Origin of the sequence: Rhizobium azibense (assembly GCF_004342325.1) — a bacterium.
Taxonomy (GTDB): domain Bacteria; phylum Pseudomonadota; class Alphaproteobacteria; order Rhizobiales; family Rhizobiaceae; genus Rhizobium; species Rhizobium etli_B.
Genome location: NZ_SMBJ01000002.1, coordinates 399,889 through 457,559, shown reverse-complemented (window position 1 = coordinate 457,559; position 57,671 = coordinate 399,889). Strand labels below are relative to the sequence as shown.

At 59.0% G+C, this 57,671-nt stretch carries 41 protein-coding genes and 1 pseudogene (1 of these 42 running past the window's edge); 23 read left to right on the top strand and 19 right to left on the bottom strand.

All coding sequences use genetic code 11. From position 1 onward, the window contains the following. The 4 genes in view from EV130_RS06245 to EV130_RS06230 are tightly spaced (at most 19 nt apart) and all read left to right on the top strand, a layout consistent with a single transcriptional unit that may run on beyond the window. A protein-coding gene (locus tag EV130_RS06245) for an ABC transporter permease (protein ID WP_074065018.1) crosses the window boundary here: on the top strand, positions 1-185 show its end. 754 nt of this gene lie to the left of the window's left edge; 185 of the gene's 939 nt are visible here — the last part of the coding sequence; its start codon lies beyond the left edge, outside the window; its stop codon occupies positions 183-185. Next, entirely contained in the window at positions 182-1,033 is an 852-nt protein-coding gene (locus EV130_RS06240; protein ID WP_074065017.1) for an ABC transporter permease, read from the top strand. The genes EV130_RS06245 and EV130_RS06240 overlap by 4 nt, the downstream gene beginning before the upstream one ends. Further along, positions 1,030-2,733 carry a dipeptide ABC transporter ATP-binding protein gene (locus EV130_RS06235; RefSeq protein WP_132659632.1) on the top strand — a complete coding sequence of 568 codons (1,704 nt, stop codon included), beginning with the start codon at positions 1,030-1,032 and terminating at the stop codon, positions 2,731-2,733. Before EV130_RS06240 ends, EV130_RS06235 begins: the two co-directional genes overlap by 4 nt. A 19-nt stretch (positions 2,734-2,752) precedes the next feature. Then, the gene (locus EV130_RS06230; RefSeq protein WP_132659630.1) at positions 2,753-4,270 is read left to right on the top strand and encodes an ABC transporter substrate-binding protein; all 1,518 of its coding nucleotides are present in this window, start codon (positions 2,753-2,755) and stop codon (positions 4,268-4,270) included. A 58-nt stretch (positions 4,271-4,328) separates the two neighbouring features. On the opposite strand, the gene EV130_RS06225 is transcribed toward EV130_RS06230, so the two are convergent. Both EV130_RS06225 and EV130_RS06220 read right to left on the bottom strand, forming a co-directional pair. Further along, complete coding sequence (locus EV130_RS06225; RefSeq protein ID WP_132659628.1) at positions 4,329-4,937, bottom strand: hypothetical protein; 609 nt, start codon at positions 4,935-4,937, stop codon at positions 4,329-4,331. 293 nt (positions 4,938-5,230) lie between these two features. After that, complete coding sequence (locus EV130_RS06220; protein ID WP_074065013.1) at positions 5,231-5,701, bottom strand: transposase; 471 nt, start codon at positions 5,699-5,701, stop codon at positions 5,231-5,233. 463 nt (positions 5,702-6,164) lie between these two features. On the opposite strand from EV130_RS06220, the pseudogene EV130_RS06215 reads away from it, so the two are divergent. After that, a pseudogene (locus EV130_RS06215) lies at positions 6,165-6,620 on the top strand (LysR substrate-binding domain-containing protein); the annotation flags it as partial. Positions 6,621-7,098: 478 nt separating this feature from the next. Here EV130_RS06215 and EV130_RS06210 read toward each other — a convergent pair. After that, complete coding sequence (locus tag EV130_RS06210) at positions 7,099-7,839, bottom strand: NIPSNAP family protein (protein ID WP_132659626.1); 741 nt, start codon at positions 7,837-7,839, stop codon at positions 7,099-7,101. A gap of 84 nt (positions 7,840-7,923) precedes the next feature. Here EV130_RS06210 and EV130_RS06205 point away from each other — a divergent pair, with 84 nt between their 5' ends. After that, positions 7,924-8,550: a TetR/AcrR family transcriptional regulator gene (locus tag EV130_RS06205; protein ID WP_132551727.1), complete on the top strand. Its 627-nt coding sequence runs from the start codon at positions 7,924-7,926 to the stop codon at positions 8,548-8,550. A 224-nt stretch (positions 8,551-8,774) separates the two neighbouring features. Then, a complete protein-coding gene (locus EV130_RS06200) occupies positions 8,775-10,016 on the top strand; it encodes a flavin monoamine oxidase family protein (protein WP_237358616.1) in 1,242 nt (413 codons plus the stop codon). 59 nt (positions 10,017-10,075) lie between these two features. Here the strand turns inward: EV130_RS06200 and EV130_RS33830 are convergent, their stop codons facing one another. The 5 genes from EV130_RS33830 to EV130_RS06175 form a co-directional block, all read right to left on the bottom strand. After that, positions 10,076-11,608 carry a cation:proton antiporter domain-containing protein gene (locus tag EV130_RS33830; RefSeq protein ID WP_281031790.1) on the bottom strand — a complete coding sequence of 511 codons (1,533 nt, stop codon included), beginning with the start codon at positions 11,606-11,608 and terminating at the stop codon, positions 10,076-10,078. A 362-nt stretch (positions 11,609-11,970) separates the two neighbouring features. Next, positions 11,971-12,786, bottom strand: a complete 816-nt coding sequence (locus EV130_RS06190; RefSeq protein WP_074065008.1) for an ABC transporter permease — start codon at positions 12,784-12,786, stop codon at positions 11,971-11,973. Then, positions 12,786-14,042, bottom strand: coding sequence for an ABC transporter permease (locus tag EV130_RS06185; protein WP_132659624.1), 1,257 nt, complete (start codon positions 14,040-14,042; stop codon positions 12,786-12,788). The genes EV130_RS06190 and EV130_RS06185 overlap by 1 nt, the downstream gene beginning before the upstream one ends. 70 nt (positions 14,043-14,112) lie before the next feature. Then, on the bottom strand, positions 14,113-15,129 hold the full coding sequence (locus tag EV130_RS06180; protein WP_425375565.1) for an ABC transporter substrate-binding protein: 1,017 nt from the start codon (positions 15,127-15,129) through the stop codon (positions 14,113-14,115). A gap of 78 nt (positions 15,130-15,207) precedes the next feature. Then, positions 15,208-16,290: an ABC transporter ATP-binding protein gene (locus tag EV130_RS06175; RefSeq protein ID WP_132659620.1), complete on the bottom strand. Its 1,083-nt coding sequence runs from the start codon at positions 16,288-16,290 to the stop codon at positions 15,208-15,210. A 235-nt stretch (positions 16,291-16,525) separates the two neighbouring features. On the opposite strand from EV130_RS06175, the gene EV130_RS06170 reads away from it, so the two are divergent. From EV130_RS06170 to glgB, 5 genes are all read left to right on the top strand, one after another. Then, the gene (locus EV130_RS06170) at positions 16,526-17,932 is read left to right on the top strand and encodes an aminotransferase-like domain-containing protein (RefSeq protein ID WP_245520025.1); all 1,407 of its coding nucleotides are present in this window, start codon (positions 16,526-16,528) and stop codon (positions 17,930-17,932) included. After that, positions 17,925-19,247: an NAD(P)/FAD-dependent oxidoreductase gene (locus tag EV130_RS06165; protein WP_207900861.1), complete on the top strand. Its 1,323-nt coding sequence runs from the start codon at positions 17,925-17,927 to the stop codon at positions 19,245-19,247. Before EV130_RS06170 ends, EV130_RS06165 begins: the two co-directional genes overlap by 8 nt. A 341-nt stretch (positions 19,248-19,588) precedes the next feature. Beyond that, positions 19,589-22,837, top strand: a complete 3,249-nt coding sequence (locus EV130_RS06160; RefSeq protein WP_132659618.1) for a maltotransferase domain-containing protein — start codon at positions 19,589-19,591, stop codon at positions 22,835-22,837. Positions 22,838-22,851: 14 nt separating this feature from the next. Beyond that, positions 22,852-26,169, top strand: a complete 3,318-nt coding sequence (gene treS, locus EV130_RS06155) for a maltose alpha-D-glucosyltransferase (RefSeq protein ID WP_132659616.1) — start codon at positions 22,852-22,854, stop codon at positions 26,167-26,169. Further along, positions 26,166-28,373 carry a 1,4-alpha-glucan branching protein GlgB gene (gene glgB / locus EV130_RS06150; protein ID WP_132659614.1) on the top strand — a complete coding sequence of 736 codons (2,208 nt, stop codon included), beginning with the start codon at positions 26,166-26,168 and terminating at the stop codon, positions 28,371-28,373. The genes treS and glgB overlap by 4 nt, the downstream gene beginning before the upstream one ends. A 138-nt stretch (positions 28,374-28,511) precedes the next feature. On the opposite strand, the gene EV130_RS06145 is transcribed toward glgB, so the two are convergent. Beyond that, complete coding sequence (locus EV130_RS06145; RefSeq protein ID WP_132551712.1) at positions 28,512-30,539, bottom strand: putative bifunctional diguanylate cyclase/phosphodiesterase; 2,028 nt, start codon at positions 30,537-30,539, stop codon at positions 28,512-28,514. A 429-nt stretch (positions 30,540-30,968) separates the two neighbouring features. On the opposite strand from EV130_RS06145, the gene EV130_RS06140 reads away from it, so the two are divergent. After that, positions 30,969-31,172 (top strand): response regulator transcription factor, encoded by a 204-nt coding sequence (locus tag EV130_RS06140; protein WP_022716742.1) that lies wholly within the window; start codon positions 30,969-30,971, stop codon positions 31,170-31,172. Positions 31,173-31,357: 185 nt separating this feature from the next. Further along, the gene (locus tag EV130_RS06135; protein ID WP_074065000.1) at positions 31,358-32,446 is read left to right on the top strand and encodes an ROK family transcriptional regulator; all 1,089 of its coding nucleotides are present in this window, start codon (positions 31,358-31,360) and stop codon (positions 32,444-32,446) included. A 36-nt stretch (positions 32,447-32,482) separates the two neighbouring features. On the opposite strand, the gene EV130_RS06130 is transcribed toward EV130_RS06135, so the two are convergent. The 6 genes from EV130_RS06130 to EV130_RS06105 form a co-directional block, all read right to left on the bottom strand. Beyond that, positions 32,483-33,652, bottom strand: a complete 1,170-nt coding sequence (locus EV130_RS06130) for an ROK family transcriptional regulator (protein ID WP_081377312.1) — start codon at positions 33,650-33,652, stop codon at positions 32,483-32,485. A 146-nt stretch (positions 33,653-33,798) separates the two neighbouring features. Further along, the gene (locus EV130_RS06125) at positions 33,799-36,822 is read right to left on the bottom strand and encodes an alpha-mannosidase (protein ID WP_132659612.1); all 3,024 of its coding nucleotides are present in this window, start codon (positions 36,820-36,822) and stop codon (positions 33,799-33,801) included. 28 nt (positions 36,823-36,850) lie between these two features. After that, on the bottom strand, positions 36,851-37,693 hold the full coding sequence (locus tag EV130_RS06120) for a carbohydrate ABC transporter permease (protein ID WP_074064997.1): 843 nt from the start codon (positions 37,691-37,693) through the stop codon (positions 36,851-36,853). Further along, positions 37,690-38,622, bottom strand: coding sequence for a carbohydrate ABC transporter permease (locus EV130_RS06115; protein ID WP_081377259.1), 933 nt, complete (start codon positions 38,620-38,622; stop codon positions 37,690-37,692). Before EV130_RS06115 ends, EV130_RS06120 begins: the two co-directional genes overlap by 4 nt. 91 nt (positions 38,623-38,713) lie before the next feature. Next, a complete protein-coding gene (locus tag EV130_RS06110) occupies positions 38,714-39,997 on the bottom strand; it encodes an extracellular solute-binding protein (protein ID WP_245520031.1) in 1,284 nt (427 codons plus the stop codon). A 265-nt stretch (positions 39,998-40,262) separates the two neighbouring features. Continuing rightward, positions 40,263-41,159 (bottom strand): AraC family transcriptional regulator, encoded by an 897-nt coding sequence (locus tag EV130_RS06105; RefSeq protein WP_074064996.1) that lies wholly within the window; start codon positions 41,157-41,159, stop codon positions 40,263-40,265. A gap of 212 nt (positions 41,160-41,371) precedes the next feature. On the opposite strand from EV130_RS06105, the gene melA (EV130_RS06100) reads away from it, so the two are divergent. From melA (EV130_RS06100) to EV130_RS06060, 9 genes are all read left to right on the top strand, one after another. After that, the gene (gene melA / locus EV130_RS06100) at positions 41,372-42,838 is read left to right on the top strand and encodes an alpha-glucosidase/alpha-galactosidase (protein ID WP_132659608.1); all 1,467 of its coding nucleotides are present in this window, start codon (positions 41,372-41,374) and stop codon (positions 42,836-42,838) included. 119 nt (positions 42,839-42,957) lie between these two features. Then, positions 42,958-45,045 carry an ABC transporter substrate-binding protein gene (locus EV130_RS06095; RefSeq protein ID WP_132659606.1) on the top strand — a complete coding sequence of 696 codons (2,088 nt, stop codon included), beginning with the start codon at positions 42,958-42,960 and terminating at the stop codon, positions 45,043-45,045. A gap of 117 nt (positions 45,046-45,162) precedes the next feature. Beyond that, on the top strand, positions 45,163-46,170 hold the full coding sequence (locus EV130_RS06090) for an ABC transporter permease (protein WP_074064994.1): 1,008 nt from the start codon (positions 45,163-45,165) through the stop codon (positions 46,168-46,170). 1 nt (position 46,171) lies between these two features. Further along, complete coding sequence (locus EV130_RS06085; protein ID WP_074064993.1) at positions 46,172-47,305, top strand: ABC transporter permease; 1,134 nt, start codon at positions 46,172-46,174, stop codon at positions 47,303-47,305. A 10-nt stretch (positions 47,306-47,315) separates the two neighbouring features. Then, a complete protein-coding gene (locus EV130_RS06080) occupies positions 47,316-48,983 on the top strand; it encodes an ABC transporter ATP-binding protein (RefSeq protein ID WP_132551701.1) in 1,668 nt (555 codons plus the stop codon). Between the two features lie 22 nt (positions 48,984-49,005). Beyond that, positions 49,006-50,376: an alpha-glucosidase/alpha-galactosidase gene (melA, locus tag EV130_RS06075; RefSeq protein ID WP_132659604.1), complete on the top strand. Its 1,371-nt coding sequence runs from the start codon at positions 49,006-49,008 to the stop codon at positions 50,374-50,376. Positions 50,377-50,733: 357 nt separating this feature from the next. Then, positions 50,734-51,015 (top strand): hypothetical protein, encoded by a 282-nt coding sequence (locus EV130_RS06070; RefSeq protein ID WP_132659602.1) that lies wholly within the window; start codon positions 50,734-50,736, stop codon positions 51,013-51,015. A gap of 217 nt (positions 51,016-51,232) precedes the next feature. Next, positions 51,233-52,126 (top strand): LysR family transcriptional regulator, encoded by an 894-nt coding sequence (locus EV130_RS06065; protein ID WP_132659600.1) that lies wholly within the window; start codon positions 51,233-51,235, stop codon positions 52,124-52,126. Between the two features lie 61 nt (positions 52,127-52,187). Then, on the top strand, positions 52,188-53,306 hold the full coding sequence (locus tag EV130_RS06060) for an HPP family protein (protein WP_132659598.1): 1,119 nt from the start codon (positions 52,188-52,190) through the stop codon (positions 53,304-53,306). A gap of 485 nt (positions 53,307-53,791) precedes the next feature. Here EV130_RS06060 and EV130_RS06055 read toward each other — a convergent pair whose 3' ends face one another. The 4 genes from EV130_RS06055 to EV130_RS06040 form a co-directional block, all read right to left on the bottom strand. Then, positions 53,792-54,589, bottom strand: a complete 798-nt coding sequence (locus EV130_RS06055; RefSeq protein ID WP_074064987.1) for an ABC transporter permease — start codon at positions 54,587-54,589, stop codon at positions 53,792-53,794. After that, entirely contained in the window at positions 54,586-55,440 is an 855-nt protein-coding gene (locus EV130_RS06050; RefSeq protein ID WP_132659596.1) for an ABC transporter permease, read from the bottom strand. Before EV130_RS06050 ends, EV130_RS06055 begins: the two co-directional genes overlap by 4 nt. Beyond that, on the bottom strand, positions 55,437-56,474 hold the full coding sequence (locus EV130_RS06045) for an ABC transporter ATP-binding protein (protein WP_132659594.1): 1,038 nt from the start codon (positions 56,472-56,474) through the stop codon (positions 55,437-55,439). The genes EV130_RS06050 and EV130_RS06045 overlap by 4 nt, the downstream gene beginning before the upstream one ends. Before the next feature lie 107 nt (positions 56,475-56,581). After that, positions 56,582-57,670: an ABC transporter substrate-binding protein gene (locus EV130_RS06040; RefSeq protein WP_165918497.1), complete on the bottom strand. Its 1,089-nt coding sequence runs from the start codon at positions 57,668-57,670 to the stop codon at positions 56,582-56,584. Position 57,671: the final 1 nt, after the last annotated feature.

Below are 57,671 nucleotides of genomic sequence, written 5' to 3'. Positions count from 1 at the left end.
GCACCGTCGTCGTCGAGAGCGTCTTTGCGCTTCCCGGAATGGGGCAGCTTCTCGTGCGCGCCATCTTCTCGCGCGACTATATGGTGGTCCAGGGCGTTGCCATGGTCTTCGCCTGCGCCACCGTGCTCGTCAATTTCGCCGCCGATATCGTCACCGTCGCGATCGATCCGAGGGTGAGGCTATGACCGTCGATACCCTCACTTCAGGTGCCGTCGGCTGGCGGACGATCTTCAGCAAGCAATTGATGCTTGTGACCGGCGCGGGTCTCCTGCTGTTCTTCGTCCTGCTGGCGACAAGCGCGCCTGTTTTGGCACCCTATGACCCAATCCTTCAAAACGGCGACGCCCGTCTGCAGGCGCCTTCGCTGCTGCATCCCTTCGGTACGGATAACTTCGGCCGCGACGTGCTTTCCCGCGTCATCTGGGGCACGCGGATCGACCTGCAGATCGCGCTGATCGGCGTCGCTTTTCCCTTTCTCATCGGCACTGCGGTTGGCACCATCGCCGGCTTTTTCGGTGGCATCGTCGATGCGCTGTTCATGCGGCTCGTGGATATCATCCTCGCCTTTCCCTTCCTGGTGTTGATGCTATCCATCATCGCCATCCTCGGACCGGGGCTCGGCAGCTTTTACATCGCCATGGCACTGGTTGGCTGGGTCTCCTATGCCAGACTGATCAGGGCGCAGATGCTGGTGCTCAAGAACAGCGACTATGCGGTGGCCGCCGTAAGCCTTGGCTTTTCGAGGATGCGCATCATGTTCCGACACCTGCTGCCGAACGCGATTGCCGGGTCGATCGTCTTTGCGATGTCGGATGCGGTGTTGGTGCTGCTCAGCGGCGCGGCCGTCAGCTATCTCGGCCTTGGTGTGCAGCCGCCAGTGGCCGAATGGGGTGTTATGGTGGCGGAGGGCCAAAGTTTTATCACCACGGCCTGGTGGATTACCCTGTTTCCTGGGCTTTCCATCGTCTGCCTCGCTTTCGGCTTCAGCATGCTCGGCGATGCGCTTGGCGAGCGCCTCGGAGTGCACGAATGAGCGCATCCGTTCTTTCCGTCCGCGACCTGACCGTGAAAGCGCATCTCGACAGTGGGGTCCGCACTCTCCTCGATGCCGTGTCGCTTGATCTCGCAAAAGGCGACATTCTGGGTCTCGTCGGCGAAAGTGGCTCCGGCAAGAGCCTGTTCTGCCGCTCGCTCGTTCGCCTCCTGCCTTCCTCGCGACTGACGATCGAGAGAGGCACTGTGCTTCTGGAGGGCCGTGATCTCACCGCCGTCAGCGATGCTGAGATGTTGAGCGTGCGCGGCCGCGAAATCGGCATGATCTTCCAGAACTCTACCAGCCATCTCGATCCAGTCATGCGCATCGGCGACCAGATTGCAGAAGGTATCCGCTATCATCAGAACCTCAATGCGCGCGATGGGCGCGCGGCCGCCGTCGAGATTCTGGCGCAGGTCGGCTTTCCGGATCCCGTTCGGCACTTTGACAGCTATCCGCACGAATTTTCGGGCGGCATGCGCCAGCGCGCGATGATCGGCGTGGCGCTTTCCTGCAATCCGAAGATCCTGATCGCCGACGAGCCCACGACGGCGCTCGACGTAACTATCCAGGCACAAATTCTCAACCTTTTGATGGACCTGCGGGACAAGCGCGGGCTATCCATCATCCTCATCACCCATGATCTCGGCATCGTGGCACAGACATGCGATCGTATCGCCGTTATGCGCGGCAGCAGGCTTTTGGAGGAAGGCCCGAAGCGGGCTATCCTTTCTCGTCCGAAAGACCCCTATACGATCAACCTCATCCATAGTCATCCGTCCATGCCAGAGATTGGCGTCTGCGCCGAAAGCGAGACCCCGCGCTCGGCAGTAGCGTTGAAACCGCTTCTCGAGATCGACGATCTGCATGTGCGCTTTCCTTCCGGCGGCAGGCTCTTTAAAGGCGCTGTCGCCAAGACAGTCAGCGCGGTTTCCGGCGTCAGCCTGCAGATCATGCCGGGCGAGACGGTCGGCATCGTCGGCGAATCCGGCAGCGGCAAAAGCACGCTTGCCCGCGCCGTTCTCGGTCTGACCCCGATCTCTTCCGGCCATGTCAGTTTCGACGGGATTGACCTTGCCCAGCACAGGAGGGCGGGACTGGCTAAGCTGCGGCGGGAAACCGCAATGGTCTTCCAGGATCCGTTCAACGCGCTGAACCCACGGATGACGATCGGCCAGACGCTGGCTGAGGTGCTGACGGTGCAGGCGACCGTCGCAAAACGCGACATTCCGGCGCGCATTGGCGAATTGCTCGATCTCGTCGGGCTCGACCGTGATTTCGCACACCGAAAGCCGCGCAGCATGAGTGGCGGCCAATGCCAACGGGCCGGCATTGCGCGGGCGCTGGCTGTAAATCCAAAGATGATCGTCGCTGATGAATGCGTGGCGGCGCTCGACGTGACCATCCAGGCGCAGATCATCGGCCTGTTTAGAGATCTGGCGGCCAAGATGGACCTGACGTTGATCTTCATTGCCCATGACCTGGCGATTGTGCGCCATCTCTGCACACGCACCGTCGTCATGTATCGCGGCGAAGTGGTCGAGGAGGGGCCGTCCGAAGAGGTTTTCTCGCGGCCTCGGCATGCCTATACCGCCGCACTGATCGCGGCGATCCCAGATATCGATCCGGACAAGCCGCGGCTCAAAGGCGTCGAGCCAGCGCTGGGCGAACCGGTGCAGTCCATCAAATGCCTGCCATAACAACGAAGGGAACGACATCATGACCATCAGGTGGAAATCTATCGGGCTTGCCGCCTTCGCCACTGCCCTCACCCTCGGCGCCAGCTATGCGCAAGCGGCTGGCGTCCTGACGATCGGCCGTCGCGAGGATTCAACGACATTCGACCCGATCAAGACGGCGCAGAACATCGACAACTGGGTCTTCTCGAACGTCTACGACGTGCTGGTGCGGGTCGACAAGACCGGCACCAAGCTGGAGCCCGGCCTTGCCGAAAGCTGGAGCACCTCGGACGACGGCCTGACCTATACCTTCAAGATCCGCGACGCGAAATTCTCCGACGGAACGCCGTTGACGGCCGAAGATGCCGTCTTCAGCCTCCTGCGCATTCGCGACGACGAAGGCTCGCTCTGGAGCGATTCCTACAAAGTGATCGACACTTTGACCGCGACCGATCCGCGCACGCTGACAATCAAGCTCAAGAACCCCTCTGCGCCCTTCCTTTCAACCCTCGCGCTTCCGAATGCCTCGGTCATTTCAAAGGCGGGCATGGAATCGGTGGGCGCTGAAGCCTATGGCGAAAAACCGATCGCTTCGGGCGCTTTCACCGTGGAGGAGTGGCGACGCGGTGACCGCATCATCCTCAAGAAAAACCCGAATTTCTGGCAGGCGGATCGGGTGAAGCTCGACGGAGTCGAATGGATCTCGGTCCCTGACGACAATACGCGCATGTTGAACGTTGAGGCGGGGGAACTGGATGCGGCGATTTTCGTGCCTTTTTCGCGCGTCGAGGAACTGAAGAAGGACCCGAACCTCAACGTGCTTACCGATCCTTCGACCCGCGAGGACCATCTGCTGATCAACCACGCCCATGGCGGTCTCGGCAAGCAGGAAGTGCGCCAGGCACTCGACATGGCGATCAACAAGAAGGCCATCATTGATGCCGTCACGTTCAAACAGGGTACGATCGCCAATTCCTACATACCGAAGGGCGCGCTCTATCACTATGCTGACAACCTTGAGCGGCCCTATGATCCGGAAAAGGCCAAGAAAATGCTGGCGGATGCCGGCTTCCCCAACCTGACGCTCACTTATCTGCTGCGTGCCGGCGATGAGGTGGACGAGCAGACGGCGGTGTTGATCCAGCAGCAGCTCGCCAAGGCCGGAATTACCGCAAATCTTCAGAAGGTCGATCCCAGCCAGGAATGGGATATGACTGTCAACGGCGAATACGATATTTCAGTCAACTACTGGACCAACGATATTCTCGACCCGGACCAAAAGACGACCTTCGTTCTCGGACACGACTCCAATAACAACTACATGACCAACTATAAGAGTGATGCGGTGAAGGACCTTGTCGCCAGGGCGCGTCAGGAGCTGGATCCGGCCAAGCGCGAGCAGATGTATTTCGATCTGCAGAAGATGGCCAAGGAAGACGTGAACTGGATCGATCTCTACTACAGCCCCTACATCAATGTCGCGCGCAAGAACGTGGAGAATTTTTACCAGAACCCGCTTGGCCGGTTCTTCCTGGAAGACACCGTGAAGAACCAGTAGTTGGTCTGTTCATGCCCGCGGCTTTAGGGGTCGCGGGCGCTGCGCGATCCTGACTTTCTTACATGACACCAAACCGCTCGAGCATCTTCTTGAGCTCCAAGTTCTGTGCATGAAGCCGTTCAGCCAGTAACCTCTTGAGCCGCCTGTTTTCTGCATCAAGTGTAGTTACTTCCTCGAGGGAAACGGCATTCCGAGCAGTCACCGCATCCGCGCTTTGGGGCTGGTTCTTTCCCATCTCAACATGCGAGGTCGCGCCGGCGAGACCACGCTTGACACGCTTTCGAGGAGTGCCTTTTGATGTTCTCTTGGGCTGAACCACCGGCTTTCGTATCGGTTCGATAACTTCGGCAGTCGCAACAGTGGTCTCATCTTGTTCTGGAAGGTCGACCTTTTCGCCGTCACGTAATGATGTCGATGCTCCCGCAAAGCTGGTCTCGCCTGCGCTTGCGCCAGCAGAGTCTGAGTTCATCGCATCAGACGCTATGTCTGCGCCCTCGTCAGGCCTGCCAGGTGCCGCATTTGAATTGAACAGATACGGCGCCTTATCTTCCACTTCACGAACCAGCGCCTTGAGGTCGGTGTCACCCCAAATAGAGTTCGTCCGCTCCTTCGTCTGTCGTCGACCCGACTTAAATTCAACAACGAATTTCCGTTGTGGCGTTTTCATATGGTTTCAACCTTAAGCAAATGGCGGAAATAGCAAGCGTCGATCTGCGTCACTCAGTTCCTGCTGGCGAACCCATATCTCGCCTTGCCGCGCGCTTCAACTGGCCAGTGTGCGAGAGAATGACGAATTCCCTTCACGCCAACAATCCAGTAGGTAATCGGTCTTTGCGCAGGAGCCATTCGCTGCGCGATCGCACTCCTCAACGCAGAGACTGGAGGCAAACAAGCCTTTGGAGCTAAGGAGATGAAGCGGCCAATCGAGAAGTTGACCGCCTCCACGACGTCGATCCTGGATCAATCCAGACCAAGCCTCTTGCGCAGCTCGGTATTTTCGGAGCGCAACTTATCGGCCAAAAGCTTGCGAAGCTTCTGGTTCTCTTTCTCGAGCTGAACAAGATCTGCTAGCTCATCGCTGGCCGGAACAGGCTTCTCGTTCCTTTGAACGGCGGGCGTCGCGGTCCGTTTCCAGTTATAGTAGGTTTGCTCCGATATGCCGGCGCTCTTGATCGCATCCTTGAGGGTGCTCTTGCCCTCGGTTGTCGCCTTTTCGATCAGCTTGAGCTTACCGGTCTTTTCCTGTTCGCTATACGTCCTGGGCTTGGTGACTTGTGACTTTGCGGCACTTGCCTTGGCCGCGGCTCGCGCCGGTTCGGCGGCCGTCTTCGGACGCTGGTTTGGCTTCTGCTTCTTAGCGGCAGGTGCTTTTGCCTCTGTATCGGTCGCCTCAACTGCAGCAACCGGTCCTGTGGTGTTCTCGTTAGCCATCATTACTTCCTCTCTACTCGATCACCTGTTTTCGGCTGAGTGAACTTCAGAGTCAACACTACCGCGAGCCTCCTGATTTGCAGTCGTTGAAGGAGCCGGAGATATTATGCCGATGTGCCATGCGCGACTGGCGCTTGAACGGAAATATCAACGCCGACGATGCCATCCTCAGGCTCGCCGGCGCATGACTGCTGGAGGTGAGCGACGAGTGGGTGGTGCGTTGCCGCCACATGACCCTGGAGACCATCTAAGCAATGAGCGATGATCCTCTCGTCCGCTTGCCTGGGCAGGATTGGCGATCTGATGCGCCTGATCCATTGCCACTTACCAACGCTGCGTGAACCTTCAAAAGGTCCGGTGCCCGACAACTTCAACCGATCATTTTCAAGGTGACAACAGGTCAGCGATCAAGGCAACAATGCCGGGATGGAAGATTCTCATTGCCGGAGTCCTGATCGGCTAAGTCATTGAGCAGGACATGATCGCTGTGCCTGTTTCTGCACCGCAAAGACAATTCGCTGCTGCATCGTCCAGCTATTTGGAGCGCCATGGCCGCCCCCGGCGTCCTGTCGAGCTTCACGATCATGTCTGTATCGGCTGGCGACCTCGTCCTGATAGTGCACCCTATCGCTGGGGAGTTTGTCGAGACTGGACGTGATTTCAACGTCGCGGTTGATCCCGCGGTCACCACAAACGACATGGGGGTGATGGTCCGTATGGCTTGCGCCGGAGCGGGGGTGACCTTCGGCATGGTGCAAACGTTTCAATCATACTTCGACCGCGGCGAGAGTTGGTGCCGCTGCTTGAGGATTTCTGTCCACCGTTTCAGGGCTTTTATCTCTATTATCCCAAGCGCCAAAGGCAGCCGCTGAAGCTCCGTGCGCTCGTGGACTATGTGCGTCGATCCAAACCCTGCTGAAATGGGCGGAATATTCAGACCAAGGCGGTGGCCATCTCAGACTTTCTGAATGAAGCATCACTGGTCGTTATGTGGCGTCCATTGCGACAACGGAAGACGCGGGAAATTTGTCGATTGCCTTTTGCCACGGTGGTTAAGACGTGCACCGATTTGAGGAGCCTTGTCCTATGGAGCGGCATCCAGCTGAAATAGGTTTTGATGTTGGGCAATTTTCGGGTTCTGATCGATTGGCGCCAGCTGCGGAGGCATGTTCGGATCGCTATGCTGGATGGCTACCCCTAAACATCACTTGAGCTGACGCGAATAGGGCAGGCGGACGATCGGACTTTCAGCCTTTCATCGCATCGAGCCGAGACAGCTCAATGCGAGCCTGCGACGATGTCTTGCCGCCCACACACATGGTCGGCGGCCCTTCGGTGCCTGGACCGAAGGGAATGAGGAGCCCCCGGATGCCGTTGCTGGGGGCTTTGGCAAAAAACTAGCGCATCAACGATCGTGACGTCGGTGAGAGCCTCAGCACCTCGGTCTCGCGCCAGGTGCGTTGCATGATTTGCGGTTGGATTGTCTCGGTCCACTTCCGCGACGCTGCAAGTGCGCCGAGGTGAGTGGCGTAGGCTTGCGGCGTCGCGAAACGGTAAAGAGCGACAAAGACCGATTCTCCTTCTCGGATCGGCAGTCTTGGGAACGTATTGGCGCTGTGTTCGCTCAGGAAGGTTGCAGGGATAGTCGCGCCGCTTTCGAGAAGTGGTAAGCGGAGCTCATTTTCGAAGAAGGCTGAAAAGGCCTCCTCTTTGCCCGGCGCAGCGTAATAGATCGAGCAAAGAAACAGTGCAGTCGACTCCAAAGTGCTGCCGGAGCGCGGCCGCTCTGTGGCGGGCAGCTGAAAAGTCGGATCGAAGCTGGCGGGGCGCAGCAGCAGAACATTGTCGGAATTGACCATTGTGCCGTTGGCTGCGTCACGATGGCGAGCCCAGGTGGGGCCATTGTAAAAGCGGCCGAGCGCCTCTCGTCGCGCCTCCATATCCGCAAAGCTGCGCAGCCAGACGAAGCTGTCGGTATCATCGAGATCGCGGAACTGAGCCACGACGCGTATGTCAGCCTCCTCCTGTGTCTCCAGGAACTCGCGGTCGAAAACGGTAATCAAAGTCTCTCGAGCGCCCGGGTGGAGACGGTACTGGCGGAGCTCGAAGACATTGTCGACTGACGAGGCGTGGCGCATCGATTCCTCATAAACAGGATGCATGTCCTGTTTTAATTACAGGTCGGTTGTCCTGTTTGTCAAGCCGTGTTACAAAAACCTTCCATGCCTGGACCTCTGAAGAAACGAAGATCGAATGATCCGGAAGGTGTAAGAAAGCGAATCGTCGACACCGCTTTCAACGCCTTCACCACCCGCGGCTACGGCGTTACGACCGTACAGGATCTCAAGGCGGCGGCGCGCGTAACAGGCGGAGCGTTCTCACATCACTTCCCGACCAAGAAGGAGCTGGGTCTTGCGGTTCTGAACGGCAATGTCGCCGACGCGGTCGAGGAAACTTGGATCAAGCCGATATCACAGGCTAAGACGGCATCCGACGGCGTAGAAGCCATATTCACCAAGATCATCCGAGAACTGGATCAACAGGGCTTCGTGTCTGGATGTCCGCTCGGCAACTTGATGAGCGAACCGGCCGCACAAGATGGCGCCATGCGGCAGGCCGCCATCGCAATTCTCGCGCAATGGAGGGGCAAACTTGCGCAAAAAATTCGCGCGGACCAACTCGCCGGACACTACGCTCACCTTGATGCCGAGGCCGCAGCAATCTTCGTAATTGCATCATACTGGGGGGCAATGGGGATCGCGAAGGCAAGCCAGAGCAGTTCTGCTGTCAAAGACTGCGGCCAGGAACTGCTGAGATACCTTGATTTTTGTCCGAGCCAGACATCATGAAACGACAGCGGCGCAAAACGCGCAGCGCGCATCTTGACGGCTCCAAGATACTCAAGCGACGCTTTCAGCGAAGATCGCCTGACTTTGGGCCGCATCTCCTTCGACACGGGGCTGATGGAAGCGAAGAATGACTGCAGCTCTTCTCCGGCACTGTCTGGACCTGTGTCGGCACTGGGGCATATGGATCACCAGAGCCGGTCTGAGCTAAATCGGGAGGCACCATCGTGAACGGCAACGAAGTGGATGTGGCGATCATTGGCGCGGGCGCAGCCGGTATAGCGGCGGGCCGGCACATCATGGCGACGCGACCGGACCTTTGCTTCGTCGTCCTTGAGGCATCCGCACGTATAGGAGGGCGGGCGAGGACGGAGCATTTCGGCGCGGGACTGGGCGCCCTTGACGTCGGATGCGGCTGGCTGCATGGGGCAAGAACGAATGCCTGGACTGCGATCGCCCAAGACCTTGGACTTACGATCGACGAAACTCGCGCTCCATGGGACGAGGGAGGACGCCGCCTCGACACAAACGCTGAGGCCCGTTCCGCAATCGGTGCTCTCGAAGCATTCTTTGAGAGGATCAATTCCCATGAGGGCGAGGATAAGGCGCTTTCGAGCATGCTGCAGGCTGGCGGCAAGTGGAACGAGTATGTCCATGCGGTCGGTGCGTTCATCACGGGAGCCGGACTTGATAGATCGTCGGTTGTCGACCTCCAGCGGTATGAACCCGGTCCCGGACCCGACTGGCGAGTACGTGAAGGCTACGGAACGGTTGTCTCCGCCTATGCCGGACCTCTTGCGATCGAGCTGCAAACCGCCGTGGAACGCATCGACCATCGCGCCGCCGATCATGTCGTCATTTCGACATCGAAGGGCCAATTCCGTGTCAAGGCAGTCATCGTCACCGTCTCTACGAATGTGCTTGCGAGCGAGCGTATCGCGTTTATTCCCCCGCTTCCCGAAAAAATCGATGCAGCTTCCCGCCTTCCCCTCGGCCTTGCGAACAAACTGTTCATGAAGGTGGAAAGCCCACACGCCCTGCCGCTGGACAGTCATCTCTTGGGCTCCTATCGCGAACGTCGCACAGGTGCCTACCAAATCAGGCCCCTCGGAAATCCCGTTGTGGAGGGATATTATGCAGGGGATCTGGCATATGACTTGGAACTTGGGGGGCCAAATGAAGCGTTCCAGTTCGCACTTGGGGAACTGAAACGCGCTTTGGGCTCCGACATCGGACGGCAGCTCTCATTGATCTCCTTTTCGGCATGGAGCTCCGATCCTCACATCGGGGGCTCCTATTCATACGCCAGCCCTGGCGCTTCTAACCTTCGAAGAACGCTTGCCGCTCCGCTTGACAATCGCATCTTCTTTGCAGGTGAAGCCTGTTCGGCCAAACGCTATTCGACCGCACACGGCGCATTTGATACTGGAGTGACAGCGGCGCAGGAGCTTATGAAGACCATCGCCTGAAAGGGAAAGGGCAAGCGCTTCAAACGTTTTCGCCGGACACGCGGTATGCCTTGCGGAATTCAGATTTCCTCAATCTTCCGCTCTTCGAGCGGCAGAACAGCCAGCTCTTTCCAGTCGATCTCCTCAAGCAGCAGATTGTATTCATCGACGTTGAGTTCATTGTCGGAACGAAGACGCTCAAGCTCCATGCGTTGGGCGGCAATCGAGCCCAGCGCGAGTTTGCGGTAAGTTTCGAGCGAGGAGGGTCCTGCAACACTGAAGAGAGCTTGCTGCTCGATCAGAAACTTGCCTCGCAGAAGCTCCGCCTCCGGGCCGGTCTGATCCTCCAGCGCGCGGATGCCGGCCCTTGTAATCTGCGCGCGACGGGCGCGCAGCTCCTCGGCTCCCGCTGCGCGACCGTCGAGACCCAGCCATCGGATCAAGGGTGAAAGCGTCAGTCCCTGAATGACGAGTGTTGCAAGAACCACTGCGAAAGCAGTCAGCACGACTGTATCGCGCTGAGGAAAATCGCTTGGCAGCGCGAATGCTGTCGCAAGCGTGACCAGTCCTCGCATTCCGCACCAGCCGGCGAGAATCGCCTGCTTGAGCGTCGCTGGTTGAGTTCGTCCGCGCCGCCGTGCAAGGCGAGCCAGGATACGATTGTAGCCGATGCAGACTGCAAACCGTACGAGAACGACGATCGCGACGATAAACGCAGCGAATGTGCAGGCCCTCATGAGCTGCCCCTCCGGCATGGCTGCGATGATGCCCTTGATCTGCATGCCCATTAACAGGAATGCCATGATGTTGAGGACGAAGACGACGGCACTCCAGACCGCATAGGACTGGACCCTCATACGCGCAGATGTCGCGACACTGCTTGCCATTGCCATGGCCATAGCCACGACCGCAAGCACCGCCGCAGCCCCAGATGTTCGGCAAGAATCCAAACCAGGTACGTCTGGACGAACTGAAGCAGATTTCCACCCAAGGTGCCGGACACGAAACCGGAAAGATTCTTGCCGACGAAAGCCGCCAAAATACCGAGCAGGATGCCGCCGGGAGCCGCAAGGGCGAAATGCAGGCCGACGGTGACACCAAGGTTCCCCGTGGAGTGTACCGCGAGCGCGGCGCCGAAGATGAGAAGAGCGGCCGCGTCGTTGAAAAGGCTTTCGCCTCGCAGGACGGCATCTGCTGCGAGGTATCGCCACCCCTGAAAGGATCGCAGTCGCCGCTGCTGCGTCGGGTGGTGCGACAATCGCCCCAAGGACGAGTGCGGCCGCAAGCGGCAGGCCGGCATACCATGATCCTGCAAGCGCAACGGCGAATGCTGTGACAACCACGCCACCGACGGCAAAGACCAGTAACGGCAACCAGAAACGGCGGGCAGTTCCGACGGGAAAGTCGAATGCCGCGTCCATCAGTGCTGGCGCGATGAACAAAGCAAGGGCGGTCTCAGGTTCAAGTGAGACATATGGGATTCCCGGCACAAGCGCAGCTGCAGCGCCCGCCATTGCGAGCAGGGAAGGATAGGGAGCCGACAGACGTCGCGAAACCTGCAGAAGCAGGATCGCCGCGAGGGACAAGACGAGGAGGCTTTCAAAAAAACTCATGAACGAGACCTCCCATCGTATTGCTTTGCCGCTTCTCGTATTAGGATGATGGCCAGTCTGAGTGCTTCAAGAGCATCAAGCGTTTGCTGCCAGGCGCCCCGGTCGGTTTCATCTGTCGTGGTATATTTTGAATCGCAAACAGGAACTTGATGTTACAGATAGGCCGGTATTGCGGCCGACCACAATTGTACAATCAACATCCTGCGTCGTAACAATGCGTTTATGATCGGGAGGAAGGGCAGCGGCTCTGCGTTGAAGCGAACTCTTTCGGCAAAGCTTCGCGTCTTGGAAATCCGCCGCCTGCAAGCTGCGGGAGCTGTTAAAAGAAAAACAGCACGCCAGACGCTTGGCGCAAAGCCCGATCAGTGCATGAGTTTTTGGCGTTCGGCGCGCCGGTGCAGCCACTGGATGGTAGCGAGAAACAGCGTGGAGAATATGATCAGCAGTGTTGCGACGGCAGCGATCGTCGGGCTCAGTGTCTCGCGAACGCCGCTCCACATCTGACGGGGCAGGGTGCGTTCCTCCGAACCAGCGATGAAAAGTGCAATCACCACCTCGTCGAAGGACGTGACGAAGGCAAATAGCGCACCCGACACGACACCCGGCGCGATGATCGGCAGCATGATGTGCAGCACGGCTTCAAGGGGCGTTGCGCCAAGACTTGAGGCTGCACGCATCAGATTGTGATCGAAGCTCGCAAGTGTTGCCGTCACGGTAATGACGACGAAGGGCGCTCCGATTGCGGTATGGGCAAGGACCAATCCGGTCAAGCTGTTAAGCAGACCGACGGCAGCAAACGCATAATAGATGCCGACCGCCGAGACGATGACCGGCACGATCATCGGTGAAATCAGTATGGCAGTCAACGTGGCGCGAAAGGGACATTCCGGCCGGCTGAGGCCAATTGCTGCCAACGTCCCGAGTGCGGTTGACAACAGTGTGGTGCAGACGGCGACGATGATGCTGTTCCTCAGTGCCAGTTGCCAGACATCGGAGGAGAAGAATTCTTCATACCAGCGCAGCGAGAGGCCCGGCATCGGATAGGTGAAGAAAGGTTCTTCGTTGAACGACAGGGGCATGATGGCGATAATCGGCGCGATCAGGAAGACGACGACAGTGCCGCCGGCAACCCATAGGAGGATGGGAAGCAGGCGTTCAACGGAGAGAAAGTGATTCATCAGCCTATCCTCAGACGATCGATGCCGACCATGCGATTGTAGACGGCGTAAAGGATCAGCACGGCGACCAGGAGGATGGCGCTCAATGCCGCCGCCATCCCCCAGTTGGTCACCTGGTTCGAGTAGTAGGCAATGTAGTAACTGACCATTTGGTCGCGCGGACCGCCGACGAGCGCTGGGGTGATGTAGTAGCCGAGGGCAAGGATGAAGACCAGCAGTCCGCCGGCGCTGACGCCTGGCATGCTCATCGGCAAATAGATGCGCCAGAAGGCCGACAGCGGTGGTGCACCAAGCGAAAAGGCGGCGCGCAAATAGACCGGCGGGATGCTCTTCATGACGCTGTAGATGGGCAACACCATGAACGGGAGAAGGATATGCGTCATCGCGATCAAGACGCCGATGCGGTTGTAGATGAGTTCCAGCGGCTGCGATGGATCGATGACGCCAAGCCATGCAAGAGCGGAATTCACCACGCCGCGGCTCTGCAATAGCACGACCCAGGCGCTCGTACGCACCAGCAGCGATGTCCAGAAGGGCAATAGCACGAGGATCAGCAAAGTGTTGGCCGTGCTTCCCTTGGACCGGGCGATCAATGCCGCAAGTGGATAACCAAGCAGCAGGCACAGCAGCGTCACCGAAGCACTGACGGCGAAGGTGCGCAGCAGTACATCGATATGAACAGCGTTTTCGGGTGTGACTGTCGTTATAGCGCCAGTCTCGTCGCGGCTCATGTCCAACGCTGCGAGCAGATAGAAAGCGGTAAGCTCAGGCATTGCCCGCTTGAGAAGATGCCAATAACGGGGCGTTTCCCATTGAGCGTCCGCTGCGACGAAGGCATCCTTGTAGGGCGACTTTGCATTGCGGATCGTGCGCGCGGTTTTCAAAAGCATCGAGCGCGTACCGGCTTCGTAATAATTCAGCCGTTTGGCGATCTCGGCTACATCCTCACGGGACGATGCCTTCAAGTCGGTTGCGAGGGCGGCATAGATCGCTTCGTCTGGTACGGTTCTGCCGTCCCACGAAGAAAGCATCGCGACGGTGTTCGGCAGCGTTCGCGCTACTTCGCGGTTGTCGACGCTTCGGGTAAGAAGCATGCCGATCGGCACGATGAAGATTGCCACCAGGAAGAGCATCAGCGGTGCGACGAGAAGCAGGGCTCTCATCTGCCCCCTCCGTCGCAGGCCACGCAGCCGGCGGGCAAGAGGCGCCGTTTCGATGGAATTGTTGATGACGTCGTCGTTAAGCGTAACCGCCATGGCACACCTTCATTCGCAATACATTGGGCGGGCAGGCCCAGGGAGGAAAACCCCGCCCGCCGAGCGAGGACTATTGCGCCAGCCACTTGTTGAAGCGTTCGGTCAACTCCTCGTCATGGTCGGCCCAGAATTCTGCCGAGACCACGAAGGCGTTCTTGGTGTTTTCGGGCGCCGTCGGAAGGTCGGGCAGGATGTCGGCCGGAACCTTGGCGATTGCCGCCTTCAGCGTCGGGCCGTAGGAGATGTATTGCGACTGCCGGGCCATGACGTCCGGGTTCATCGTATAGGCGATGAACTTGTCGGCTGCCTCCTTGTGCGGCGATCCCTTCGGCTGGGCCCAAAGGTTGAAGTCCATCCCCTGGCCATCCCAGACGATCTTGAAATTCTTGCCGCTATTTTTGACGGCATCATAGATGCGTCCGTTCCACGCCGTTGTCATCAGCACTTCGCCGTCGGCCAAAAGCTGCGGCGGTTGGGCACCGGCTGTCCACCAGACCTTGACGTCTTTCTTGATCGTATCGAGTTTCTTGAAGGCGCGATCGACGCCTTCGGGCGAACCCAGGACGTCATAGACCTCGGCCGGGGCCACCCCATCGGCGATCAGAGCAAATTCCAGCGTCGTCTTGGGCGCTTTGCGCAAAGCCCGCGGACCGGGGAATTTCTTGGTGTCGAAAAGATCGGCCATCGTCGTTGGCCCGCCATTGGTGAATTTGGACGCATCATAGGCATAGATCGTGCCGAAAACGATGGTGGCTGCCGCACAGTCCATTGCCGCGCCGTCGATGAAGGCCTCCTTGCCGCCGAGCTTGGAGTAGTCAATCTCTTCCAGCCATCCCTCGTCGCAACCCTGCAGCGCATGCCCAGGTTCGACATCGACGACATCCCAGTTGACCTGGGATGTTTCCACCATGCCCTTCAATTTTGCGGTGGATCCATCCCACTCGTCCTGCAGGATCTTGACGCCGGTCTCCTTTGAATAGGGACCAAAGAAGGCATTTTCCTGGCTTTTGGTATATGCGCCTCCCCACGACGTTACCGTGATCGTATCGCCTGCAAGTGCCGGTGCGCTCATGGCAAGACAAAGCATGGATGTGTGTAGCAGTATCGAGATGCGGTTCATGTTGGTTCCCCTGTTCTGGTTGAATGCAATTTCAGCATTTCGCTCTCACGCTAAAGCCAGCGCCCGACAGTCTTCCGGCGCCCAGCTGATGACGATGTTGTCCCCGCAGGTCCGAAACGTGTTCGCCAATGCAGCAGGCAGCTTTATGCGGACGTCATCGCAGCCGCAGGCCTGAACGCGCAGCCGCATGTGATCGCCGTGATAGATCAGTTCGACGATGCGGGCCGGGAAGCGGTTTGGAGTTTCGGCAGGAGACGACAGCGTGATGCGCTCCGGGCGCAATACCAAGGTTGTTCGTGTTCCCTGTTTCAGGCCGTCGCCGGCAAGAGCCGAGATGATGGAGCCGTCGGCGGTCCTGATCCGGCAGGTCTTTCCGACAAGCTCGACCACTTTGCCCGCGATGGCATTGTTCTCGCCGATGAAGGTCGCAACGAACGGGTTTGCCGGCGCTTCGTAAAGGGCATGCGGCGGGGCGACCTGCTGCAGCGTGCCGTCATCGAAGACGCCGACGCGATCCGACATGGTCAGTGCCTCGCTCTGGTCGTGGGTCACATAGACGACGTTTATGCCAAGGCGGCCGTGGAGGTGCTTGATCTCGAGCTGCATGTGTTCGCGCAATTGCTTATCAAGCGCGCCAAGAGGTTCGTCCATCAGGATGAGTTGCGGCTCAAACACCAGCGCACGGGCCAATGCGATGCGCTGCTGCTGGCCCCCGGAAAGCTGGTTCGGCCGGCGCGTCTGGAAGCTTTCCATCCGCACCATGTCGAGTGCGCGGCGCACGCGTTCGGCGGTCTGCGCCTTGCCGAGGCGCCGCATCTTGAGTGGAAATGCCACGTTTTCGCCAACGGTCATATGCGGGAAAAGCGCATAGTTTTGAAAGACCACACCGATGTTACGACGGTGCGGCGGTACGCTATCGATGCGATGGCCGGCGAGCGTGATGGTGCCATGGGTTGGAGCTTCGAAGCCGGCAAGCATCATCAGTGTCGTGGTTTTGCCCGAGCCGGAGGGGCCAAGCAAAGTGAGAAATTCACCTTTTGCGACGCTGAGGTCGAGCCCGCGCACGACGAAGTTTTTGCCGTCATAGGATTTGCGGACGCCTTGGAAGGCGATGAAAGGCTCATTCATGAAAGACCTCCAGTCACCGTCAGGTTCTTTGCCTTTTTGCCGGTGTGCGATTGATATTGTCCTGCTGAAATTAACTTTGTCAAGCAAGACAAATAATTTTGTGTGGCAGTTAACTGCCTCTCGAAATGCGTAGAAAAAAATGATAGCATGCAACCAGATAGTGAAGGAAAGCGAGAACGCGCGCTTTACCGCCTGACCTGCGGGTTGGCGCTCTAAAGCAGATACGGAAATTTGTATGCCGATAGAAATGCGTGAGGACCACACAAAGGGCGGGGTGCTGAAGCGCTCGCAGCGCCGACCCGCCTATCTTGAGCTTGCCGGCGAGATCGAGGCAAAAATCCGATCCGGCGAGCTTGCGCCCGGGAGCCAGTTGCCGCCGCAAAGGGATCTGGCAAAGGAGCGTTCGGTCAATGTCTCGACCGTGACCAAAGCCTATCGCGAGCTGCAGAACCTCAATCTGGTGGTGGGAAGTACACGCCGCGGGACGATTGTGATGAGGCAAGGCGCTATGCCGCGCGTCGATCGCACAACGCCGCCGAGCGGCGTCATTGACCTTACCGTCAATCGGCCGGCCGTCGATGATTTCCAAAGCCGCCTTGCCGAAACACTTCCTAGGCTTGCGGCCGATCCGCGCTTTTGTGAAATGCAGGATTACCAGCCGCCCGAAGGAGCAGCCTGGGCACGCGCTGCCGGCCGGCGCTGGATCGGGCTCAACGGCTTCGAACCGTCCGCTGCCGATATCGTCGTCACCAGCGGAGCACAGCACGCTCTTCTGGCAGCCGTCAGCAGCCTGATCGAGCCTGGCGACGTGATCGTCTCGGATCGGCTCACCTATTATGGCCTGAAGGCGCTCGCGCAGATGTTTCGCTTTCGCATCGTCGGCATCAGCAGCGATGATGAGGGCATGTCGGCAAGCGAGCTGGAGGATACCTGCCGGCGCGAAACAGTTCGGGCGGTGTTCACCGTTCCTTCGATGCACAATCCAAGTGTCGTGACGATGAGCGAAGCGCGCCGCCGCGAACTGGTTGCGGTGGCAAAACGCCACGACGTGGTGATCATCGAGGACGACGTCTACGGACCGATGCTCGGTACCCGAGTTCCGACGCTCGCCATGCTTGCGCCAGACAGGACCTACCATATTTCGGCCCTGTCCAAGGCATTGGCACCGGGCCTGCGCGTCGGCTATCTGACCTGCCCGCCGGGCCTTGCGCAGGTGACTGCCGAAGCAGTGCGCACAACGGCCTGGATGCCTGCGCCGTTGCCGCTCCTTATTGCAAGCCGGTGGCTAGAGGATGGCACGGCCCAGGCCATATTGAGGGCCCAGCTTTCGGAACTTCGGGCCCGCCACACGCTTGTTACCACTATTCTGGCAGGCCACTCGTTTGCAGCGGATCCACGTTGCATGTTTGTCTGGCTGCGATTGCCGGCACCCTGGCGGGCGGAGGATTTCGCCGCCAACCTGCGTGCTCACGGCGTCGCGGTGATGCCGGCTGCTGCCTTTGCTTGCGATCGGCAGCCAGTCGAGCATGCCGTCCGTGTCAACATTGGATGTGCCGCCTCGCGCGAAGAATTGACGACGGCGCTGCGGATCATCGCTTCGACGCTCGCCGACCGTCCCCGGGCGTTGATCGGTCATGTATGAGCAATCGCCTGTGGCAAATCTGGAAATCGCGCCGCTGCCGGCAACGGAGCGGCGACATGTTCTCGTGATTGGTGCCGGTTTGGTGGGCCTTGCGTCGGCGCTCTGGCTGCAAAAGGCAGGGCATCGCGTCACCGTCATAGACCGGGAGCCACCGCTCGCCGGCGCATCTTATGAGCAAGCCTGTTCATATGGGAATGCCTGCACGATTGCGCCCCACAGCGTCCTGCCCGTCGCGACCCCCGCCATTGCCTGGCGGGTACCAGCAATGCTTGCAAATCCGCTTGGCCCGCTTGCAATCGTCTGGCGCTATCTGCCGCATCTGGCACCGTGGTTGCGCGCGTTTGTGGCATCGAGCAGCAAGCATGAAGTGGAACGGATCGCCGCCGTACTCTCAAGCCTTCTCATGCAGGCCGATGCCGCCTGGCGGCCGCTTGTCCATGAAGCGGGCGCAAAGGCGCTCGAGCGGCGCCATGGATGCCTTTATCTCTATAAGACAGAGGCGCAGTTTCAGTCGGCGGAGCCTGAAATGTTCTTTCGCGAACGTCACGGCGTTGCCCTGGAGCGGCTGGATGTTGCGGCAATCCGCGATCTCGAGCCCAATCTTGCCCCATTATATTGTCGCGGCGTGTTGTTCCGCGACGCCTATACGTTCTCGAGTCCGAAGTTGCTCGCCTTCGCGCTTGCCATGGTCGTCGGCGAGCGCGGCGGCACATTTGTCGGCGGCGAGGCCAGCGGGCTGGAGATGACAGGGGCAGGCGTCCGCCTCAGGGTCGGCGGTGATGAAATCCTTGCCGATCATGCGGTGGTGGCGGCAGGTGCGTGGTCAGGCATGCTTGCAAGACAGGTCGGCGATAGCGTCCTGCTCGACACTGAACGAGGCTATCACGTCCTTTTCCCGAGGGCTGGGTCGCTCTTGACGCGCCCTGTCTGTTATCCGCAACACGGATTCTACATGACGCCGATGGCGGATGGCCTGCGCGCTGCCGGCACGGTGGAACTCGGCGGCCTCTCGGCCCCACCCAATCCCGCCCGCACGGCCATGATCCGCAAGGGCGTCGAAGCGCTCTTGCCTGGTGCGGGAGAGGCGACCTCGGAATGGCTCGGATTTCGTCCGTCGATGCCGGATTCGCTGCCGGTCATCGGCAACTCGCCGACATCACCGAAAGTGACCTTCGGGCACGGCCACCTCGGCTTGACGCTGGCGGCCATCACCGGGCGGCTCGTGGCAGATATCGTCTCAAAACGCAAACCGTCGATCGATCTGACACCGTTCCGTTGCCAGCGCTTTAGCCATTTTGGCGCAAAGCAGAAATAGGTGACTGCTGGCCCAGGGCTGCGTAATCGGCGCGCTAAGGTGTGCTTGCATGATCTTTTCTGGACACCGTTGCCACCTGATGCGTGGCGCATCGGTGCGGCACCGCACGGCGCTGTCTGACATGCGCTGCCATGGCGGCAGTATCGCCTGCAACTGCGGCTTTGGGACCCTCCAGGGCAGGGCGCAGTGCGGCCGCTACAGCGCCGGATCCTCATCCGGTGAGCGACCTGTGGTACCCAAACCCGGCGCCATGCCCGGAAATGATGGTCAATTGCACCAGCAAAAAAAAGGAACAAGCACGGCGGCCTTGCAGTTAATGCTGAAAAGGTTAGGGACTCACAATGAACACGCGCCCTCAAGTCGTGTCGCGAAGCTCGCAACTTCCGCCGCAGATCTACTACGTGCATCCCCTGATGTTGAAGGGTTTGGCGGCGTGGAAGGAGGTCTTTGGGCATGTAAGAGATCTTGGTTTTGACACGGTTCTGACGGCACCACTTTTCGAACGCCGTCATCACAGCAGTGTCTTTGTCACGAAAGACTTCGATCGGCTCGACCCGGCATTGGGGCTGGGTAGTTCTGTCACGGCGGCCGTCGGAGCCCTGGTCCAAGCGGCGACACACAACAAGCTCAAGATCATGCTCGACCTGGCCATTGATCGGGTGGCGGTCGACGGGGAGGCGCCAGGTTCAGTCGTCGCCGATCCGCGGGTGCCACCGCACAGAGCCGGCAGCCGGCGCGTCGATCCTACACGTGATCCTGGCCATCTTGAAGATTGGCTCACTCGGATGAGGCTGCTTACCGGTCTCGGAATTTCAGGCTTTCGCTGCCTCGGGATCGAGAACCTTGCGCCGCAAGCCTGGTTCAACGTGATTTTGTCGACCCGCAGATCTGCGCCGGAAACGACCTTTCTGGCCTGGACTCCGGGCAGCGACTTCGAAGTCCGCAAGGCCCTGCAGGGAACCGGTTTTGATGGCAGCTTCTCCTCGCTGGCATGGTGGGACCTCGAGGAACGCTGGATCATGGAGGAATACCAGATCCAGCGGCAGATTGGTTATCAGATCACCTTTCCGGAAGCGCCGTTCGCCAAGCGCGTCGCCCACGGGACCGACAGCAGGGAGGTCTTGCAGCGCAAGGCGGTGAGAGCTTTGCGGCTGTCTTCCACATTTGCCAGCGGCCTGATGATCCCAATGGGCTTCGAGTATGGCGCCGCCGCACCGCTTGATCCGCTGCATGGGGACGGGACCGGCCTGCGCGGCCTTCGCGAACAGGGAGCGTTTGACCTTTCCGGCGATATCCGCGCGGTAAATGCCTGGACGAACAAGACGGCTGCCGGTTTCGCGCGTCGGCCGCTCAAGCTCATCTCCACCAGCCAAACGCCGGCCGTTGCTCTGATGCAGACCGATCGGGAGGATATGCCAAGCTCACAAAAAGTGCGTGTCGTCGTCCTCAATCGTGATCTGCGGCGCAGCGTCGGCGCCCCGTTCAATCTTTTGCGGGAGGCCGCATCCTCATTTCTGCCGCTGAGCAATCCGCAGGCCGAAGGCGAGATCCTTGACGCCCGACTGAAGTTGAAACCGGGTGAGCTTCGCGTTTTTGAAGGACTGTCGTCCGTTCCCATCATTGACGCATTTGCTGTACCGGCAGCCAGCGACGCTGCGGCGTCTGCAAGACTTGCTATCGAAAAAATCACGCCGGCGGTAGACGAGGGCCGTTTCGTGGTCAAACGCGTTGTTGGCGAAACGATAAGGGTTGAAGCCGATATTTTTGGAGATGGTCATGACCCGCTGTCGGCGGCGCTTCTTTGGCGCCCGGCCGACCAGGGCGGATGGAACGAAGTCCGCATGGAGCTCGTCGAAAATGACCGCTGGCGTGCGGAATTCGTGGCAAAGCGCCTGGGGCGGCATGAATTTGTCGTGGAAGCTTGGCGCAACCCCTTCCAGATCTACCGCTATGAACTGGTCAAGAAGCATGAGGCATGTCTCGATCTCAGGCTGGAAATCCAGGAAGGGATCAACCTCGTACTGGACGCGCTCGATCATGCCGACGGCCAGGTCAAGAGCCGACTGAAGGTCTTGTTCGACGAACTGGCTGAGACGCAGGATGCACGGCGCACCGAAATCCTGCTCGCTACGGAAACTGCCGAGCTCATGGCGGCAGCAGATAGGCGTCCTTACCGGCTCCGGTCTCAGGTCATCCCCCTCGACGTCGAGCGTTCGGCGGCTGCCTTCGCAAGCTGGTACCAGATATTCCCGCGCTCCCAGAGCGGTGATGCAAACCGTCACGGTACGTTCGATGATGTTATCAAGCGGTTGCCGGCCATCCGCGCAATGGGCTTCGATGTGCTCTACTTTCCCCCTATTCACCCGATCGGGACGACAAATCGCAAGGGCAAGAACAACAGCCTGCGTGCAGAACCAGGCGATCCCGGCAGTCCTTACGCAATTGGCTCGCAGGCAGGCGGTCATGACGCAATTCACCCCGAACTCGGCAGCTTCGCGGACTTCCGCCGGTTGGTCGATGCGGCCAAGGACGAGGGCCTGGAGATAGCGCTTGACCTTGCAATCCAAGCTTCCCCCGATCACCCATGGCTAAAACAGCATCCGGGCTGGTTCGACTGGCGACCGGATGGGACCATACGTTATGCGGAAAATCCGCCCAAGAAATACGAGGACATCGTCAATGTCGACTTTTACGCAGGTGAGGCAATCCCTTCGTTGTGGATTGCGCTGCGCGACATTGTTCAAAAGTGGGTCGACAACGGCGTAAAGCTGTTTCGGGTCGATAATCCGCATACCAAGCCCTTCCCGTTCTGGGAGTGGCTGATTGCTGATATCCGCTGCCGGCACCCGGAGGTCGTCTTCCTGTCGGAAGCCTTCACGAAACCAAAGGTGATGTACCGTCTCGCCAAGATCGGATTCTCGCAGTCCTACACCTATTTCACCTGGCGCAACGCCAAGTGGGAACTCGAACAGTACATGCGTGAGATCACGACGGAAGAACCCAAGGAATTCTTCCGTCCGCACTTCTTCGTCAATACCCACGACATCAACCCCGACTTTCTGCAAAATGCACCTCGCCCGGCCTATCTCATTCGCGCTGCGCTCGCAGCGACGCTGTCGGGACTATGGGGTGTCTACAACGGTTTCGAACTTTGCGAGGGTCGCCCGGACGCCAAGCGCAAGGAATATGCCGACTCAGAAAAATACGAGATCCGGGCCTGGGACTATGATCGGCCGGGCAACATCAAGTCCGAAATCACGATGCTCAACCGCATCCGCAATGAAAACCCGGCTCTGCATTCCCACCATGGCCTGCAGCTTCTCACAGCCGGGAACGACAACATCATGTTCTACGAAAAAGCGAGCCCCGGGCGCGAGAACGCTCTGCTGATCGCCGTCAATCTCGACCCGCACAACGCCCACGAGGCAGATGTGGAAATTCCGCTCTGGTCATGGAACCTGCCGGACCATGCCGCACTCGATCTCGAAGACCTGATCAACGGCCACAAATTCACCTTTACCGGCAAGGTTCAGCGCCTTCGGCTCGACCCGCACGCCGGGCTGCCGTTTTCGATCTGGCGCGTGAGATAAGGGAGGAAAGCAAAATGGACGTCGCAACCGCAGGCCGGAGTCAGACGCAGGCCGGGACGCCGAAAAGCACGCAAGACTCCGATCCCCTCTGGTACAAGGACGCTGTCATTTACCAGCTTCACATCAAGTCGTTCTTCGACGCCAATGGTGATGGCATCGGCGACTTCGAGGGACTGCATGAGAAGCTCGATCACATCGCTTCGCTCGGAGCCAATGTCATATGGCTCTTGCCGTTTTTCCCGTCCCCGCGCCGTGACGATGGATACGATATTGCCGACTACACCAATGTCAGTTCTGACTATGGCACCATGGAGGAATTCGAAGCCTTCGTGGAGGCTGCACATCAACGTGGACTGCGGGTCGTGATCGAGCTCGTCATCAACCACACCTCCGATCAGCATCCGTGGTTCCAGCGGGCGCGCCATGCCCCGGCCGGCTCGCCAGAGCGCGACTTCTATGTCTGGTCGGACACGGATCAGAAGTTCCCGGAAACCCGGATCATCTTTCTTGACACTGAAAAGTCCAACTGGACCTGGGATCCTGTCGCCGGCGCCTATTATTGGCACCGGTTCTATTCCCACCAGCCCGACCTCAATTTCGATAATCCGCTCGTGTTGAAAGAGCTTCTAAATGTGATGCGTTTGTGGCTGGAAACCGGAATCGACGGTTTCCGACTGGACGCAATCCCCTATCTGGTCGAGCGCGAGGGGACAATCAACGAGAACCTGCCAGAGACGCATAAAATCCTGAAGAAGATCCGTGCAGCACTCGATTCCACTCACCCTGGCAAGATGCTGCTTGCCGAGGCCAATCAATGGCCGGAGGATACCCGCGACTATTTCGGCAATGGCGATGAATGCCACATGGCATTCCATTTCCCCTTGATGCCGCGCATGTATATGGCAATTGCCAAGGAAGATCGGTTCCCGATCACCGATATTATGCGGCAAACGCCCGAGATTCCAGAGAGTTGCCAATGGGCGATCTTCCTGAGAAATCATGACGAGCTGACGCTCGAGATGGTCACCGATGATGAACGGGACTATCTTTGGAACATCTATGCCGCAGATCGGCGCGCGCGCATCAACCTCGGAATCAGACGACGTCTTGCGCCGCTGATGGAGCGCGACCGCCGCCGCGTCGAGCTGATGAACGCGCTTCTGCTTTCGATGCCTGGTACGCCCGTGCTCTACTACGGCGACGAGATCGGCATGGGCGACAATATCTATCTAGGCGACCGCGATGGCGTGCGAACGCCGATGCAATGGTCTCCGGACCGCAATGGCGGTTTTTCAAAGGCAAACCCGGCGCGCCTCGTTCTGCCGCCCATCATGGATCCGCTTTACGGCTACGAGGCGGTCAATGTCGAAGCGCAGGGGGCCGATGCCCATTCGTTGCTCAACTGGACACGGCACATGTTGGCCTTGCGCAACAAGCATACTGCGTTCGGGCGCGGTTCCTTACGGTTCCTGTCGCCCGGCAACAGGAAGATCCTTGCTTATCTCAGGGAATACCAAGGTGAAACGATCCTTTGCGTCGCCAACCTGTCGCGCCTGCCGCAAGCCGTCGAGCTGGATCTTGCCAATTTTGCCGGTTACGTGCCGATCGAGCTGACGGGCATGTCTCCTTTCCCGCCGATCGGTCAACTCACTTACCTTCTCACGTTGCCCCCCTATGGCTTCTTCTGGTTCCAGCTCAGCCAGGAGAGTGATGGCCCCGCATGGCGCGCCGAGCCTCCCGAGCAGATGCAGGACATGGTGACGATGGTCGTGCGACGTGACCTGCAGGAACTGCTCGATGAGCCTCGCCTTTCAGGTACGCTTTCGAGTGAGGTGCTGCCGGCCTATCTCGGCAAGCGGCGCTGGTTTGCCGCCAAGGGCGAGAGGTTAAGACGTGCGTCCGTGGTTTCCGCCATGCCGTTTCCATTCGCAGGCAACATCTTGTTTGCAGAACTGGAAGCCGAGCTGGAAGCTCACAATGAGACATATCTTTTGCCGCTTGCCGTGTCGTGGGATGACAGCCAGCCGAGCGCTCTTGCCCAGCAACTTGCCCTTGCCCGTCTCCGTCAGGGCCGCCGCGTCGGCTTCCTGACCGACGGATTTGCGATGGAAGGACTTGCACGCGGCGTCATACGAGGCCTCTGTGACCGTGCCGTCATTGCCGGTCGCGCTGGCAAGATCGAATTTCTAGGGACCGCCCAGCTCGACTGCATGAGCGTCGATGATGACATCCAAGTCCACTGGCTCTCTGCCGAGCAATCCAACAGCTCGCTGATCGTCGGCGACATGGCGATGGTAAAGCTCATCCGCCATATCTTCCCCGGTGTCCATCCGGAAGTCGAGATGACCCGCCAGCTGACCAGCGTCGGATATGCCAATACCGCGCACCTGCTCGGCGAAGTGGTTCATGTCACACCCGATGGCAGCCGCTACACGCTGATTATCGTGCAGAGAGCCATTCGCAACCAGGGCGATGCGTGGAACTGGATGCTGGCCAATCTGCGTCGCTCTACCGACGAGGTCGTGGTGACCGGCGTCGACGGCAAGGCGGCCGACGAGTATTTCAAGCCGCTCGTCGAGTTCGCTGCGACCGTTGGCAAGCGGCTCGGCCAATTGCATGCGGCGTTGGCGGGGCCGACCGACGACGAAGCTTTCAAGCCCGCCCGCATCACCGATGAGGACGCCGCTCGCTGGGCAAAGGCTGTAAGGGAGCAAATTCGCGGCAGCCTTGCCATGCTCGAGGCAAGCGGCGACAGCCTAGCGCCGGCGCTGGCCCAACAGATCCTTTTCCTCGTCGAGCAGCGGGAGGATCTCTTGAATGCTGTTGACGATCTCGCCAAGGCTGCAGTCGGTACGCTGATGATCCGAAATCACGGCGATTTCCACCTCGGCCAGGTCCTGGTTGCAGAAGGGGATGCCTACATCATCGATTTTGAGGGCGAGCCTGCACGTGATCTTGCCGAACGGCGCGCAAAGACCAATCCCCTGCGGGATGTCGCTGGTCTCTTAAGATCGTTTAGCTATTTGGCGGCATCGGCCGATCTTGACCGGGAACGGGTAAGCGAAGTGGAAGACAAAAGACACAGCGCGCTCGTCAGGCGCTTCATCGACCTGGCCGAACAGGCGTTCCTCAGTGCCTATTTCGAAGTGATCGATGATGTGCGCGAACTCAACGTTACGACCAGGTCGCGCGGTCGCATCCTCGATCTCTTCCTGCTGGAGAAAGCCGCTTACGAGATCGCCTATGAAGCGCGCAACAGGCCCAGCTGGCTGGCGCTGCCGCTTGGAGGATTCTTTGCCATCGCATCGAGACTGCTGGAGAAAGTCGCATGAGATACGAGCGCACAGACTTGATGATCGGCACCGTCCAGGAGGGCCTTCAGGCTCTGGTCGAAGGCCGCCACGGTGATCCATTCGCAATACTCGGACGCCACGAGTATGGCGATCTCACGGTCGTAAGAGCCCTGTTGCCCGGGGCAGCATCCGTCGACGTGATCGAGGCCGACACCGGCCGCGTGGTGACAAGACTGGAAACGATTCATGAAGGCGGGCTGTTTGCCGGAGCGATCGGCAGCACGACGAATTACCTCTTTCGCATCAACTGGCCGGATGCCGTGCAGGAAACGGAGGATCCCTATTCTTTTGGATTGCTGCTTGGTGAGCTTGACCTGCATCTAATCTCTCAAGGCACCCACTATGATCTCGGTCGCACGCTCGGCGCCATTCCGATGGAGATCGACGGCATACAGGGTGTGCGATTTTGTCTGTGGGCACCCAATGCGCGACGGGTTTCCGTGGTCGGCGACTTTAACAGTTGGGATGGTCGCCGGCATCCGATGAGACTGCGTCCTTCAGCCGGCGTATGGGAACTCTTCATCCCGCGTCTGACGCATGGAGAACGCTACAAGTTCGAACTCATTGATGCCAACGGCAATCTCCTGCCGCAAAAAGCTGACCCGGTTGCCCGCGCCAGCGAGGCTGCACCCTCTACGGCTTCGCGAGTCGCGCCTTCAAAACGCTTCCGCTGGAGCGATGAAGACTGGATGCGCACTCACCGTGGTGCACGTGCACTCGAAGGTGCGATCTCGGTTTACGAGGTGCATCTCGGCTCCTGGATCCGGATTGCCGAGGAGGCAAACCGGCCTCTCGACTGGGTCGAACTCAGCCAGAGGCTGATTCCCTATGCCAGGGATCTCGGCTTTACGCATATCGAGCTGTTGCCGATCATGGAACATCCGTTCGGCGGCTCGTGGGGCTACCAGCCGCTTGGTCTTTTTGCCCCGACCGGACGTTACGGCCTTCCGGATGACTTCGCCTACTTCGTCGACCGCTGCCATGCTGCCGGCATAGGCGTCATTCTCGATTGGGTGCCGGCGCATTTTCCAACAGATGTCTGGGGGCTTGCCCGCTTCGATGGCACCGCACTTTACGAGCACGAAGACCCGCGCGAGGGCTTCCACAAGGACTGGAACACTCTGATCTACAATCTCGGCCGCAATGAAGTGAAAGGGTTTTTGATCGCCAGTGCCCTTGAATGGCTGGAGCACTATCACGTCGACGGTCTGCGCGTCGATGCGGTGGCCTCAATGCTTTACCGCGACTACAGCCGCAACGAGTGCGAATGGATCCCCAATGCATATGGCGGACGCGAGAATCTGGAAGCGGTGGAATTCTTCAAGCACCTGAATAGCATCATCCATCATCGGTGCCCGCACGCCTTTACAGCTGCCGAAGAGTCGACCGCCTGGCCAGGGGTCACGGCCCGGCCAGAGGACGGCGGGCTCGGCTTTGATTTCAAATGGAACATGGGCTGGATGCACGACACCCTGCATTATATGCAGGAGGATCCGGTTCACCGCAAATATCATCATACGACGATGACGTTCGGCATGATCTATGCCTATTCAGAACATTTCATGCTGCCGCTTTCCCATGACGAGGTTGTGCACGGCAAGGGGTCGCTTGTCGCAAAGATGCCCGGCGACCACTGGCAACGGCTTGCCAATCTGCGCGCTTACTTCGGCTTCATGTGGGGACATCCAGGCAAGAAACTCATCTTTATGGGTTGCGAGCTTGGTCAGGAGAGTGAATGGGACCACGATGGCTCCGTTCATTGGGACTTGCTCGACGATCCCGCTCACGCAGGAATTCAGCGGTTGATCCGCGACCTCAACAAGCTCTATGCGCAAGAGCCGGCGCTACAGTTCAGCGATCTCAATGCCGCTGGCTTCGAATGGGCGGTCGCAGACGACGCGCAAAACTCCGTTTTGGGCATGCTTCGCAGTTCGCCCGATCGCTCGTCGCTGGTGCTGATTATGTCCAATCTCACCCCTGTTGCGCGGTACGCTTACCGGGTCGGAGTGCCCACGGACGGGCGCTGGCAGGTGGTACTCAATACTGACGCGGCGATCTACGGGGGCGCCAATCTTGGCCAGACTGAGGTCTGGGCAGAACGCCAGCCAAATAACGGCAAGGAATACTCCGTCCTTCTGACACTGCCGCCGCTTGCAACGATCTTTCTAAGACATAAGGAGTAGCTTTCTTCCATCTGCGCTGGGGTGGCGCCGGACGCCCAGGCGTCCGGCGCCAGGTCATACTTTGAGGTTGTGCTGCGGCGAAGTCGATCAACCGCGAGGATCTGCTGCGCTTTTGTCACGCGAGAAGGGGCCCGGCGACTAGCCCGGCGATCCTTTGCCCAGGAGTTTCTCGACGTGATTGAAAGGCAGAGGTTTTCCGAAGAAATATCCCTGAATTTCGGTGCAGCCGTGCTCCCTTACCTGATCGAGCTGGTCGGTCGTTTCGACGCCTTCGGCAGTGGTCGTGATACCCAGTCTGGATCCCAGATCAGCCACCGCCTTCACGATGGCGGCGCAATCCTTGGAATCTCCAAGTTCACGGATGAACGATTGATCGATCTTGATCTTGTCAAACGGGAAAAGCCTTAGATAGCTCAAGGAGGAATATCCGGTGCCGAAGTCGTCCATGGCGATCCTCACTCCGAGTCCCTTGATGTGGTGCAGGGTTGCCAGGGCCGCCTCGCTGTCAGTGAGAAGGACGGATTCGGTAATTTCGAGTTCAAGCCGAACAGCCGAGAGACCGGAGTCAGCAAGAGCAGAAATGATCGTATGGGCAAGCGAGGGGCTTCTGAACTGAACGGGGGAAAGGTTCACCGCAACCCTTACATGCCCTGGCCAGCTTGCGGCATCTTTGCAGGCCTGGCGCAACACCCATTCCCCAAGTGGCACGATCAAGCCGGTTTCTTCCGCCAGTGAGATGAATTCAGCCGGTGAAACCAGGCCCCGCTCGGGATGGTGCCAACGCAAAAGCGCTTCGAAGCCGACAATCTCTGCGGTTCCCGCATTGACCTGCGGCTGATAGTAGATTTCAAACTGGCTGCCTGCGATAGCCTGCCGAAGGTCGAGTTCGAGTTTGCGCCGCTTGTCGATGCCGGCATCCATTGTAGGCTCGAAGAAGCAATAGCTGCCTCCGCCATCGGTTTTCGCTTTGTTGAGAGCGATGTCGGCATTCTTCAGCATACCGTCTGCCGTGTCGCCGTCGTCAGGAGCCATCGCAATGCCGATGCTTACGCCGATTTGAACAGATTGCCCCTCGACGATAAACCGCTCACCGATGGCACTGACAAGCCTTTGCGCCAGGGCAGCGGCGCGCTCCTTCGTTTGGGCCTTTTCCTGAAAGACGACGAATTCGTCGCCGCCCAGTCGCGCAATGCTGTCGCCCTCGCTCAGGCATTTCTTCAGCCGGTCGGTTACCGCCTTCAGCAGGAGGTCGCCAACTGCATGTCCCAATGTATCATTGGCATGTCTGAAGCGATCCAGATCCAGGCTTAACAGCGCGCTGCGCTGAGCCCCGCTACCAAGGGCCAGGTCCTTTTCAAGCTTCTCACGCAAGAGCGTGCGATTGGGCAGGCCGGTAAGCGGGTCGTGACCAGCGATGTGTTTGATCTGTTCTTCGGAACGCACCGATTCGGTGACGTCTTCATGGGTTGCGACATAGCCGCCGTTTTCCATCGGGTTATGCGTGATCTTTATCACCCTGCCATCCGTCAAGACGATATTCTCACTGGCGGCAGAACCCCTTAGCGCGGCTTCGACGACAACATCGAAATACGCATCCCGCTGAACCGGCGCGTTTCCAGCTGTTTGCCGATAGTCGAGGATTTTCCAAAGAGGCGTCCCCGGCCGTGTCAAGGTTTCGGGCAGGTCATACAAGCGACAATAGCCTGCATTACACAGCAACAGGTTCTTGTCAGCATCGAACATGCACAGTCCGTGCGGCATGTTTGCCAGTGCCGCATCGAAGCGGCGGTTCTGATCGGCCATATCCTTTCTTATGCTTGCAAGCGCCGAAACGTCATCACAGCTGATCAACCATCCGCCGTCGTCCACCGGCGTGGAGGTCAAGGAGACGATCCGCTCACCAACGCAGATCTCCTGATGCAACAGGGTTGAGCGAGTGAGGAGATGCGTGAGCCAGCTCTCTTGACTGTCGCCGGATAGCTGACTCCGGCCAAGGATCGGAATCTGAGCAGCCATCCCTGTCGCGCTGACGCCGATTTCGATGGCTCCTTTGGGTGCCTGCAACAGTTCCCCCACCCGCTCGTTGAAAATCACAACCCGCAAGTCGGCATCCAGCAGCGCGACACCCTGGTGCATAATCTCCAGAATACGGAAGGAACTCAGCATGATCCACCTCTGCAACAGGCGACACGAAACGCAACCTTAAAGTGCGCCTAGGGTAATCGCAATGCCTTTTCTGCAAAATACTCAACCATGTCGTGCTGGTAAGGGCTTCTTCCCGTGAAATAAGCTGACGCCTGGGCCCGATTGCCGTCGTGCATCGCTGCGCCAGTGCCTATATAAGACCGCAGGTTCTGCCATTGGCAGAACGCTTGAGCTGGAGACCGGCAGAGATGTCGCGAGCCTTAAACGGCTCGACCAGGTCTGAACGGGACAAAGGGTGCGGTCGGGGCATGCTCAGACCAGCTAGCAGTGGCCGCATTGTTGCACAAGGCACCCAGAATTCTCGAAACGGGTTCGTACTGCCTCCGACGAGCGCACGACGCACCTATATCTATTGGGAGCCACGCAGTGCGTTAAGCGAAGAGGAAGAACTTGAACGAGATCCACATCACCAAGCGAGAGAGGGAAATCCTGACGCTCATGTGCGACGGAAAGAGCGCGCAGGAGATTGCGATCATCCTCGGGTGCTCGGTGCATACCGTGCGAACGCATATCGAAGCGCTGAAGGATACATTTGCAGTCTACAAGGACACAGCTCTGGTGGCCGCGGCGCTGCGGACAGGCGTGATTGAATGATGAAAGCTGAATGCCTGTTCTGGAACGTGCAGCGAAGTGAGCGGCGCGCTCGGGCGGTTTGCCTGTTTCGGGTTGCCGTTTGAGGTGGACGCTATGGCTTCAGTTCACCCGTAAACGCAATTTTTCATTTTGATGTGCGCGAAGACCCGGTATTGCATTGTCGATCGTATCGGGAATGGCTTGATTTGAAAACAGGACGGCGGCTTTCGGTATCTGGCGCATCGAGGGGGCGGGATCGAAATGATGACCGTCCAGGCATCAGCCCGGTCGACATTGCAGATCACAATTCCCGCACGGCCATGGGGCTCCTGCGCCGTTTTGGGCCGCTGACCCGTCAGGAGCTTTCCAGGCATCTTGGCCTGACTGAGCCGGCAATAACGGGAATTATGCGCCGCCTGGCCGATGCGGGGCTGGTCAGCGGGAAAAAGCGTCCCACAACTGCACACTACACGGCGCTCGAGTTTTCGTTGCAAGCCGACGCGGCATATTCCCTGGGGATCCGCCTCGGTGCGCATGGCGGCGAGGCGGTCGTCATGGATCTTGCCGGTAGGATCATTCAACAGCGAGCCTTCGCACAGCCTGAAGAAACCAAGGAGGCTGTCTTGCACATCCGGCATGCCGCTGGCCTCGCCGGCAAATTGCTGGGATGCGGCATCGCTCTTTCGGCTGGCGCGCCTTTCGATCGGAAAACCATTGAGGATAGCCTTGCATTGGACGTTGGCCCGCTGTTTTTCCTTGATGACACCGAGGCGGCCGTCAATGCCGAGCATATCCTCGGCATCGGCGACCGCGAAGGCGGGCTGGTGATCGTGATCATCGACGAGACTGTGCGCGCCGGGCTTTTGATCGGCGGGCGGCCGTTTCGGGGTGTCCACGGATTGGCTGGCCAGATTGGCGACATGCGCTCGGGTGTTGATGGCGCGAGCCTGAATGAAGTCGCGAGCCTGCCCTCGTTCAAAGACTACCTTGCAGCCCATCCAGGCGAAACGGATGGCTGGGTGGCGATTGCTGCGCGCCATCTTCATGAGGCGGTTTTAGCGATTTCAGGATTTATCGCCCCGGGCGCCATCCTCGTCGGCGGCGCTCTGCCCGACGATGTTTTCGAGGCAATAATTGCGCGCCTGTCGCGCGAACGGGACGACAAAATTCGCGATCTCGTGATTGCGCCTTGGATACCGACGGTGCAGCGTGCGTCCTTTCCGTGGGCAGGGGTGGCCGTCGGCGCCGCGTTGCGGCCCTTCTCCGAGACACTCCTGCCCGATGACCGTCCATGAGCTTTCGGGCGTCGCCTGGCTCTCCGCTTCAACTCGTCACGCAACGGTGACCGGAATTTGGGACTGTCGGTTGCTGATTGGATTTCGAAACCTCTGACCCGGTTCGGCCGAGGGCAACCCCAGACGATGGGCAAGCGGGATTGCTGCAGCACCGAGAGCAGCGGCATCTTCAGAGCCGGCCGCCCGGTGAAGAGATGGCGCTCGTGCGCCAAGGCGGCTAATTTCCTCGTGGACGTAGACAAGCAGTTCATCAATCAGACGGACAGGAAAGCGGCCACCGATGAGAACGCTCTCCGGATCAACCACCATGCCGATATCGACAATCGCTTGGGCAAGCTTGATGCTGATTTTTCGCAGCCACCTGCTGACGCAGCTGCGGCCTGCATCGTCAAGGTTGAGAAGATCTGCCGGGGTTGTCGCCTTGATGCCGTTGCGCTCAAGATAATCAAACAGGATAAACAGCGAGAACATCTCGCCGAGCGGCTGGGTGCTTCCTTGAAACGGGCCATCATCGAAGACGACCGGCAGCCAGCCAATTTCTCCGCCGATTCCGCTGGCGCCCTTATGACGGACCCCGTCTATGACGAGGCTGCCGCCGAGACAGGCATTGGCGAGGATATAAAAGAAACTGCCGATTTCCGTGCCGAGGCCATACTCGATTTCCCCCAGCGCAGCAGCGTTGGCGTCATTGTCGATGAACACCGCATGATCGGAAATGGCCTCGAGCGCACCGCGCACGTCATAGCCATTCCATTGCCGGTATTCTGATGGAAAGCCGACGACCTTGACCTCTCCGAGCCAGTCGGGAATAGCAAGGCCAATCCCCGCCAGACGAGTTTCTTCGATGACCCTGCGGCGTCGAAAGGACGATAGCGCCTCAGCCATCAAGCACGCGAAGTCGTCCGGCAGCAAGAAGCGCCTTTCGTGATGGATGCGTCCCCGAACCGTGCCGGCTGCGTCTACGGCGACGATCGTCAGGTGATCGCGATCAATATTGGCGCCGACCGAAAACACGCCCTCGGGATCGATCTCCAGCTCGATGGCAGGTTGTCCGCGCAGGCCGTGCCTGCGGCGCGCCTCCATCACGAGTCCTTCATCGAGCAATCGATCGACGATGCGGGTGACGGCCTGCTTTGTCAGTCGCGATTGATGCGAAAGCTCCGTGCGCGAAATCGGAGCCCCGCGATGAATTGCGGCGAGGATCATGGCCCGATTGGCCGCTGCAGCCTGCTCCGTGTTCGAGCCCGACAGTATCAACCCGGTATCCCCTTCGCCGACCTAGTCTCAAAGCAAACTATGCGATTTCAGCGGATGCGAAAAGCGCTCCAGGAGCGCTGTCGCATCGTATTGCATCAAGACCTGGCTAATCGCCAGCTCTTGACCTCAAAGGGGCGCAAACCGCAATTTGGCACCTCTTCCATCGGCTCTTCGAGAATGCTGACGACGCCCATGTTCTGCCAGCGCGGCGGAAGGCGTAACTCAAAGCTGCCGCGCCGCCCGGCAGGCTCGTACACGCGCACGATGAGGCCATCGCCATCCTCCGAAGGCTTGACGGCGGAAAGTGCCGCATCGATCCCGACAGCGGCGAGCGGCTGCCATCTGCCTGCTGCGCGATCTGTGACGGCGAGCGCCAGCAGCGGTTGGTTTAGATCTTCGGCCTCCTCCCTCACGCCGCCTTCATACCAGGTGCCCTCATGAGGCATCAGCGAATAGGTAAACGTCTGGATGCCTTCGTCGGCGAGCGGATCGGGATAGACCGGCGCGCGCAGGAGCGAGAGGCCCAGGACATTGCCGCGCACGCTGTGGCCATACTTGGCGTCGTTGAGGATGGCAACGCCAAAGCCAGGCTCCGAAAGATCGGCAAAGCGGTGGGCAGGCGCTTCGAACATCGCAGCTTCCCAGGAGGTGTTCGAATGGGTGGGCCGTTCCACGACCCCGTAGGCGCATTCGCAGGTGGCCCTCGCGTGACGTACGGCAACGCCCGTCAGCGTGCGAAGGAAGACACGCCGGTCATGCCAGTCAAGTTCTGTCTGTATGTCCAGCCGTCGCGCGTTGGCACCAAGCGACAGAACCTGCGTAATGCGCGAGTGGCGCCAGGTTCGAACGATCTTGATCGCTGCCCGGTGGGGGCCTTCCTCAATCAATTCGAGGCTGTCGAGACGAGTGACCTCTTCGCCACGAGCCGCGTAGTCTTCTTCGACATCCCAGGCGTCCCAATTGCGCGGCTTATCGGTGGGATAGACGAAAAGGCGATTGCCGCAGCCCTCAAGCGCCTCACGGCCCGTTGGCTTGTGCAAGATGCTGGCGATGGAGCCGTCCTTTGCAAGCCTCACTTTCAGGACAGCGTTTTCCAGATAGTCGCGCCCAGCTGAAAGGCCGGACTTCGGCTGGAGTGCTTCGCTCGCCAGAACAGCAATCCCAAGCGGCGCGATCCGTCCCTCGGCCGCAATTGTGCTGCCATCCGATAGCGTCAGGCGGAGGGGTCGTTCAGACAGCGAGGGATTGACCACCAGAACATTGTTGCCTTCTCCAGCCGGCAGTTGCGCGGCTATGGATTTCATCGCCGCCATTTGAGCCGAGCGCGCCTCTTTCACGACTGCGTCGAGTTCGTTGGCGGCATCGACATAGACCTCGGCAATTGAGGAGCCGGGCAGGATGTCATGAAACTCGTTCTTTAGGACGACACGCCAGGGGCGCTCCATTGATGCCGGCTGCTCGCCCCCCAGAAGATAAGCAAGGCCTGCCAGCGTCTCGGCGGTTACCAAGCCGCGCTCTGCTTTTCGGTGCAGCCGCTTGACGGCGCTCTGACTTGTGAGCGTTGCGCGGTGCAGTTCCAGATAGATCTCGCCTTGCCAGACTGTCAGTTCTTTCCTGGCCGCCGTGTCATGCGCATCCCTGAAGAAGTCGTGGACCCGTGTCCAGCGTGCCTGCGGCAAAGCCGGGAAGAATCGCAGTTGCTCTTCCCGCATAATCATTTCCGGCGTTACGCCGCCGCCGCCATCGCCATAGCCCACGGCAAGCAGCGTGGTTTCGTGCTTGTCCTTCTGGCGGAAGTTCTTCCAGGTCGGCACGAAACAATCCGGGCGCACGAAGCCATTGTAGCCTTGCATCGGATTGTCGAATGTGTGGGCGAGCACTCTGCTGCCATCGAGCCCTTCCCACCAGAAGAGGTCGGCGGGGAAGCGATTGGTTTCAGACCAATTGACCTTGATCGTGAAGAAGCTGTTCATGCCGCCTTGACGCAGAAGCTGGGGCAGGGCGCCGGAAAAACCAAAGCAATCGGGCAGCCAGCAGACGGTATGGCGAACCCCGAAGGTCTTTTCGAAATAGCGCTGGCCATAAAGGATCTGCCTGCTGAGGCTCTCGCCGGTCGGCATGTTGGTGTCGGGTTCGACCCACATGCCACCGAGCGTTTCCCACTGGCCTGCCTTTACCCGTTCGACGATACGCGCCAACAAGCCTGGATCGTCCTCGGCTATCTGCGCATAGTAGTGGGCCGTGGACTGATTAAAGCGGAAATCGGACGATTGCTCCATAAGCGACAGCGCCGTGTGGAATGTGCGGCGCATCTTCCGCCGGGTTTCGCTGTATGGCCAAAGCCATGCAAGATCGATATGCGCGTGCCCGGTCAGTGCGATCTCGCCTTGCGGCGGAAATCGCTGGCGCAGTTGCTTGAGCTGTCCAACAAGTGTTTCGTAGGCTTCGAGCACGCTGGCCCGCTGGCTCTGATTAAGACCTTCGGGTGAAATCTCAACTGGCGGCAACTGCCAGATCTTCTGCTGGATCGGCGAGGGCGCCGTACGGGCGACATAGGCGGCGGTGGCCGACGGCCAGTCGAGGGAACGCATGGCCTGTTCGGCGACATCGAGGAGGTGCGGTGTGACCTCGTGGCCGTCGAGGATGTCTGCCGCTTCGCTGATCTGCCGCAAGAGCAGCCACAGCCTGTCGACGGCCGTGTCCAGCCAGATGACTGCACCACGTTCCAATCTCGGGTGCTGCACGGGTTCTCCAAAGGGCAGGCGCGCGACAGTTTCGGAAAAGATGCGGATGCTGCGCGAAGGCACGAGGAATTCCCGGTGATAGGGATCGAGGCCGAGCCGATACTCCTTGCCCGCCTCGTCGACGATCGTGATCAGGCTTTCGCCGCCAAGGTCAAGTACGAGCCGTGCGTCGTCGAGGGGCCAATGGCCGGGCAAGGTGATTGCACCGGAAAATCGTACAGTACCGTCTTTGCGTGGCCATGAACTGCCGATTGCGATCGGCTCTCCTTCAAAGGCCCAGCCGTCTATCTCAATGGTCTCGCGAGAGCGCCAGTATTCCAGCTCTGCGATACGGACGCGAATGCGGTCGAGGCGTTGGGTCAGAGTAAGCGTCATGATGAGATCCTGAGATGTGAATGCAATGTCAGCCCTTGACGGCGCCCTCCGTCATGGCGCCGAGGATGAGCCGCTGGAGGGCGAGAAAGGCAACGATGGCGGGAACGACCGATACAAGGCAGGCGGCTGCCAGCAACTGCAGGGAGGAGTCGTTTTGTGTTCCGGCATACTGGAATATCCCGACGCCAATGGGCATGAGCGATTCCTTACTGATGAGAAGAAATGGGACGAGAAACTGCGACCAGCCGGCGATGACCGAGATGATGAAGGCCGAGGCGATGCCTGGTGCGGACAAGGGAAGAATGATGCGCCAAAAGACGCTGAAATGACCGCAGCCGTCAATGACTGCAGCTTCGTCGAGGCTTTTCGGAATGCCGTCGATTGAGCCTTTCAATATCCACGTCACCATTGGTACCGCGAGTGCAATATAGACCATTGTCGCACCGAAATGGCTGTCGGTAAGGTGAAGTGCTGCCATGTAGCGGTAGAGGGGTACCATGATAACAAGCGGTGAAATCATCTGAAAGGCAAGCAGGACCATCATCCAAGTTCCTTTTCCGCGAAACGGAAATCGGGAAAAGGCGTAAGCTGCAGGCAGCGCCACGATCAGGCAGCCGATTGCGCTGCACGAGGACAGGATCAATGCATTCCAAAGATATCCTGCGAACTTGTCGGACGATAAGATGGCGCCGAAATTTTCCAGAGTCGGCGCTTTGGGGATGAGACGGCTCACGCCCAGAAAGATTTCCTTGCGCGTCCTTAGCGCAAGCGACAGCAGCCAAAGCAACGGCCAGGCGAAGAAAAGAAACGTTATGGCAAGGAACAGATAACTGAGCGCATCGCCGATGCGATCTTGTCTGAGAGGCCTCAAGACGGTTCTCCTCTTGGCAGAAAACGAGCATAGACGAGTGCAAGGCCAAGGCTGATTGTAAGCATCAGGATCGACAAGACCGCGCCGGCTGCAAGATCGTAGTTTCGGAACACGACGTTGAAGGTGTAGAGCGAAAGAACCTCGGTCGCGCGTCCGGGGCCGCCGCCGGTGAGCGAAATGATTGCATCAAACGTGTTCAGGGTTTGGATCGTGATGAGGATCATGTTGACGAGAATAGCGGTGCGCAGCTGGGGCAGAGTGATATAGATCAGCCGTTGCCATGGATTTGCACCGTCAACTTCGGCAGCCTCGTAAAGAACAGGATCGATGGCCTTGCTCGCCGCATACATCACAACCATCGAGAACGCCGTGCCGCGCCAGACATTGGAGATCACGACCGACCACATGACCATGTGTGGATCCGACAACCACTGCACAGCCGGGACGCCGATCAGCCGCAAGAGACTGTTCAATCCGCCAAACGGCGCTTCGTTGAAAAGCATTTTCCAGATGATGCCGCCGGCAATGCCCGGAACAACCCAGGCCACAAGGGCTGTTGTTCGCACGATCGTCGAGCCGAAGAGCCGGCGCTTTTCGCTATGCAAAACGATCAAGGCGATGAAAAGCCCGAAGAATTGCTGCGCAACGACGCTCGACGCGGTGAAGACGAGTGTCACCCACAGGATTTGCAAGAGCTCGGGCTTCGACAATGTGGTGACGATCGTCTGCAGCGTATACACCTCGTCCGTGCCAAGCAGCGAGACGTTGGTGAACGCGAAGCGGAAGACGTCCAGCAAGGGATAAAGATAAAAGACGCCAAGGACAAGGATGAGGGGCATAAGCCAAGGCAGCGGGGAGGGGCTATGCCGTCCGTCGGCTTTCCTGCCGATCCTCTGGCGGCCATTGGCGGCAATGCTTGCATCCATCATCGATCCGATCCGGCCATTTCGTCGTCAGGCAGCGGTTGCGCAGGCTTCCTGGCGGCACGGAGGCATTTGTGCCCGCGCCGCCAGATGATGTTCAGCTGCGTTTGAAGGCGCTAAGCGAGGCGGCGAATGCCTCGTCCACGGCAGCCTCGGTCGGCTGGACGCCCGTCAGCACCTTGCCCATCATGATCTGAATCTGATTTGAGATTTCGGGATAGACGGGTGCGCCGGGCCTTGCCTGCCCGAACTTCAGCGCTGCAGCAAAGGTCTTGTTGGCGTCTGAGGAAAAGACCTCGTATTTGTCATAGAGATCGGCGCGGGTCGGAAGCTGTTCCTGCAGCGCATTGGCAGGTCCCATGTAGATGTCGCGGGCAAGTTCGGCGCAAAGCTTCACCTTTTCAGTATCCTTGCTGAAAGCCGCCACCGTCCATCCGCCGGTGCCCGTTGAGCGCTGGTCTGCTGTCGGGCCAGGAAGCGGAGAGAAAGCCCATTTGGCGAATTCATCGGCATCAAGCGCTGTTTTGAGCTGTGCGTATTGCCAGTTGCCACCGACAAATAGCGCCGTCGTGCCGGCCGCGGCCGCTGCATTGAAGTCGTCATAGTTACCGATGGTCGCCACGCGTTTCGGAGCGGCCCCGGACTCCACGAGATCGCGGTAGTAGTTGACGGCTTTAATGAATTTATCCCGGTTTTCGCCCTCGCCGAAGATCGGCTTGCCATCGTCATCCACCAGTTTGCCGCCTTGGGCCCAGAAGTTGGCGAGCCAGTCGAATGTCGTCCCTTCATAGCGCCCGCCGTTGAACAGAACGCCTTCCATTCCCTGCTCGACCGAGGAAAGGGCCGCCTTCTTCAAGTCGTCCCAGGTCTTCGGCGCGTCAGGAACAATTTCCTTGTTCCGGTAAAGCACGCGAAGGTCGGTCGACCACCACCATGCGTAGATGCTGCCGTCAGAGCCGGTGATGCCCTCGCGGATAAAGGGGAAGAGCTGGTCAATTTCCTCTTTGGTGAAGTACGGTGAGAAGGACTGCAGGACGCCGGCTTTCTTGAAGAGCGGCAACACGAAGGAATCGACGGCTGCACAATCGGGGGCCGAGCCCGATTTGGCCTGTTCGAGCATGCGCGCTTGTTCCTGTCCGATATCCCCGGACATCATCTGCAACTCGATCTGCCAGTCGGAATGCTTGCCGATGAAGTCGTTGAACAGCTTGCTGTAGCCTTGCGCGTAAGCCGGCTCGTTGTTGCGCGGACCATCCGTCGTCATCCGGAAAACCAGCTTGTTGGGTGCGTCGGCCTTGCCGACGATGTCGCCCGTGATGGTCTCTTGTGCCGTGCCGTCATGCGGCACGGCCAGGAAAGTGGTGGCCGCCAGTGCAAGAATGAGTGCTTTATTCCTCACGAGTATCTCCTCCCGGGGTCAAGGATCCGATTTGAGCAGCTGCCTCCAACAACGCTCCGATCCGCGAATTAGATTAAGTCACATTCATTTGGTGTCAAGGTTGCACCGGAAACAGGGCTCACAAATGCAAGATATCGCACCTCAAAAACCTCCGTTATAAAAGGCCGCCGGGCCAATGGCTTGAGGAGCAAGCAGCGGTCCAAGAATTTTGCCTGTGATCTTTGGCGAGGACGAGCGCAATGATGTCTCAGTCGGGACCCGCCGATCGATGTCTGGCATTGCCGATGCTTGCATACATGCCGGTTGTTCGAAATTCCGTGGGCGTGATGCCGTAAACGCGGCGGAAGACCTTGGAAAAATAGTTGGAATCTTCGAAGCCGCACATGATGGAGACCTCCTTGACCGGCAGGAAGTCGGCCTTCGTCAAAAGTTTTGCCGCACGCTGAAGCCTTTGCTGCAGCACATATTCGGCAGGCGGCATGCCTTCGCTCTCTGCGAAGCTGCGGGAAAAATGCGCGCGGCTGAGACCGACGATGCCCGCAAGTTCGCTCACCGGCAATGGCTGATCGAGATTGGCGTGGATATGATCGATCACCGGCTGCATGGCGCTGAGATCCGCCGCTAAAGCCGCAGAGCCGAAGACGTCGTCATAAAGGGCCATGGCCGCCTCATAAGCGATCGCCGACGCTGCTCCAGGCGTTGAAGCGCCCTTGACAAGGCGAAGGCTGCAGTCGGCGAGATGATCGATGGTCGATGGCTTGAGCCTTAGAACCGGACCTGCAAGCCCAAGCACCATCTTGTGGATCCTCAACGTCTCCTCGCCATGCATGGATATCCAGAAATATTCCCAACGGTCGCCCTTTTCGAGCCAGTAGCGGTGATTGTGCGGCACGAGAACCAAGAGCGTATCACCGCTTTGGAGCCGGTAATTTCGGTTCTGGTAGCGCAGGCGGCCGGTGCCGCCGATTGTGTGCTGCAGGACGGTGAAGGGGGTCTGGCCGCGCCGCCTGCCGTCCCAGTCGTAGACTTCGTTTTCCCGAACCTCGTAGCCAGCACTCGTCGGCATGGCGTGCAGTCGCTGGCGCCCGCGCGGCAGGGAGATTGTCCTCATGGACTGGCCGTTGGCGATCAAATCCCGCAGCACAAAATTACCCTCGAAAGCATAATCCTTCTCTGGCCACCTCCGCGAATATCCGCATAATCGCCCTTCATAAGAGGAAGAGATCGCGGTCGAGAGAACGGCCAGGAGGAAATATAAGCGTTATTCATGCTTGTTCGGACTGCATGCGTCTGCATGTGGTCTTTCCTCTCCTGCCCATCTTTTACCTAGCATCTGATCAGATTGAGGTGAAGATTATGAGTTTCAAAATCGCTATCATCGGGGCAGGCAGCGTCGGCTTCACCAAGAAGCTGTTTACCGACATCTTGTGCGTTCCCGAATTCAGGGATGTCGAATTCGCGCTGACGGATCTCAGCGAACACAACCTTCAGATGATCAAGGCGATCCTCGACAAGATCGTTCATTCGAACAAGCTGCCGACAAAGGTTACGGCTACAACCGACCGACGCAAAGCGCTTGAAGGGGCTCGCTACATCATCAGCTGCGTGCGCGTAGGGGGACTCGAGGCCTATGCCGACGATATCCGCATCCCGCTGAAATATGGCATCGACCAGTGCGTCGGTGACACGATCTGCGCCGGTGGCATCCTTTATGGGCAGCGCAACATTCCCGTCATTCTCGATTTTTGCAGCGACATCCGCGCAGTCGCTGAGCCCAGCGCAAAATTCCTGAACTATGCAAATCCGATGGCAATGAACACGTGGGCTGCGATCGAATACGGCAAGGTCGATACGGTCGGCCTGTGCCACGGTGTACAGCATGGGGCCGAACAGATTGCCGAGGTTCTCGGCGCAAGATCGCTTTCGGATCTCGACTACGTCTGCTCGGGCATCAATCATCAGACCTGGTTCGTCGACCTGCGTCTCAACGGCCGCAAGATCGGCAAGGACGAGCTTGTTGCAGCCTTCGAAGCGCACCCGGTCTATTCGCAGCAGGAGAAGCTGCGCATCGACGTCTTGAAGCGCTTCGGCGTCTATTCGACGGAAAGCAACGGCCACCTTTCGGAGTACCTGCCGTGGTATCGCAAGCGTCCGGAGGAAATTACCAAATGGATCGACATGTCCGACTGGATCCACGGTGAGACCGGCGGCTATCTCCGCCACTCGACGGAAACGCGCAACTGGTTCGAGACGGAGTTCCCGCAGTTTCTTGAATCGGCGTCGAAGCCAATCGATCCGTCCAGGCGCTCCAACGAGCATGCAAGCCATATTCTTGAGGCTTTGGAGACCAACCGGGTCTATCGCGGCCACTTCAACGTCAAGAACAATGGCGTCATCACCAACTTGCCGGCCGACGCTGTCATCGAGTCGCCAGGGTTCGTCGATCGCTTCGGCATCAACATGGTCTCCGGCATCACCCTTCCGGAAGCCTGTGCGGCAACGTGCATCTCGTCGATCAACGTTCAGCGCATGTCCGTCCATGCGGCGATCAGCGGCGATATCGAACTTTTGAAGCTTGCGGTGCTGCACGACCCGTTGGTCGGTGCCGTCTCGACGCCCGAAGAGGTCTGGCAGATGGTCGACGAAATGGTCGTGGCTCAAGCCCGCTGGCTGCCTCAATATGCCCACGCCGTGCCGGCTGCGCAGGAGCGCCTGTCGAAATCGAGCGTGAAGACGCGTGATTGGGCCGGCGCTGCACGCCGCAGCGTGCGCTCCATCGAGGAGCTGCGCGCCGAAAAGGCGGCCTTGAAACAGGCTGTTTGATCTTCGTGAAAGGCGGGCTGCGGCGGTGTTCGGGAGGAAAAGCTGTCGCGTCGCACCTGATTTCACGCCGTTAGAGGAGAACCGGAGAGCGCAAGTGCTCCGAACAGGAGGGAGAAACGATGAAACATCTTCGTAAAATTGGCATTCTTGCCGGACTGGCGCTGAGCGTCTCCGGCCCGGCCTTGAATGCCTATGCATCCGAACCGACCATTCCACCGGAACCGGCGCCGTTTCCGGCTGAAGGCAAGATCAATTACGTTGCCCGCGACTCCATTTTGGAGTTCAAGGCGTTGCCTGACTATAACGAACCCGACTGGGTGAAGAAGAATTTCGTGGATACCGGCAAGCTGCCGCCGGTCAAGGATCGGCTTCCAAAGGAGCCGCTGGTCTTCAAGACGGAAAACATGCCGGACGGTATCGGCGTCTACGGCGATACGATGCGTCATGTCATCGGCGGGAGGCCTGAAGGCTGGAACTACGGCGCCGGCCAGACGCAGGGCTGGGGCGGTATCGATATCGGCCTTTCGGAATGCCTGACGCGCACCGCGCCGCTCTTCCAGGTGGAGGCCAAGGATACCGAGCCGCTTCCGAACCTTGCCAAGAGCTGGGAGTGGTCCGAAGACGGTCACAAGCTGACGATGCACCTGATCGAAGGTGCGAAGTGGTCAGACGGCGCTCCCTTCACCGCCGATGACATCATGTTCTACTGGGAAGACGAGGTTATCGACCCGAACGTGTCGCCGCTTGGCGGGGGCGCATCGCCGGAAGCCTTCGGCACCGGCACGACCCTGAAGAAGGTTGATGACTATACCGTCGAATGGACCTTCAAGGAGACCTTCCCCAAACAATATCTATACACGATGGCCTATCCCAACTTCTGCCCGGGTCCGTCGCATGTCCTGAAGCCGCAGCATCCGAAATATTCGAAGAACACGTACGACCAATTCAAGAACGCGTTCCCGCCAGAATATATGAATATGCCGGTGATGGGCGCCTGGGTGCCTGTCGAATACCGTCCAGACGACATCATCGTGCTGCGCCGCAATCCCTATTATTGGAAGGTCGACGAAAAGGGCAACCAGCTCCCCTATCTCAACGAGCTGCACTACAAGCTTTCGACCTGGGCGGATCGTGACGTCCAGGCGGTCGCGGGCTCGGGCGACTTCTCGAACCTCGAACAGCCTGAGAATTTCGTTGCCTCGCTTAAACGCGCTGCCGAAAAAACGGCACCCGCCCGTCTCGCCTTCGGTCCTCGGTTGATTGGCTATAACCTGCGCATGAATTTCTCGGCCAACGGCTGGGGCGATCCGGACGCGCGTGGCCAGGCGATCCGAGAGCTGAACCGCAACGAGGATTTCCGCAAGGCGGTCACGATGGCGTTCGACCGCAAAGCCATCGGCGATTCGCTCGTCAAGGGACCTTTCACAGCGATCTACCCCGGCGGCCTGTCCTCCGGCACGAGTTTTTATGACCGGCAATCGACCGTCTACTATCCATACGACCTTGAGGGCGCCAAGGCCGGGCTTGCGAAGGCGGGCCTGAAGGATACGGATGGCGACGGCTTCGTGAACTTCCCCGCCGGGCAGGCGGGCGGAAAGAACGTCGAAATCGTGCTGCTCGTCAACAACGGCTATGCCACCGACAAGAGCCTCGCAGAAGGCGTCGTCGGCCAGATGGAGAAGCTTGGCCTCAAGATCATCATCAATGCACTCGATGGGCCGAAGCGCGATGATGCGCACTATGCCGGCCGCTTCGACTGGCTGATCCAGCGCAACACCACGGAACTGGCTTCGGTCGTGCAAAATACCGAGCAGCTCGCGCCTGTCGGCCCGCGCACCAGCTGGCATCACCGTGCCGGCAAGGACGACCAGCTCGATCTGATGCCCTTCGAAAAAGAGCTGGTCGATATCGTCAACAAATTCAGGACAAGCCAGGACAATGACGAGCGGGTCAGCCTGATGAAAGAGTATCAGAAGAATTCGACGGAGCATGTGAACACCGTCGGCCTCACCGAATATCCGGGGGCACTGATCATCAACAAGCGCTTCTCGAACCTCCCGCAGGGCACTCCGATCTTCATGTTCAACTGGGCTGAGGATTCCGTCATCCGCGAACGCCTGTGGGTGGCTGCCGACAAGCAGCAGAAGTATGAACTTTTCCCCGAGCAACTTCCCGGCAAGCCGGGAGAAAAGGGTCCGCTTAACTAGAGCTCCCTCCCAAATGAAAGTGAGCTTCCGGCCGCGCGTGGCGCGCGGCCGGTCATAATCAACAAGCCGGCCGCGCTGACGAAGAGCGACTGGCGGCAAGGAGAAGCGAACCGTCCGATGTTGCGATTCCTGCTCGTGCGCATAGCCTCAGCGATCCCTGTGCTCTTCATCCTGAGCGTGGTGACCTTCGCGATCATTCAGGCGCCGCCCGGCGATTACGCCGATTACATTCGCTCCCAGCTCATCAACCAGAGTGGAGCCTCCTACGCGCAGGCGGAAGCCCAGGCCCAGGCCTACCGCGTCGAGCACGGCCTCGATCAAACCATGGTGGTCCAGTACTTCAACTGGATCGGCGGTATCGTCACTCGCGGCGATTTCGGCTACAGCATGTACTATAACAAGCCGGTTGCCGACGTCGTCGCAGAGCGCCTGCCGCGCACGCTGCTCTTGGCCCTGGTCTGCCATCTCTTTGCCTCCGTACTCGGCATCAGCTTCGGCATCTGGGCAGCGACACGCCAATATACCTGGATCGATAGCCTTCTTTCCGGCGTTTCATTTCTCGGCATGACGGTGCCGCGCTTCTTGATGGCGCTGATCATCGTCTACTTGCTGGTGTTCCAGTTCAACATTTCCGAGATCGGCAGCTTCTTTTCGCCGCAGTATGGCGGCGCGCCATGGTCGTGGGCGAAGTTCGTCGATCTGGTCAGCCATGTCTGGCCGGTCGTTGCGATCGCCACCTTCGGGGGACTCGCCTACAATATGCGCGTCATGCGCGGCAATCTCCTGGATACGCTGAATGCGCAATATGTCGAGACGGCCAAGGCGAAAGGGTTGACCGGCAGCGCGGTCGTCATGCGCCATGCAGTGCCCAATGCGCTGCATCCACTCGTGATGTATCAAGGCGTCGTGCTTCCCTACATGCTGACCGGAGAAATCGAGACCGCGATCATTTTCGCCCTGCCGACCGTCGGTCCTGCCATCGTCGGCTCCATGGCGATTGGTGATGTCTATGTGACCGCGACCTTCATGATGGTGCTGTCGGCAACGCTGATTGTCGGCAACATCATCGCCGATATGCTGCTCGCCCTGCTCGACCCGCGTGTCCGTCAGTTCTCAGGAGCCTGACATGTTGGCCTTCGATTCCTCCCTGCCGCCCCCGCACGAAGAAACCGTCAAGAAGCCGCCGCACGGCAACGAAAGCTACATCGCACTTGTTTGGCGGCGCATGAAGCGCTCCTGGACAGGCATGATGGGCCTCATCCTCGTCGGGCTGCTGATCATCATGGCCGTCTTTGCGGATTTCTTCGCGCCGATGGATCCGAAGGCAACTGACGTCGGCTTCGCGCCGCCGCAGGCCATCAGCTTCCACGACAAGGATGGCAACTTCGTCTTTCAGCCGCGCGTCTATGCGCTTGCCGATTCAGAAGAACTCGATCCCGTCACCTTTCAGCCGATCGTCGGCCCTGATTATGACAATCCCCGCCACCTCGGCTTCTTTGTAAAAGGGGCCGACTACAAGCTTTTCGGCCTCATCGCCGCAAACCGGCATTTCTTCGGATCGACAGATGGCGAGCCGGTGCATTTTCTCGGCACGGACAAATTTGGACGCGACGTGCTTTCGCGCGCGATCATCGGCTCGCGCATTTCGCTGGTGATCGCTCTCACCGTCGTCTTTATCGTCACGCTCGTCGGCACGACCGTCGGTATGGTCTCCGGCTACTTCGGCGGCACATTCGACGTGTGGGTCCAGCGCTTTGTCGAACTGGTTCTGGCATTTCCTCAGCTGCCGCTCTATCTGGCGCTGACGTCGCTGATCCCGGTGACGGCTCCGACCAACGTCTTCCTTGCCTTCGTCATCGTCGTCATGTCGGCACTCGGCTGGGCGCAGATGTCGCGGGAGGTTCGCGGCAAGACGCTGGCATTGGCGCGTATCGACTATGTGCGGGCGGCGATGGCCGTCGGCGCGACGGACCGGCGCATTATCTTCCAGCATATCTTTCCCAACGTGATGAGCCACGTGATCGTATCGGTGACACTGCACATCCCCAGTGTCGTGCTGCTCGAATCCTTCCTCGGTTTCCTGGGCTTTGCGGTGAAGCCGCCACTGATCTCCTGGGGCCTCATGCTGCAGGATACGGCGAACTACTCCGTCATCGGCACCTATCCTTGGATCCTTGCCCCTGTCGGATTCGTGCTTGTGACCGTCTTTGCCTTCAATGCGCTGGGCGATGGCCTGCGCGACGCAGTCGATCCTTATTGAGGTGGTGAACATGGCCCTTTCTCTCGTCAATTCCTTTGCGCCGCCCGTTCGCCATGACCATGACGGCCGCAAAGACGCCCCAATCATCGACGCGCGCAACATCGCGGTGAACTTCAAGGTCGAAGACGGCTTCGTTGAGGCGGTCAAGGATATCTCGTTCCAGCTCTATCGCGGGGAGACGATCGCGATCGTCGGTGAGTCCGGATCCGGAAAATCGGTAACCGCGCGCACGGTGATGGGGCTTCTTACGAAGCGCGCCGTTGTCTCGCCGAAATCGACCATCGACTATGATGGCGCCAATATCCTGAAATTTTCCGAAAGCGCCCGCCGCAAGTTGCGCGGCAACCGCATCTCGATGATCTTCCAGGAGCCGATGAGTTCGCTGAACCCGATCTATACGATCGGCAGTCAGATCGTCGAGGCAATCCGTGTACACCAGAAGTTCGGCCGCCGGCAGGCGCAAGCGCGGGCGCTGGAACTTTTGAAGCATGTGCAAATTCCCGATCCAGAAGCCCGGCTGAAGCAATATCCGCATCAGCTGTCGGGCGGTCAGCGTCAGCGCGTGATGATTGCCATGGCGCTCGCCAACGATCCGGATGTCTTGATCGCCGACGAGCCGACGACAGCGCTTGACGTCACCGTGCAGGCACAGATCCTGAACCTGATCCGCAAACTGCAGAAGGAACTGCAGATGGCGGTGATCCTGATCACCCACGATCTCACGGTCGTGCGGCAGTTCTCGGACTATGTCTATGTGATGCAGCATGGCGAGATGCGCGAGCACAACACGACCGAAAGGCTCTTTGCCAATCCGCAGCATCCTTACACGAAGCATCTGCTCGGCTCTGAACCGCGCGGTCAGGCCAATCCATTGCCGGAAAATTCCGAAATCATTCTTGATGCCAGAAGGGTGCGCGTTTCTTTCATGCTGCGCCACGGTACGTTCTTCAAGCCGGAAATGAAGGAACTTGTTGCTGTGGATAGCCTGAGCCTTGCGCTGCGCCGTCATGAGACGCTTGGGCTCGTCGGCGAATCCGGTTCTGGCAAAACGACCTTTGGCCAGGCACTGGTCCGGTTGAATGATCCGGACGGCGGCGAAATCTATTTCGACCGCCAGCCCATCCACGGCCGCTCGCGCGCCGAGATGCGACCGCTGCGATCGCGCATGCAGATCGTCTTCCAGGATCCGTTCTCGTCGCTCAATCCGCGCATGACGATCGGTCAGATCATCGAAGAGGGGCTGGTCGTCAACCGGCTCGGTGCAACCAAAGCCGAGCGCATGGATCGGGTTCGCGAGGCGTTAATTGCGGCCGGCATGCCTGGCCATATTCTCTCGCGCTTCCCGCACGAATTCTCCGGCGGCCAGCGCCAGCGCATCGCCATTGCCCGCGCTATCGCCCTCGAACCCGAATTTATCTTGCTCGATGAGCCGACTTCCGCGCTCGATCTTTCCGTCCAGGCGCAGATCATAGAGCTCTTGCGCAGGCTGCAGGACGAGCGGGGACTGAGCTACCTCTTCATCTCGCATGATCTCAAGGTCGTGCGGGCGCTGTGCCACCGGGTGATCGTCATGCAGCATGGCCGCATCATGGAAGAGGGGCCCGTCAACGAAGTTCTATCCAATCCCAAGACCGCCTACACGGAACGGCTGGTGAAAGCCGCTTTCGAGGTAGCATGATTGCCGAATGCCGGAGGTTATAATGGCACGAAATCCCAAGATCACGTTCATCGGAGCAGGCTCCACCGTCTTCATGAAGAACATCGTCGGCGATGTCTTGCAGCGTCCCGCGCTGTCGGGCGCCACGATCGCGCTGATGGACATCAATCCGCAGCGTCTCGAAGAGAGCGCCGTCGTAGTCAACAAGCTGATTTCGACCCTGGGCGTAAAGGCCAAAGCCGAAACTTATTCCGATCAGCGCAAAGCGCTGACAGGCGCAGACTTCGTCGTCGTCGCCTTCCAGATCGGCGGCTATGAGCCCTGTACCGTTACCGATTTCGAAGTGCCGAAGAAATACGGTCTGCGCCAGACCATTGCCGACACACTCGGCGTTGGCGGCATCATGCGTGGCCTTAGAACCGTGCCGCACCTTTGGAAGGTATGCGAGGACATGCTCGCCGTCTGCCCGGAGGCGATCATGCTGCAATATGTCAATCCGATGGCCATCAACACCTGGGCGATCGCGGAAAAATATCCGGCAATCAAGCAGGTCGGCCTCTGCCACTCCGTCCAGGGCACGGCCATGGAGCTGGCGCATGACCTTGACATTCCCTACGAGGAAATTCGCTATCGCTCGGCCGGCATCAACCATATGGCCTTCTACCTGACGTTCGAGCACCGGCAGGCGGATGGTTCCTTCAAGAACCTCTATCCCGATCTTGTCCGCGCCTATCGTGAAGGCCGTGCGCCGAAACCCGGCTGGAATCCGCGCTGCCCCAACAAGGTGCGCTACGAGATGCTGACACGCCTTGGCTATTTCGTTACCGAGAGCTCGGAGCACTTTGCCGAATATACGCCCTACTTCATCAAAGAGGGCAGAGAGGACCTGATCGAGAAGTTCGGCATTCCGCTTGACGAATATCCCAAGCGTTGCGTCGAGCAGATCGAACGCTGGAAGGGACAGGCCGAAGCCTTTCGCTCGGCCGAGACGATCGAGGTCGCACAATCGAAGGAATATGCTTCCTCCATCATCAACTCGGTCTGGACTGGCGAACCGTCGGTCATCTACGGCAATGTCCGCAACAACGGCTGCATCACCTCGCTGCCGGCAAACTGCGCCGCCGAAGTGCCTTGCCTGGTCGATGGCTCGGGCATTCAGCCAACCTTCATCGGCGACCTGCCGCCACAGCTGACAGCGCTGATCCGTACCAATATCAATGTTCAGGAGCTGACCGTCCAGGCACTGATGACGGAAAACCGCGAACACATCTACCACGCTGCGATGATGGATCCGCATACGGCAGCTGAACTCGACCTCGACCAGATCTGGTCGCTCGTCGACGATCTTCTTTCCACCCACGGTGACTGGTTGCCGGCCTGGGCAAGAACAGCCAAGAAGGTGCAGGCAGCCTAGTGTGAAAGGCCACGCCGGTCGGGAATCTCGTCTGAACCGGCGAGGCTTGTCGCCGGCTTCGCCTCCAGTTTGCCGCTCGGCCACAGCCTCTCGATCCCAGAAAGGCTAATAAAGCTGCAGGATCGCCTTCGGGTCACCATTGGGGCGAGGCTCAATGCCAGGACGATTTACAGTTTCTCCAGTTAGCTCTGCGCAGGCGACAGATAAAGGTAAATAACGAGGCAGCTTGCCGCGATTGCGACCATGGCGGCCGGGCGAAGGATTGTTCTTGCGACCGAAGCAACAGCGAGCCCCGACGCTAGAATCGCGCCTCCCAGCAAGACGCCGCGGCCCGAAAAGGCCAGAGCGAGGGCTGAGATGCAGATCGCTGTCGCCAGCATGGTGAGCGTGATTTTCCGTGGAGCCAGTTCCGGACACGCGGCAAAAGCCGGCAAGCATCCCCGCACGCTGAAGCCGATTGCGATGCTCAGAAAAACAAAAGGCAATACCATCGACCGGAACCTTTCAAAAAGAACTGGAATGGAAAAGCAAGCGGCGTGCCATGTGTTTGCCGTGCATTACCAGTGGCGTCGTGCCGGTGCTGCCGATATATTGCGCTCAATGCTCAAAGAGCGTGCAGGGGTGTTCACTGTCCAATGAGCTATCTGCATGCCGTTGGACGCAGAAGAATCGCAGACGGCGTCGAGCGAGCTCGACCGTCCCGGCGGGTCATCGTCACAGCTGCGGCATCTGGAAAGATGCGCAATTCCTTCCCGTCAGCGACTGAAATTTTGAAAAATCCGTTCTCTGCGGCGGCTTGATCGCATTCTGTTTATGAGAATAATGGCGCCATTGTATTCTGGAATCGAGACTTTACTTGGATTTTCCGTCGCTGCGTGTCTTTCTTTCCGTCGCCGAGCATCGAAGCGTGACGCGTGCTGCCGCCGCCCTTGGGCGCGTCGCTTCGAATGTCACGACGCGCATCCAGCAGTTGGAGGAGGATTTCGGTGTCCTGCTCTTCAACCGGGACGGAAGGCAGATGACTCTGACCCGCGAAGGGCGGCTGTTCTTGTCTTACGCGAAGCGAATGGCGGCATTGGCCGACGAGGCGCGCCATTCATTGTCGGCCTCCAGCCGGCCGGCGACTTTGCGTGTCGGTACGATGGAAAGCACGGCTGCAAGCCGGCTACCGCATATTCTGCCACGCTTCGCAACCGTTGCTCCTCATATTTCTCTTCGGCTGACAATGGGTGCGACGCGGGATCTCGCGCGTGCCGTTTTGGCAGAGGAAGTCGATTGTGCCTTGATCGCGTTGCCCATCGGCAAGAATGCAGCCGCCTGGCTTGCCGACGTTGATCTTTGTCAGCTCGAGCTGGCGCCGCTCTGGAGCGAGGAGGTTCTGATCATTCTTCCCCCGGATCATCCGCCAGTTCGTCATGCGTCGGACATCACCGTTGGCGCACTCGCCGCCCTTGAGGCCGGTTGCACCTATCGCCGCATGGCCGAGGATTGGCTTGGCCGTCTTTCACCGTTCTTCATGACGATCGAGATGTCATCTTACCACGCCGTGATTGCGAGTGTCCTTGCAGGAGGCGCCGTTGGTGTCGCTCCAGCGTCGGTTCTGTCCCAGTTGCAGCTATCCCGTGACATGGTCCAGACGGTTGTTGCCGGTTCAGCCGAAACCGCGCTTCTTTCCCGCAAGAATGGGGGATCTTCAGAGCTGGATATCTTTCGAACGGCCCTCCTTTCGGCCGGCGAGGACAATCCATAACCATGCCATCGCCCCAATCCTTTGTCGCGGCACATCTCATTGACAAATCCACAGGTGATCTATGCGTTTCCCAAATCGGCAAGCCTTGTCTGGCTGGCGTTTTCGTTTGTTTGCGCCCATCCTTGCCGGTGCGACACTTCGCGAGCGACTGGTTTCGTGTGTGGGTGCGCTTGCATGCATCGCTTTGACCGGCCTTATTTGCGGTGGCCTCCTCGGCGAAGGTCCTCACCTTCCGCTGATTGTCGCGCCGATGGGGGCCTCTGCTGTGCTGCTCTTTGCTGTTCCGTCAAGCCCGTTGGCGCAGCCCTGGTCGATTATCGGTGGAAATACGATTTCTGCTTTCATGGGTGTCATTGCCGCGAATCTCATTCCTGACCCGATCATCGCGATTGGTGTGGGCGTTTCTCTGGCGATTGCGGCAATGTCGTTCACCCGCTGCCTGCATCCACCCGGCGGAGCGGCGGCCCTGACTGCAGTCCTCGGCGGCGCGCCCGTGGCGAGTTGGGGTTTTTTCTTCCCGTTTGTGCCGGTGGGCTTGAATTCGTGCATCCTGGTGGCACTCGGACTTCTGTTCCACAGGTTGTCCCGGCACAATTATCCGCATCGTGTCGTCAGCGCGACCAACACGCATCACACGAAGGATCCGCCCGCAAACCTGCGGATCGGATTTCGTGAGGAGGACGTCGATGCGGCGCTGCAAGTGCTGAAGGAAACGTTCGACATCGATCGTTCGGATGTGAGCCGGCTTTTGCGAGAAGTCGAAATTCAAGCGACGGTCCGGTCCAACAAGGACCTGAAATGCGCAGATATCATGTCGCGTGATGTCATTGCAGTCAGCCCCGATACCACTGTCGAGGTGGCGCATGCGCTTTTGATCCGGCACAATGTTCGCACACTGCCGGTCAAGCAGCCAGACGGCACGCTCGTAGGCAGCGTCGGACTTCGAGAACTCGCGCTTGCGTCCGGCCCGGTTAAGGCCCTCATGACGCCACCGGCGACAACTTCGGCCGACGCGCCCGCGCTCGCACTTTTGCCAGTCCTGACGGACGGGAAAACACACGCCGTTGTCGTGATCGATCGGGCCTGGCAGATCATCGGGCTGATCTCGCAGACCGATCTTCTCGCTGCTATGGCACGTCTCGTTCCGACGGACCGCGTCGTCCGGGAGAGTGTCGCCTGAAGCTTCTGACAGCTACGCGGCAAGATCGGAGGCCACGGGGCGACGTCCTCGTCGGCATCCGTCTTAACTCGTTCCGGCCGATGACCGATAAAATCGCAGCTAGCTTCGTTGCGCCCTTGAGTTTTCACGGGCTTCGACAGTCAGCCCGGCTGAGGGTCTTCTCAATGGCGTGTTTTACAGCCAGGTGCACTCTTGTCATCGGCGCTACAGGCGGCATCGGACTTGCCGGGCAAGGCAAATGCCGCCGAAGAGGCGTCTGCGCGACAGGTGTCAGTGACGATCATATTGCGCAGGCAAGCAAGCTATTCCATCCAAGGGATCTGCGAGCACGGTTGAAGTGCAGATACTCAGCCATGTGATGTCGGCCGAGAAGGTGGCCACGGTGGCGCCGGTTTACGTCTTGACGATGCCACGCTCGTTGCCGGTCGCCAATATGCCGGTCATTGCGGCTTGACGATGCGATGAAACCGGGGCGGCCATTGTCTTCATTTTTCTGCCGCCATGGCGCCCAGCAGCTTCGGAAGGTCGCCGAAGCGCGCGATGAGGCCGAAGACGAGCGCTGCAATTGCGACAAAGAGGATCGTCACCGAAGCCATGGTCGGCGTATAGCCATAGCGCAGCGCGTTGAAGATCTTGATGGGCAAGGTTTCCATGGTAAAGCCGACGGTCATGTAGGCGACGATGTATTCGTTCAGCGATAACACGAACGCAAAGGCGTAACCAGAAATCAGGTAGGGCCGGATCAGCGGTAAGACGACCGTCTTGAATATCGTCCGCTCATTCGCCCCCATTGTCGCCGCCGCTTCGACCAAGGAGCGATCGATGGCGGTGAAGCCGAGCGATAGCGTCACCAATGGTAGTGTGACGAAGAAGATCGCGTGGCTGATCACGGCGGTCCAGGATGCGCCGTAAAAGCCGGTGGTCGCCCAGAAAGTCAAAAGGCCGAGTGCAGTGATGACCGGTGGCAAGGTGAAGGGCGCGACGCCCAAAAGCTGGAAGATGTTCGCCCATGGCGCAATTCTGCGCCACAAGAACCAGGCAAGCGGCAAAGCGATGAGCACTGCAAGTGCGGCGGACAGAACCGCAAGCGTCAGCGAAGCAATAAGCGCGTTGCGCCATTCCGGATTGGTGAATATCTCTCCGTACCAGGCAAGCGAAAAGCCCTGGGGCGGGAAGGTGAGGCTCTGTTTCACATTTACAGATACCCCGGCAACGACGATCATGGGTGCCGTCAGAAAAAGCCCGATGAGCAAGAAATAAAGACGGCGGAGCAACGTGTTCATGGCGCATCTCCCTTCCGGCCGATCAGCACCGTCAGCCCGACCATGGCAAGTGTCACCAGCACCAGAAAGACGGCCATCGCGGCGGCGAAGGGCATGTTCGACTGATAGACGGCCTGGTCGGTAATCAGCACCGACAGAGTCCAGTGTGATGGACGGCCGAGAATCTGTGGCAGCAGATAGGAGCCGAGCGCAAAAATGAAGACCATGATGAGCGTTGCGATAATCGTGTTGCGCAATGTCGGCACGACAACCGTGAAAAATGCCCTGACCGGCGATGCTCCGAGCGTGCGCGCCGCTTCCGTCAAGGTAGGGTCAAGCCTGACCAGCGCGGGATAGAGGATCAAGATCGTATAAGGCAGGGCCTGATAGACCATGCCTGCCAGGACTGCGCCGAAGCTCGGCGTCAGAGCCACGGGCTCTTGCATGAGGCCTGCCATGACAAGCAGATTGGTGATGCCGGCGGTGCGTGAGAACAATGTCGACCACGCAAAGCCGATGATGACTTCGGAAAGCGAAAGAATCGCCAGAAGCGCCACCAGCCACATCACCTGAGCTTTGCGTCCCATGCGCGTCAGCAGATAGGTGAATGGAATGCCAAGCACGATGCAGCAGATCGCCACGGCGATCGCAAGCATCAGCGAAAAGCCCAGCACCCTACCGAAAAACAGACTGACGAAGCGGGCGTAATTATCAAGTACAAAGGCCGGCGTGTAAAAACCGCCCTGCTGTCGCTGGAAAAAGCTCACGGCAATCATTGTTGCGAACGGAATGACGAAGAAGACCGTCAGCATTCCGGCCGGGAAGGCAAGCGGCCAGTAATCGGCAATTTTTTGCGGTGGTTCGCGTCTCATTTCTGCAGTACCACGCAGACTTCCGGCGAGAGCTTGACACCAACCTCCTGGCCAACGGTGACGGCCGGGCGTTCGCGCGGTGTCGAAACGGCGACGACCTGTGTTCCAGATAGATCGAGGAAAGTCTCGATCGTGCCGCCGAGATCGCGAATGAAGGTTACCTTGCCAGTGATAGTGTTGCCGCCTGGCGCCGTCAGATGCACGTCCTCCGGCCGCACCGAGATCGTTGCTCTGTTGAGGCCGGGAGGAAGCAGAACGCCTTCGATGACCTTGCCGAAGACCGTCGCGCGGCCGGCGCTGTCGGCCTCCGTCGTGAGCAGGTTGGTCGAGCCGATGAAATCGGCGACGAAACGGTCGGCGGGACGGCGGTAGATTTCGATCGGACTTGCTGCCTGGCGCAGTTCGCCACTGTTCATGACGACGACGATATCTGCCATCGTCATTGCTTCGCGCTGGTCGTGGGTCACGACGATCGTCGTGATGCCAAGCGTCTGCTGGAGCTGCCGCAGTTCCACCTGCATCGCCTCGCGCAGTTTTGCATCGAGCGCCGACAGCGGTTCATCGAGCAGGAAGAGCTTCGGCGAAATCGTCAGTGCACGGGCAATTGCGACGCGCTGGCGCTGGCCGCCGGAAAGCTTGTTCACCGGCCGGTCTGCATAGCCGGGCAAATGGATCAGCGACAGCAGCTCATCGACACGCTTCTTCTGGGCTTCCTTGGCCGTGCCACGGATGCGCAGCGGATAGGCGATGTTTTCGCCGACGGTCAGGTGAGGGAAAAGCGCGAGGGACTGAAACACCATCCCCAGATCCCGCTTATGGGTCGGGACGGCCGTTATGTCGTTGCCGTCGAGCACAATGGCGCCGCTCGTCGGCATGTCGAGACCGGCAATCATGCGCAGCAGCGTTGTCTTGCCGCAGCCGGAGGGGCCGAGCAGGCAGACGAACGTGCCATGCGGAACGTTGAGCTGGACATTGTCGACGGCGGTGAAGGCGCCGAATTGTTTGGTGATATTGTCGAGTGTCAGTCCGGACATAAATCCCCCGCATGGGCCACGTGCATAGGACGATTGCCCCGCATGGGCCTTGGCCGTCAAAGGCACAAGGCGCATGCATTGTTATGGAACGGTCAGTCTCGAAAACTTCAACCGACGATAAGTTCCGTCCATTTCTGGTTCAGCCAATCGGACTTGGTCTGATAAAGATCGTAGCGCGGCGTGATCGGCTCGATGTCGGAGGCGACGGCTGCAAACTCCTTGTCGGTCAGGTCAAGCAACTCGCGCTTGATCGTTGGCGCCGTGCCGACCTTGCGCGACATCAGTGCCTGGATGGCCGGCTGACACATGTAGTCGATGAAGATATGTGCCTCTTCCGCCTTCTTGGAGGCACGCGACAACGCCCAGCAGCCGGAATCCTGGATGCCGCCTTCCTTGGGGAAAGTCGAGCGGACCGGAAAACCATCGGCCGCGGCAAGGCCGGTGACGTCGTGATAATACTGTCCCATCGGGATTTCACCGGACTTCAGCGCCTGCTCGAACTGTGCCTCGTCGCGATACCACAGGCGGACATTCGGCTTCACCTCGGCAAGCTTTTCGAATGCCTTCAGGAGACCCTCTTCCGTATCGAGTGCGTTTGTGCCGCCGAAATGGGTCTTGGCCGTCACTTCCAGCAAAAACGAGTTGGAAACAAGAGCAAGCAAGCCGAGTTTGTCTGCATTTGCCGGATCCCAGAGGGCATTCCAGGAAGTCGGCGCTTCTTTGAAGACGTCGGTATTGGTGACGAGCGTGATGTACCACGCAACGGCTCCGACGCCGGCAACGCGGCCATCGGGATACTTATTGACGAAGCGGTCGACGAGGCCGGAGGCGTTCTTGAGCTTTGCTGTGTCAATTGCCGTCCACAACTCGGTCGCCTGACCCTTGAGCATTGCGACCTGAGACATCATCGAAAGGTCGGCAGGCGCCTGGCCGGCCTTGGCAGCCTGCTCCAGCTGCACCAGCCAGGCCTCGCCCGTCGGTTCGGCCACCGATTCGACGGCAATGCCTGTTGCCTTGGTGAATTCCGGGAAGATGTTCTTGTCGAACGAATCCTTGAAGTAGCCGCCATAGACGCCAACCTTCAGCGACTTGTCCTGCGCGCGCAGAATGGCGGGCATGGATAGCATGCTGGTGGCGGCGAGGCCGGTTGCCAGCAGGTTTCGGCGGCTCATGGCCGCCTCGAGTATGGTTTTCATG

Excerpts from the sequence above, each read along its gene's own strand:
- EV130_RS06240 (WP_074065017.1), top strand. The coding sequence starts at position 182 with ATGACCGTCGATACCCTCACTTCAGGTGCCGTCGGCTGGCGGACGATC.
- EV130_RS06235 (WP_132659632.1), top strand. The coding sequence starts at position 1,030 with ATGAGCGCATCCGTTCTTTCCGTCCGCGACCTGACCGTGAAAGCGCAT.
- EV130_RS06230 (WP_132659630.1), top strand. The coding sequence starts at position 2,753 with ATGACCATCAGGTGGAAATCTATCGGGCTTGCCGCCTTCGCCACTGCC.
- EV130_RS06225 (WP_132659628.1), bottom strand. The coding sequence starts at position 4,937 with ATGAAAACGCCACAACGGAAATTCGTTGTTGAATTTAAGTCGGGTCGA.
- EV130_RS06220 (WP_074065013.1), bottom strand. The coding sequence starts at position 5,701 with ATGGCTAACGAGAACACCACAGGACCGGTTGCTGCAGTTGAGGCGACC.
- EV130_RS06210 (WP_132659626.1), bottom strand. The coding sequence starts at position 7,839 with ATGCGCCACGCCTCGTCAGTCGACAATGTCTTCGAGCTCCGCCAGTAC.
- EV130_RS06205 (WP_132551727.1), top strand. The coding sequence starts at position 7,924 with ATGCCTGGACCTCTGAAGAAACGAAGATCGAATGATCCGGAAGGTGTA.
- EV130_RS33830 (WP_281031790.1), bottom strand. The coding sequence starts at position 11,608 with ATGAGTTTTTTTGAAAGCCTCCTCGTCTTGTCCCTCGCGGCGATCCTG.
- EV130_RS06190 (WP_074065008.1), bottom strand. The coding sequence starts at position 12,786 with ATGAATCACTTTCTCTCCGTTGAACGCCTGCTTCCCATCCTCCTATGG.
- EV130_RS06185 (WP_132659624.1), bottom strand. The coding sequence starts at position 14,042 with ATGGCGGTTACGCTTAACGACGACGTCATCAACAATTCCATCGAAACG.
- EV130_RS06180 (WP_425375565.1), bottom strand. The coding sequence starts at position 15,129 with ATGCTTTGTCTTGCCATGAGCGCACCGGCACTTGCAGGCGATACGATC.
- EV130_RS06175 (WP_132659620.1), bottom strand. The coding sequence starts at position 16,290 with ATGAATGAGCCTTTCATCGCCTTCCAAGGCGTCCGCAAATCCTATGAC.
- EV130_RS06170 (WP_245520025.1), top strand. The coding sequence starts at position 16,526 with ATGCCGATAGAAATGCGTGAGGACCACACAAAGGGCGGGGTGCTGAAG.
- EV130_RS06165 (WP_207900861.1), top strand. The coding sequence starts at position 17,925 with ATGTATGAGCAATCGCCTGTGGCAAATCTGGAAATCGCGCCGCTGCCG.
- EV130_RS06160 (WP_132659618.1), top strand. The coding sequence starts at position 19,589 with ATGAACACGCGCCCTCAAGTCGTGTCGCGAAGCTCGCAACTTCCGCCG.
- treS (WP_132659616.1), top strand. The coding sequence starts at position 22,852 with ATGGACGTCGCAACCGCAGGCCGGAGTCAGACGCAGGCCGGGACGCCG.
- glgB (WP_132659614.1), top strand. The coding sequence starts at position 26,166 with ATGAGATACGAGCGCACAGACTTGATGATCGGCACCGTCCAGGAGGGC.
- EV130_RS06145 (WP_132551712.1), bottom strand. The coding sequence starts at position 30,539 with ATGCTGAGTTCCTTCCGTATTCTGGAGATTATGCACCAGGGTGTCGCG.
- EV130_RS06130 (WP_081377312.1), bottom strand. The coding sequence starts at position 33,652 with ATGATCCTCGCCGCAATTCATCGCGGGGCTCCGATTTCGCGCACGGAG.
- EV130_RS06125 (WP_132659612.1), bottom strand. The coding sequence starts at position 36,822 with ATGACGCTTACTCTGACCCAACGCCTCGACCGCATTCGCGTCCGTATC.
- EV130_RS06115 (WP_081377259.1), bottom strand. The coding sequence starts at position 38,622 with ATGATGGATGCAAGCATTGCCGCCAATGGCCGCCAGAGGATCGGCAGG.
- melA (WP_132659608.1), top strand. The coding sequence starts at position 41,372 with ATGAGTTTCAAAATCGCTATCATCGGGGCAGGCAGCGTCGGCTTCACC.
- EV130_RS06095 (WP_132659606.1), top strand. The coding sequence starts at position 42,958 with ATGAAACATCTTCGTAAAATTGGCATTCTTGCCGGACTGGCGCTGAGC.
- EV130_RS06090 (WP_074064994.1), top strand. The coding sequence starts at position 45,163 with ATGTTGCGATTCCTGCTCGTGCGCATAGCCTCAGCGATCCCTGTGCTC.
- EV130_RS06085 (WP_074064993.1), top strand. The coding sequence starts at position 46,172 with ATGTTGGCCTTCGATTCCTCCCTGCCGCCCCCGCACGAAGAAACCGTC.
- EV130_RS06080 (WP_132551701.1), top strand. The coding sequence starts at position 47,316 with ATGGCCCTTTCTCTCGTCAATTCCTTTGCGCCGCCCGTTCGCCATGAC.
- melA (WP_132659604.1), top strand. The coding sequence starts at position 49,006 with ATGGCACGAAATCCCAAGATCACGTTCATCGGAGCAGGCTCCACCGTC.
- EV130_RS06070 (WP_132659602.1), top strand. The coding sequence starts at position 50,734 with ATGCAGATCGCTGTCGCCAGCATGGTGAGCGTGATTTTCCGTGGAGCC.
- EV130_RS06060 (WP_132659598.1), top strand. The coding sequence starts at position 52,188 with ATGCGTTTCCCAAATCGGCAAGCCTTGTCTGGCTGGCGTTTTCGTTTG.
- EV130_RS06055 (WP_074064987.1), bottom strand. The coding sequence starts at position 54,589 with ATGAACACGTTGCTCCGCCGTCTTTATTTCTTGCTCATCGGGCTTTTT.
- EV130_RS06050 (WP_132659596.1), bottom strand. The coding sequence starts at position 55,440 with ATGAGACGCGAACCACCGCAAAAAATTGCCGATTACTGGCCGCTTGCC.
- EV130_RS06045 (WP_132659594.1), bottom strand. The coding sequence starts at position 56,474 with ATGTCCGGACTGACACTCGACAATATCACCAAACAATTCGGCGCCTTC.
- EV130_RS06040 (WP_165918497.1), bottom strand. The coding sequence starts at position 57,670 with ATGAAAACCATACTCGAGGCGGCCATGAGCCGCCGAAACCTGCTGGCA.